The 57,671-nt window shown below is 61.0% G+C and carries 51 protein-coding genes (2 of these 51 running past the window's edge); 35 read left to right on the forward strand and 16 right to left on the reverse strand.

What is annotated here, in order from left to right; genetic code table 11:
• The 8 genes from BK660_RS18850 to ycaC form a co-directional block, all read left to right on the forward strand.
• On the forward strand, window positions 1-812 hold the 3' portion of the coding sequence (locus tag BK660_RS18850; RefSeq protein WP_123434516.1) for an MBL fold metallo-hydrolase. It extends 175 nt beyond the left edge of the window; 812 of the gene's 987 nt are visible here — the last part of the coding sequence; its start codon lies beyond the left edge, outside the window; the stop codon is at window positions 810-812.
• 47 nt (window positions 813-859) lie between these two features.
• Entirely contained in the window at window positions 860-1,780 is a 921-nt protein-coding gene (locus BK660_RS18855; RefSeq protein WP_123434517.1) for a LysR family transcriptional regulator, read from the forward strand.
• Between the two features lie 397 nt (window positions 1,781-2,177).
• On the forward strand, window positions 2,178-3,326 hold the full coding sequence (locus tag BK660_RS18860; protein WP_148057448.1) for a hypothetical protein: 1,149 nt from the start codon (window positions 2,178-2,180) through the stop codon (window positions 3,324-3,326).
• 391 nt (window positions 3,327-3,717) lie between these two features.
• Window positions 3,718-3,906, forward strand: a complete 189-nt coding sequence (locus tag BK660_RS32460; protein ID WP_148057449.1) for a hypothetical protein — start codon at window positions 3,718-3,720, stop codon at window positions 3,904-3,906.
• Between the two features lie 280 nt (window positions 3,907-4,186).
• On the forward strand, window positions 4,187-4,603 hold the full coding sequence (locus BK660_RS18870) for a DoxX family protein (RefSeq protein WP_123434520.1): 417 nt from the start codon (window positions 4,187-4,189) through the stop codon (window positions 4,601-4,603).
• A complete protein-coding gene (locus BK660_RS18875) occupies window positions 4,596-5,189 on the forward strand; it encodes an antibiotic biosynthesis monooxygenase (protein ID WP_123434521.1) in 594 nt (197 codons plus the stop codon). The genes BK660_RS18870 and BK660_RS18875 overlap by 8 nt, the downstream gene beginning before the upstream one ends.
• Window positions 5,186-7,024, forward strand: a complete 1,839-nt coding sequence (locus tag BK660_RS18880; protein WP_123434522.1) for an amidohydrolase — start codon at window positions 5,186-5,188, stop codon at window positions 7,022-7,024. The genes BK660_RS18875 and BK660_RS18880 overlap by 4 nt, the downstream gene beginning before the upstream one ends.
• Window positions 7,025-7,093: 69 nt before the next feature.
• The gene (gene ycaC / locus BK660_RS18885) at window positions 7,094-7,720 is read left to right on the forward strand and encodes an isochorismate family cysteine hydrolase YcaC (RefSeq protein ID WP_123434523.1); all 627 of its coding nucleotides are present in this window, start codon (window positions 7,094-7,096) and stop codon (window positions 7,718-7,720) included.
• 46 nt (window positions 7,721-7,766) lie between these two features.
• Here ycaC and BK660_RS18890 read toward each other — a convergent pair whose 3' ends face one another.
• Complete coding sequence (locus BK660_RS18890) at window positions 7,767-9,194, reverse strand: mechanosensitive ion channel family protein (RefSeq protein ID WP_123434524.1); 1,428 nt, start codon at window positions 9,192-9,194, stop codon at window positions 7,767-7,769.
• A 69-nt stretch (window positions 9,195-9,263) separates the two neighbouring features.
• Window positions 9,264-10,283: an alpha/beta hydrolase gene (locus tag BK660_RS18895; protein ID WP_123434525.1), complete on the reverse strand. Its 1,020-nt coding sequence runs from the start codon at window positions 10,281-10,283 to the stop codon at window positions 9,264-9,266.
• Between the two features lie 161 nt (window positions 10,284-10,444).
• Here BK660_RS18895 and BK660_RS18900 point away from each other — a divergent pair, with 161 nt between their 5' ends.
• Window positions 10,445-11,341, forward strand: coding sequence for a LysR family transcriptional regulator (locus tag BK660_RS18900; protein ID WP_123434526.1), 897 nt, complete (start codon window positions 10,445-10,447; stop codon window positions 11,339-11,341).
• 143 nt (window positions 11,342-11,484) lie between these two features.
• On the opposite strand, the gene BK660_RS33460 is transcribed toward BK660_RS18900, so the two are convergent.
• The 3 genes from BK660_RS33460 to gspG form a co-directional block, all read right to left on the reverse strand.
• Window positions 11,485-12,300: a hypothetical protein gene (locus BK660_RS33460; protein ID WP_185045111.1), complete on the reverse strand. Its 816-nt coding sequence runs from the start codon at window positions 12,298-12,300 to the stop codon at window positions 11,485-11,487.
• Window positions 12,301-12,447: 147 nt separating this feature from the next.
• Window positions 12,448-13,635 (reverse strand): type II secretion system F family protein, encoded by a 1,188-nt coding sequence (locus tag BK660_RS18910; protein WP_123434527.1) that lies wholly within the window; start codon window positions 13,633-13,635, stop codon window positions 12,448-12,450.
• A gap of 12 nt (window positions 13,636-13,647) precedes the next feature.
• Window positions 13,648-14,082: a type II secretion system major pseudopilin GspG gene (gene gspG, locus BK660_RS18915; protein WP_059181132.1), complete on the reverse strand. Its 435-nt coding sequence runs from the start codon at window positions 14,080-14,082 to the stop codon at window positions 13,648-13,650.
• A gap of 195 nt (window positions 14,083-14,277) precedes the next feature.
• On the opposite strand from gspG, the gene BK660_RS18920 reads away from it, so the two are divergent.
• The 20 genes from BK660_RS18920 (at window position 14,278) to BK660_RS19020 (ending at window position 36,710) form a co-directional block, all read left to right on the forward strand.
• Window positions 14,278-14,886 carry a lytic transglycosylase domain-containing protein gene (locus BK660_RS18920; protein ID WP_123434528.1) on the forward strand — a complete coding sequence of 203 codons (609 nt, stop codon included), beginning with the start codon at window positions 14,278-14,280 and terminating at the stop codon, window positions 14,884-14,886.
• 205 nt (window positions 14,887-15,091) lie between these two features.
• Window positions 15,092-20,908 carry a manganese-oxidizing multicopper oxidase MnxG gene (gene mnxG, locus BK660_RS18925; protein ID WP_123434529.1) on the forward strand — a complete coding sequence of 1,939 codons (5,817 nt, stop codon included), beginning with the start codon at window positions 15,092-15,094 and terminating at the stop codon, window positions 20,906-20,908.
• A 183-nt stretch (window positions 20,909-21,091) separates the two neighbouring features.
• A complete protein-coding gene (locus BK660_RS18935) occupies window positions 21,092-23,044 on the forward strand; it encodes a cytochrome D1 domain-containing protein (RefSeq protein ID WP_123434531.1) in 1,953 nt (650 codons plus the stop codon).
• A gap of 13 nt (window positions 23,045-23,057) precedes the next feature.
• Complete coding sequence (locus tag BK660_RS18940) at window positions 23,058-23,714, forward strand: SCO family protein (protein ID WP_123434532.1); 657 nt, start codon at window positions 23,058-23,060, stop codon at window positions 23,712-23,714.
• Window positions 23,711-24,331 carry an SCO family protein gene (locus BK660_RS18945; RefSeq protein ID WP_123434533.1) on the forward strand — a complete coding sequence of 207 codons (621 nt, stop codon included), beginning with the start codon at window positions 23,711-23,713 and terminating at the stop codon, window positions 24,329-24,331. Before BK660_RS18940 ends, BK660_RS18945 begins: the two co-directional genes overlap by 4 nt.
• Window positions 24,332-24,338: 7 nt before the next feature.
• Window positions 24,339-25,889 (forward strand): cytochrome c/ABC transporter substrate-binding protein, encoded by a 1,551-nt coding sequence (locus BK660_RS18950; protein ID WP_123434534.1) that lies wholly within the window; start codon window positions 24,339-24,341, stop codon window positions 25,887-25,889.
• 13 nt (window positions 25,890-25,902) lie between these two features.
• Window positions 25,903-26,859, forward strand: coding sequence for a peptidylprolyl isomerase (locus tag BK660_RS18955; protein ID WP_123434535.1), 957 nt, complete (start codon window positions 25,903-25,905; stop codon window positions 26,857-26,859).
• A 217-nt stretch (window positions 26,860-27,076) separates the two neighbouring features.
• Window positions 27,077-27,607 (forward strand): response regulator, encoded by a 531-nt coding sequence (locus BK660_RS18960; protein WP_123434536.1) that lies wholly within the window; start codon window positions 27,077-27,079, stop codon window positions 27,605-27,607.
• Between the two features lie 85 nt (window positions 27,608-27,692).
• A complete protein-coding gene (locus tag BK660_RS18965) occupies window positions 27,693-29,399 on the forward strand; it encodes a GspE/PulE family protein (protein ID WP_123434537.1) in 1,707 nt (568 codons plus the stop codon).
• Window positions 29,380-30,183, forward strand: coding sequence for a hypothetical protein (locus BK660_RS18970; RefSeq protein WP_123434538.1), 804 nt, complete (start codon window positions 29,380-29,382; stop codon window positions 30,181-30,183). Before BK660_RS18965 ends, BK660_RS18970 begins: the two co-directional genes overlap by 20 nt.
• Window position 30,184: 1 nt before the next feature.
• Entirely contained in the window at window positions 30,185-30,730 is a 546-nt protein-coding gene (locus BK660_RS18975; protein WP_123434539.1) for a PilN domain-containing protein, read from the forward strand.
• A complete protein-coding gene (locus BK660_RS18980; protein ID WP_123434540.1) occupies window positions 30,717-31,265 on the forward strand; it encodes a GspMb/PilO family protein in 549 nt (182 codons plus the stop codon). Before BK660_RS18975 ends, BK660_RS18980 begins: the two co-directional genes overlap by 14 nt.
• Window positions 31,265-31,780 (forward strand): hypothetical protein, encoded by a 516-nt coding sequence (locus BK660_RS18985; protein WP_123434541.1) that lies wholly within the window; start codon window positions 31,265-31,267, stop codon window positions 31,778-31,780. Before BK660_RS18980 ends, BK660_RS18985 begins: the two co-directional genes overlap by 1 nt.
• A complete protein-coding gene (locus BK660_RS18990; RefSeq protein ID WP_123434542.1) occupies window positions 31,777-33,648 on the forward strand; it encodes a secretin N-terminal domain-containing protein in 1,872 nt (623 codons plus the stop codon). The genes BK660_RS18985 and BK660_RS18990 overlap by 4 nt, the downstream gene beginning before the upstream one ends.
• A gap of 2 nt (window positions 33,649-33,650) precedes the next feature.
• Window positions 33,651-34,124: a type II secretion system protein gene (locus BK660_RS18995; protein WP_123434543.1), complete on the forward strand. Its 474-nt coding sequence runs from the start codon at window positions 33,651-33,653 to the stop codon at window positions 34,122-34,124.
• 4 nt (window positions 34,125-34,128) lie between these two features.
• Window positions 34,129-34,503, forward strand: a complete 375-nt coding sequence (locus BK660_RS19000; RefSeq protein WP_027921386.1) for a type II secretion system protein — start codon at window positions 34,129-34,131, stop codon at window positions 34,501-34,503.
• A complete protein-coding gene (locus tag BK660_RS19005) occupies window positions 34,478-35,017 on the forward strand; it encodes a type II secretion system protein (RefSeq protein WP_123434544.1) in 540 nt (179 codons plus the stop codon). Before BK660_RS19000 ends, BK660_RS19005 begins: the two co-directional genes overlap by 26 nt.
• A complete protein-coding gene (csgE, locus tag BK660_RS19010; protein WP_123434545.1) occupies window positions 35,014-35,406 on the forward strand; it encodes a curli production assembly/transport protein CsgE in 393 nt (130 codons plus the stop codon). Before BK660_RS19005 ends, csgE begins: the two co-directional genes overlap by 4 nt.
• Window positions 35,403-35,822, forward strand: coding sequence for a curli assembly protein CsgF (locus tag BK660_RS19015; protein ID WP_123434546.1), 420 nt, complete (start codon window positions 35,403-35,405; stop codon window positions 35,820-35,822). The genes csgE and BK660_RS19015 overlap by 4 nt, the downstream gene beginning before the upstream one ends.
• A gap of 30 nt (window positions 35,823-35,852) precedes the next feature.
• The gene (locus BK660_RS19020; RefSeq protein WP_027921382.1) at window positions 35,853-36,710 is read left to right on the forward strand and encodes a CsgG/HfaB family protein; all 858 of its coding nucleotides are present in this window, start codon (window positions 35,853-35,855) and stop codon (window positions 36,708-36,710) included.
• A 789-nt stretch (window positions 36,711-37,499) separates the two neighbouring features.
• On the opposite strand, the gene BK660_RS19030 is transcribed toward BK660_RS19020, so the two are convergent.
• The 4 genes from BK660_RS19030 to BK660_RS19045 are packed head-to-tail and all read right to left on the reverse strand — an operon-like array spanning window position 37,500 to window position 43,119.
• Window positions 37,500-38,948, reverse strand: a complete 1,449-nt coding sequence (locus BK660_RS19030; protein ID WP_123434548.1) for a curlin — start codon at window positions 38,946-38,948, stop codon at window positions 37,500-37,502.
• A 27-nt stretch (window positions 38,949-38,975) separates the two neighbouring features.
• Window positions 38,976-39,437: a curlin gene (locus tag BK660_RS19035; protein ID WP_123434549.1), complete on the reverse strand. Its 462-nt coding sequence runs from the start codon at window positions 39,435-39,437 to the stop codon at window positions 38,976-38,978.
• A gap of 59 nt (window positions 39,438-39,496) precedes the next feature.
• Window positions 39,497-41,737, reverse strand: a complete 2,241-nt coding sequence (locus BK660_RS19040; RefSeq protein WP_123434550.1) for an Ig-like domain-containing protein — start codon at window positions 41,735-41,737, stop codon at window positions 39,497-39,499.
• A gap of 35 nt (window positions 41,738-41,772) precedes the next feature.
• Entirely contained in the window at window positions 41,773-43,119 is a 1,347-nt protein-coding gene (locus BK660_RS19045) for a hypothetical protein (RefSeq protein WP_123434551.1), read from the reverse strand.
• A 288-nt stretch (window positions 43,120-43,407) separates the two neighbouring features.
• On the opposite strand from BK660_RS19045, the gene BK660_RS19050 reads away from it, so the two are divergent.
• The 5 genes from BK660_RS19050 (at window position 43,408) to BK660_RS19070 (ending at window position 51,875) form a co-directional block, all read left to right on the forward strand.
• On the forward strand, window positions 43,408-44,856 hold the full coding sequence (locus BK660_RS19050) for a sensor histidine kinase (RefSeq protein WP_123434552.1): 1,449 nt from the start codon (window positions 43,408-43,410) through the stop codon (window positions 44,854-44,856).
• 185 nt (window positions 44,857-45,041) lie between these two features.
• A complete protein-coding gene (locus BK660_RS19055) occupies window positions 45,042-47,849 on the forward strand; it encodes a multicopper oxidase domain-containing protein (RefSeq protein WP_123434553.1) in 2,808 nt (935 codons plus the stop codon).
• Window positions 47,850-47,869: 20 nt separating this feature from the next.
• Window positions 47,870-48,880, forward strand: coding sequence for an SCO family protein (locus BK660_RS19060; protein ID WP_123434554.1), 1,011 nt, complete (start codon window positions 47,870-47,872; stop codon window positions 48,878-48,880).
• A 102-nt stretch (window positions 48,881-48,982) separates the two neighbouring features.
• Complete coding sequence (locus tag BK660_RS19065; RefSeq protein ID WP_123434555.1) at window positions 48,983-50,476, forward strand: sensor histidine kinase; 1,494 nt, start codon at window positions 48,983-48,985, stop codon at window positions 50,474-50,476.
• Window positions 50,445-51,875, forward strand: a complete 1,431-nt coding sequence (locus BK660_RS19070; RefSeq protein WP_123434556.1) for a sigma-54-dependent transcriptional regulator — start codon at window positions 50,445-50,447, stop codon at window positions 51,873-51,875. Before BK660_RS19065 ends, BK660_RS19070 begins: the two co-directional genes overlap by 32 nt.
• Window positions 51,876-51,878: 3 nt before the next feature.
• Here BK660_RS19070 and BK660_RS19075 read toward each other — a convergent pair whose 3' ends face one another.
• Entirely contained in the window at window positions 51,879-52,265 is a 387-nt protein-coding gene (locus BK660_RS19075; protein WP_123434557.1) for a hypothetical protein, read from the reverse strand.
• 167 nt (window positions 52,266-52,432) lie between these two features.
• Between BK660_RS19075 and BK660_RS19080 the strand changes: the two genes are divergently transcribed.
• Complete coding sequence (locus BK660_RS19080; protein WP_123434558.1) at window positions 52,433-53,242, forward strand: class I SAM-dependent methyltransferase; 810 nt, start codon at window positions 52,433-52,435, stop codon at window positions 53,240-53,242.
• A 13-nt stretch (window positions 53,243-53,255) separates the two neighbouring features.
• Here BK660_RS19080 and BK660_RS19085 read toward each other — a convergent pair whose 3' ends face one another.
• The 6 genes from BK660_RS19085 to BK660_RS19110 form a co-directional block, all read right to left on the reverse strand.
• On the reverse strand, window positions 53,256-53,564 hold the full coding sequence (locus BK660_RS19085) for an addiction module antidote protein (RefSeq protein ID WP_123434559.1): 309 nt from the start codon (window positions 53,562-53,564) through the stop codon (window positions 53,256-53,258).
• A 2-nt stretch (window positions 53,565-53,566) separates the two neighbouring features.
• On the reverse strand, window positions 53,567-53,860 hold the full coding sequence (locus BK660_RS19090; RefSeq protein ID WP_123434560.1) for a type II toxin-antitoxin system RelE/ParE family toxin: 294 nt from the start codon (window positions 53,858-53,860) through the stop codon (window positions 53,567-53,569).
• Window positions 53,861-54,099: 239 nt separating this feature from the next.
• Entirely contained in the window at window positions 54,100-54,942 is an 843-nt protein-coding gene (gene yghU, locus BK660_RS19095) for a glutathione-dependent disulfide-bond oxidoreductase (protein WP_123434561.1), read from the reverse strand.
• Window positions 54,943-55,213: 271 nt separating this feature from the next.
• Entirely contained in the window at window positions 55,214-55,906 is a 693-nt protein-coding gene (locus BK660_RS19100) for a GNAT family N-acetyltransferase (protein WP_123434562.1), read from the reverse strand.
• A gap of 141 nt (window positions 55,907-56,047) precedes the next feature.
• Window positions 56,048-56,842: a ChbG/HpnK family deacetylase gene (locus BK660_RS19105; protein ID WP_123434563.1), complete on the reverse strand. Its 795-nt coding sequence runs from the start codon at window positions 56,840-56,842 to the stop codon at window positions 56,048-56,050.
• Window positions 56,814-57,671 carry the 3' portion of a GNAT family N-acetyltransferase gene (locus BK660_RS19110; RefSeq protein WP_123434564.1) on the reverse strand. It continues 357 nt past the right edge of the window, so only the last 858 of its 1,215 coding nucleotides appear in the window; its start codon lies off the right edge, out of view; it ends in the stop codon at window positions 56,814-56,816. Before BK660_RS19110 ends, BK660_RS19105 begins: the two co-directional genes overlap by 29 nt.

Consider the following 57,671-nt stretch of genomic DNA (forward strand, 5'->3'; position numbering starts at 1 on the left):
TGCTCCAGGGCCTGACGCAAAGTCAGATTCGCGCATTGCTGGCCCGTCGCTCGATTGAAACGCCGGGGGTGCAAACCGCGTTCAACGCGTTTTTGGTCAACACCGGCAAGCAGTTGATTCTGGTAGACACCGGCGCCGGCCAGTGCATCGGCGCAACGGCCGGCATGCTCTCGGACAACATGAAAGCCGCCGGGTACGAGCCTTCCCAGGTCGATAAGATTCTGTTGACCCACCTGCACCTGGACCACGTCTGCGGGCTGGTCGACGCAGAGCAAAAACCGGTATTCGCCAATGCCACGGTCTACGCGGCAAAAGCCGAGGCTGATTACTGGCTCGACCCTCAAGCCATCGCCAAGGCCCCCGAGGGTGCCAAGCCGTACTTCAAAATCGCCCAGGATTCCACCGCGCCTTACGTTGCGCAGGGTCGTTTCAAGACGTTCGAGGCCGGCCAATCGCCCGTGCCGGGTGTGGTCGATGCCACGCTGGAGACCGGGCACACCCCCGGCAGCACCACGTACCGCTTCACCTCTGAGGGCCAGAGCATCCTGTTCATGGGGGATCTGGTGCATAACCTGGCGGTGCAATTCGAGCACCCTGAAGTGTCGATTGCTTTTGACGTCAACAGCCAGCAAGCGATCAAGAGCCGGGCCAAGGTGTTCAGTGACGCGGCTGCCAGCAAGACCTGGGTGTCGGCGGCGCATTTGCCGTTTCCGGGCATCGGCCACATCGCGGCCCAGGGCAAGCACTTCCAATGGGTGCCGGTCGAATACGGGCCTTACAAACGTGCGGCCAAAGTGCCGCTGATCGAGTAAAGTCCCAGCGTTTCGTGCCTGGCTCAACACACAAGGGAACCGTGCTTATGAACCGTAACGATCTGCGCCGAGTCGACATGAACCTGTTGGTGATTTTCGAGGCGCTGATGTTCGAAAAGAACCTGACCCGCGTCGCGGAAAAACTGTTCATGGGCCAACCGGCGGTGAGCGCGGCGCTGGGGCGGTTGCGCGATTTGTTTGACGATCCGTTGTTGCTGCGCAACGGGCGCGGCATGGAGCCGACGGCACGCGCACTGGCGATTCTCAAAGAGTTGCAGCCGGCGATGGACACGATCTCAGGCGCGGTCAGCCGGGCCAAGGAGTTTGATCCGGCGACCAGTTGTGATGTGTTTCGCATCGGGCTGTCGGACGATGCCGAGTTTGGCTTGTTTCCGCCGTTGCTGCGGCAACTGCAAGAAGAGGCGCCGGGGATTGTGGTCGTGGTGCGTCGCGCCAATTACCTGCTGATGCCGGCGTTGCTGGCCTCCGGGGAAATCTCCGTGGGCGTCAGCTACACCACTGACCTGCCGGCAAACGCCAAACGCAAAAAACTGCGGGACATTCCCTGCAAAGTGCTGCGCGGGGACAAACGACCGGGCACGCTGACGCTGGATGAATACTGCGAACGGCCCCACGCCATGGTGTCGTTCTCCGGCGACCTGAGCGGCAACATCGACCTCGACCTGGCCAAGCTCGGGCGCAGCCGTCGCGTGGTGTTGGGTGTGCCGCAGTTCAGCGGTTTGCGCGCATTGCTCGCCGGCACCGAGATGATCGCCACCGTGCCGGACTATGCCGCGTGCGCGCTGGTGGAAGGCTGTGGATTACGCGCCGAAGACCCACCGTTTGCCATCGATGCGGCGCAGTTGTCGATGGCCTGGAGCGGGGTGCATGACAATGACCCGGCGGAGCGCTGGTTACGCTCGCGCATCAGCGAGTTCATGTCCGCGGCTTTACCAATTCCGGATTGAACGCGACGGCCTTCGGGTCGCTCACCGTCTGTCCGAAATGACCGTTGACCTGTTAGTTCTGACAGTAGCCGATGTTCTCGATCCAGTGTGTGATAGGTCAGCGCCCCAGGGGGCATGGTCAATCACACACAGGGAACGAATGATGAATGGGCCGTCTGCTGAACTGGTCACCGACGACTTGCCGTCCCCGTATATTCGGGAAAGCCGGACCTCCGGGACTTCCGGGCTCCTGAATCCATTGGCGCTCAGGAGCAGCTGCACGATCGGCATGCTTTATACGACTGATCCCGCAGACAGGGTTAGCGTGACGTGGGCAGGGACTGCGGGGGCCGGCTCCTATACCTCGCCTTTCTTCTCCGTCGGTACGTTGCGTCCCTTGGAGGTCGGGATAGGCGGTGTGCCGCTGACGATCTTCAACCTGGGGCATACGGTGACGGTGACCTACACCGTCATTCGAGGCAACGCGGAGCCTGTGACTTCGCAGCCGTTGATTTTTTACGTGCTGTCCGTCTCGCAAAGCGACTTGCCCAGGCCATTTATCACCCAGGCGTCGGACTCTGGTGAAGGCTTGGTCCTTGATGTCAACCGCCTGACCGAATTCACCCTGCGGATCAATGCATGGATCCTGCAGATGCGCGGCCAGTTCTTCTGGTTGCGACTGCTAGGGACCAACGCCGATGGAAGCCCTTTCAATGAGGTTTACTGGAGTGCGCCCAGTAACGTCGTCGGTCCGGAATTCAGCAAGGGTTTCCATGCGCAAAACTTCTCCGCCGACCCTCTGAAAGGGCTCGAGAATCACAGCATACTGACCCTGGTGTTAAAGGTGGGCCTGCAAGGGAGCCAGGATGAGACCCTCTCCCAGCCGTTTGCGCATCGAAGCTACATCGTCAGAACCGGCGCGCCGATAACGCCGGTGAGGCCTTTGATCCAGTCGGTGAAAGATCTCGATCAGGACATCATCGATGGCGGGAGTACCGCGCATGCCAGCGTGACGATAGAAGGGACCGCCATGGTGGGTGGCGAAGTGGAGATCTTTGACGGGCTCATTTCCAAAGGCACGGCCAGGGCTGATTCCGGTCGTTGGGAATTTTTGATGGTGGACCTGGGCATTGGGCGTCACGTGTTCAAAGCGGTGGCCTTGTATGGCAGCAATGAGGAGTCCAACACCTGGACAATCAACGTAGCGTTGCCATTACCGTTACCGCTGACCATCAAAGAGGCCCCCGATAACACCAACCTGGACCCGGCTGCGGCCAGGGAACGCCTGACTGCCGTTTTGAACTACGACATGGTATCCACAGACCTGGTCAGAGTGATGTGGGTAGGAACGCCGGGTGCCGGGACGCGAACCACCGCTCCAGTCCAGGCTGGCAACATAAGTCCCAGAGAAATACTGTTACCCACAACGCTTGTAACCGCCAACGTCGGTACAAGGGTTACGGTGACATTCAGCTATACCCGTGGGACATCGGCCCCTGTGGTATCAGAGCCTTTGAGTCTGAATGTGCTGGCCAATCCGGCAGGCGAGCAGGGCTGGGCGCAGTGATCTACGAAGCGTTGCCCGTTGCACAGAACGGCCTTTGAAGAGGCCGTTTTTTATGCCAGACAAAACTTGCACGCAACAAAAAAACTGTGGGAGCTGGCTTGCCTGTGAATACGCTTGAGGGTCCACTTGTTGTTTGTCGGTGAACTGGTTGCATTGAATCCACTGGCTCACATGAGGTGGCTCCACGAAAGTGAGTCTGCATGTCACCAGCCGCATTCAAATCTTTGGTTGATTGCAAAACGTTCTAAAAAACTGTCACTTGTAACAGTGTGATTGTCCGCGAAACTTTAAAACCATCCCCGATGACATGCTGGACTTCACCAGTACACAAGGAAAGGGGCGAGCGACATTTACCACGCCGCAAGGAAATGAATACGTCTCAAGAGCCGGAATGATCAACCTGCGTGCAAACAAAAAAGCCAAGACAATCTCGGGTCGGTTTTTGTTTGTCGCGAGTGGCCCGGGCTCTGCGGACGTAGCGTTTTTCGGAAAGCTAAAAGTTGCAAGTGATACACCTCAAGCTGTTATCCGCCCCAGAGTCACCGAGTATCAAACAGGTGGCGCATTGAGTTGGGATTGATGAAGCAAAAAGATCTGATTCATCACTCAATGTTAAGACCCGATTCCCTTGTGGGAGCGAGCCTGCTCGCGATGGCGTCATGACATTCAACATCGATGTCGCCTGACCCACCGCCATCGCGAGCAGGCTCACTCCTGCAAAGGGTCTGCATCGCTGTGCAGATCTGTGCTCATCGACAAAAAGAGCACACCCATCCAATTTTCCCCGCCCCCACACCGGCACTATCGAGAAATGTCCCGGCGCATCATTGCCGGTGGTTTTTCATTTGTGCAGGTAGCCCATGAACACATCGCAATGGGATGAACGGGTGCAGGACTGGGGCCTGCTGTTTCTGCGGGTCAGCGCCAGTCTGTTCCTGTTGTGGGTGCACGGCTTGCCGAAGCTGCTTGACTACAGCGCTCAACTGCAAGTCATCGAAGACCCTTTCCACCTCGGCGCCCACCTGACGCTGATGCTGGCGATTTTCGCCGAGGTGCTGTGCCCGTTGCTGATCATTGTCGGGCTGTTGGTGCGCCTGGCGTGCCTGCCGATTTTGTGCGTGTTGCTGGTGGCGATGGTGGTGGTGCATCCGCAATGGAGCATTGAAGAAGGGCAGTTCGGCTGGCTGTTGTTGATCCTGTTTACCAGCATTTTCATCGCCGGGCCCGGTCGGCTGGCGCTCAATGTCCGACTCGCCGGAGCGTCGCGTTATGCCTGAATCCAACCCTTTTGAAGAAGTCGTGACCCTGGTCATCAAGCACCGGGTGAAGGCCGGATTTGAAGCGCCTTACGAAGCCTGGCTGCGCAACATTGTCAGCATCGCCGGGCAGCAGGAAGGGCACCTGGGCGTTGACGTGATGCGCGGCAAAAATGCCGGACTCGACATGTACACCTGCGTGCTGCGCTTTTGCACCACCGATGCAATGCAGCAGTGGCTCGACTCGCCGCAACGCCTGGAACTGATCCGCGAAGCCACGCCGATGCTCGCCGACGGCGACCAGACCGAGGTCAACCCGGTCAATGAATTCTGGTTTGCGCCCCAGGCCGACGCTGCGTCACCACCACCGCCACGCTGGAAGCAAGCCGTGGTGACCTTGCTGGTGATCCTGCCGCACACCTTGCTGGTGCCGCTGATCTGGGGACCGCTGCTGCAACTCAACGCCATTCTGTCCAATTACGTCGTTGCGACGTTTCTGATCACGCTCACCATCGTGGTGTCGGTGGTGTACCTGTTCATGCCCATGGCGACCCGATTGTTCGCGCCCTGGTTATCTCCTTCCCCTCAGCCCAAGGAAACGCGATGAACGCCGATCTGATTTTATTCAATGGCCAATTTCATACCGTTGACCGTGAAAACCCGCTCGCCAGCGCCGTGGCGATCAGCGAAGGCCGCTTTGTCGCGGTCGGCACCGATGCCGAGGCCATGGCCCTGCGCGGTTCGGGCACGCAAGTCATCGACCTCAAGGGCCGCTGCGTCATCCCCGGCCTCAACGACTCGCACTTGCACCTGATCCGTGGCGGTCTGAACTACAACCTCGAACTGCGTTGGGAAGGGGTGCCGTCGCTGGCCGATGCCTTGCGCATGCTCAAGGATCAGGCCGACCGCACGCCAACGCCGCAATGGGTGCGCGTGGTCGGTGGCTGGAACGAATTCCAGTTCGCCGAAAAGCGCATGCCGACCCTCGAAGAACTCAACCAGGCGGCACCGGACACTCCGGTGTTCGTGCTGCATTTGTACGACCGCGCCTTGCTCAACCGTGCCGCGTTGCGCGTGGCCGGCTACACCCGCAATACGCCGAACCCGCCGGGTGGCGAGATTGTCCGTGATAGCAATGGCGAGCCGACCGGCATGCTGGTCGCGCGACCGAACGCGATGATTCTGTACTCGACGCTGGCCAAGGGGCCCAAGCTGCCGCTGGAGTATCAGGTCAACTCGACCCGCCAATTCATGCGCGAACTCAATCGACTGGGCCTCACCAGCGCGATCGATGCCGGCGGTGGTTTCCAGAATTATCCGGACGATTATCAAGTGATCGAGCAGTTGGCCAAGGACCAGCAACTGACCATCCGCATCGCCTACAACCTGTTCACCCAGAAGCCGAAAGAAGAACTGACCGACTTCAAGAACTGGACCAGCAGCGTGACCCTGCATCAGGGCGACGATTACCTGCGGCACAACGGCGCCGGGGAAATGCTGGTGTTCTCGGCGGCGGATTTCGAAGACTTCCTCGAACCGCGCCCGGACCTGCCGCAAACCATGGAAGACGAGTTGGAGCCGGTGGTGCGCCACCTCGTCGAGCAGCGCTGGCCGTTCCGTTTGCACGCCACCTATAACGAATCGATCAGCCGCATGCTCGACGTGTTCGAGAAGGTCAACCGCGACATTCCGTTCAACGGTTTGCCATGGTTTTTCGACCACGCTGAAACCATCACCCCGCAGAACATCGAGCGGGTGAGGGCGCTGGGCGGTGGTATCGCGATTCAGGACCGCATGGCATTCCAGGGCGAATATTTTGTCGAGCGTTACGGCGCCAAAGCCGCCGAAGCGACCCCGCCTATCAAGCGCATGCTGGCCGAAGGCGTGCCGGTCGGCGCCGGTACCGATGCCACGCGAGTGTCCAGCTACAATCCTTGGACCTCCCTGTACTGGATGGTCAGCGGCCGGACAGTGGGAGGGCTTGAGCTGCATGCCGAAGGCCTGTCGCGGCAGACCGCGCTGGAACTGTTCACCCATGGCAGCGCCTGGTTCTCTTCCGAACAGGGCAAGAAAGGCATGATCAAGGTCGGCCAATTGGCGGATGTGGCGGCGTTGAGCGCGGACTTTTTCAGCGTCGACGAAGAAGCGATCAAGTGGATCGAGTCGGTGTTGACCGTGGTCGGCGGCAAAGTGGTGTACGCCGCCGGTGACTTCGAAAAACTCGGACCGGCCAGCGTGCCGGTGCTGCCGGACTGGTCGCCGGTGGTCAAGGTCCCGGGCCACTGGCGGCCGACTTCGCCGATGCAGGCGCAAGTTCACCATTGCAGCGGGCCGTGCGGCGTGCATGCCCACAGCCATGAAAAGGCGCGCTTGTCGAATGCGCCGGTCAGCGATTTTGCGGGTTTCTGGGGCGCCTTTGGCTGCTCGTGCTTCGCGTTCTGACGATTACAACAAAGCGCCGATGCACTGCATCGGCGCCCGACGTAATACCCATCCACCGAGGAGTTTCACATGAGCAACGTTCCGTACAAACGCCTGAACAAGGATGATGCCGTTGTCTTGCTGGTCGACCACCAGACCGGTCTGATCTCGCTGGTTCAGGATTTCTCGCCCAACGAATTCAAGAACAACGTCCTGGCCCTCGCGGACCTGGCCAAGTTCTTCAAACTGCCGACCATCCTCACCACCAGTTTCGAAAACGGCCCGAACGGCCCGATGGTGCCGGAGCTCAAAGAGCTGTTCCCGGACGCGCCGTACATCCCGCGTCCAGGCCAGATCAACGCCTGGGACAACGAAGACTTCGTCAAGGCCGTCAAAGCCACCGGCCGCAAGCAGTTGATCATTGCCGGTGTGGTAACGGATGTTTGCGTGACCTTCCCGACGCTGTCGGCGCTGGCAGAAGGGTTTGAAGTGTTCGTCGTCACCGACGCCTCGGGGACCTTCAATGAAACCGTGCAACAAGCGGCATGGGCACGTATGGCGGCGGCGGGTGCGCAACTGGTGAACTGGTTCTCGGTGGCCTGCGAGCTGCAAGGTGACTGGCGCAACGACATGGAAGGCCTGGCGAATCTGCTGTCGCCGCGCATTCCGAACTATCGCAATTTGATGAACAGCTATTCGGTGCTGACGTCGAAGTAAGCCTCGCCGCACAAAAAATGCCCGCAATGAGCGGGCATTTTTTTGCCTATCGTGTTTGCAGCCAGCTCAGGAACCCCCCTTTCTTGATCGGCAGCGGTTTGGCCATCAACGCCAATCGGCTGTTCTGCTGCCTCACGGCTTGCAGTTTGTTCAGTGCCTGGCCGATTTCGCTGCGTTGTTCGATGCAGTGACGGGTCAGGGATTTGTCTATCCGGTAAATAATGCACGAGGTCAACGTGGTGAACGTGGCTTGGGATGGCGTATCGGAGAGGATGCTTTGCTCGCCCATGACTTCGCTCGGGCCCATGCGCCCGGCTTCGGTTTGGCCGGTGCCGTCGGGCACGGTGGCGCTGATCACGCCGGTGGCGATGACCATCAAGCTGTCCGGCACTTCTCCGACCTCCAGCACCACCTGGCCTGCCGCGTATTGTTGCGCGACCATCGATTGCGCCAGTTGATCGCGCTCCGCTTCGCTCAAGGAACGGAAGACTTTGACCTCATCCAACAATGCCCGTGCACGGCCGCTAGGCTCGATCACGCCGTCAAGCTGGCGTGATATACCCGCCGCTTCAAGGTGCCGATGCGCCAGGTCGAACAGTTGATTACGCACTTCGCTTTTCTTGCCCAATTCGGTGATGAAGCCGCTGGCCACGTACTCGGACATGGTTTCGCCGGCCTCCTTGAGCACCGCTTTCGGCGGGGGATTGAGCAGCAAACTGCTGCTGCCCTGAAGGGTTCGATCCAGCGCATCGAGCACACGACGTGGACGAATATGGTTGGGCACCTGAATGCTGATCGATACGCCGTGCATGTTGTTGGGTCGGCTCAGGTTGACGATTTTTGCCTTGGCCGCCACCGAGTTCGGCACCACGGCGGTGCTGCCGGCACTGGTGAGCAAATGCGTGGCGCGCCAGTCGATGTCCAGCACCTTGCCTTCCACACCGTCGATGACGATCCAGTCGTCGACCTGATAGGGCTTGGTGGTGTTGAGCACGATCCCGGAAAACACGTCGCTCAATGTGCTCTGCAACGCCAGGCCGACCACGATGGCCACGACCCCGGAAGTCGCCAGCAAACCTTTGACCGGCAGCTCCAGTACATAACCCGCAGCGGCCACGATGGCGATCAGAAACACCAGTGCCCCGATGACGTCCTGCAACAACCGGCCGCTGTGACCGATGCGCCGCATCAGCACCAGGCCGATGACTTCGGTGAGCACCCGTGCGGCGTACAACCACCAGAGAATCCCCAGCGCCGTACCACCCAATTGCGCCACGCGGTCGTCGGCAAACAACGGCGCCAGCAACGGGCTGACGCCGGCGTTGATGATCAGCGCGCTGAACATCAGGAACAGCGCCAGGCGCACGCCGACCCGCGTGACGCGATGCTTGAACGGCGCGAGGTGCCAGAGCAGCGCGTCGATCACCAACAACACCGCGCTCCACGACAGCAGATGACTCAGGACAAAGGACATGGGGAAACTCCGTTTTCAAAAGGGCAGACAGGAAAAAGCCTGCACGAGGGCAGGCTCCTTCAAGGGGGCTCAGTTCAGATGAGTCTTGAGTTCCAGTGCAGCCTGGCGAACCGCCGCTTTGACTTCCGGAATCTGGCTCAGCGGGTTGAGCAGGCCGAAGTCGTGAATCATGCCGTTGTACCGCACGGAGGTGACCGGTACGCCGGCGGCGTCGAGGTGACGGGCATAGGCTTCACCTTCGTCACGCAACACGTCGAACTCGGCGGTTTGCACCAGGGCGGCGGGCAAGCCTTTGAGCTGTTCGGCGCTGGCTTGCAACGGCGAGGCATGGATCTGCGCACGCTCGGCGCTGTCGGTGGTGTAGTTGTCCCAGAACCAATTCATCATCCCTTTGGTGAGGAAGTGGCCTTCGGCAAATTGCTGGTACGAACCGGTGTCGAACCGGGCGTTGGTCACTGGCCACATCAACAACTGGAAGCGCAGCGCCGGGGTTTTCTGTTCCTTGGCCATCAAGGCCACGACCGCCGCCATGTTGCCGCCGACGCTGTTGCCCGCTACAGCCAGACGCTTGCCATCGACGCCGATCTCCTTGCCATGCTCGGCCACCCAACGGGTAGCGGCGTAGGCCTGATTGATCGCAGTCGGGTAGTGCGCTTCCGGCGACGGTGTGTAGTCGACATACACCGCGACAGCGCCGGAGCCGACCACCAGGTCGTGGATCAAACGCTGGTGAGTCGGGTAATCGCCCAACACCCAACCGCCACCGTGGAAGAACATGAACACCGGCAATTGCCCTTTGACCTTGGCCGGACGCACGATTTTCAGGTTGATGGTCTGGCCATCGACGCTGATTGCGCGGTCACTGACTTCAACACCCGACAGATCAACCTTCACCGAACTCTGCGCACCCGCCAGCACCGCTCGGGCATCTTTTGGGCTCAGTTGCTCAAGCGGCTTGCCACCACCGGCGGCGAGAGCTTCGAGGAAGGCTTGGGTGTTGTGTTCGACGCCAGGGCTGCCGGCTGCAAATGCGTTGCCGACGCAGAGGGCGAGGAGGGAAACGGTCAGGGTTTTTTTGAGGATGTTCATGGGCAAATCCTTTTTAAGTTTTTAGACGTTGAGTACCTGAGTTTTCAGGTTGCTGATGGCTGTGGTTCAGGCCCTCAGCAACACCGTGGACACAGATTAATAGGATGCCTACAGGCGAAAAAGCGGCTATAAAGTGTTTAACTGTCAACCAAGGCGTGACAATGAACCCATTCGAAGACATGCGTATTTTTTGCCAGGTCATGGACTCGGGCAGCTTCACCGCGGCGGCTGATCAATTGGGGCTGTCCAAGCAGTTCGTCAGCCGGCGCTTGATGCAACTGGAAGAGCGCCTGGGCGTGCGCTTGCTCAATCGCTCGACCCGGCGGCTGGACGTCACGCCGCTGGGGCAGAGTTATTACGAGTCGGCCTTGCGCTTGCTTGGTGAAGTCGAGCAGGTGGAGCAGGGCATCGCCGGGCAGACCACCGAGCCACGGGGCACGATTCGCATCAGCGCACCTTTGTCGTTTGCGGTGGCGCATTTGGGCTGCCTGCTGCCGGTGTTCTTGCAGCGATATCGTGATGTCACCGTGGAAGTGGACCTGAGTGATCGCCCGGTGGACTTGCTCAGTGAGGGCTATGACCTGGCGTTGCGCATCGGCATTCTCGAAGACTCGACGTTGATCGCCCGACGCATCGCCTCGATCCAGCGTGTGTACTGCGCCAGCCCGACGTACCTGGCCGAACGTGGCACACCGCTCAAACCCGAAGACCTGCACGGCCATGACTGCCTGCCGTATGGTCACGGTCGTCAGGTGCAATGGCGTTTCGAAGGGCAGGGCAAACCGCTGACGGTCAATGTCACGGGCCGCATGCGGGTCAACAACGGGGAGTTACTCAAGGACGCGGCGATTGCCGGGATGGGGATTACCTACTTGCCGACATTTATCGTCGGTGCAGCCTTGAAGGACGGCAGGCTGGTGCCGGTGCTGGACGCGTTTCGGCCTGAGCCACTGAGGTTGTCGGCCGTTTATCCGCAGCACCGCCAGAGCTCGCGCCCGGTGCAGGCGTTGATCGAGTTTTTGCGCGAACGGCTGGATCAATCTGAAGGGGGCCTCTAAGCCTCACACACAGTTCCCCCTGTAGGAGCGAGCCTGCTCGCGATGGCGCAGTGTCAGACGACATCAATGTTGAATGACAAATGGCTATCGCGAGCAGGCTCGCTCCCACAGTTGTTGTGTGGATGACCTGGGCTTAGGAGTGATCAGGTCCTTTTGTCATCGCCGTTGACATGAACACCACGGTCATCGCCGACTTCGCCGTTGGCATGGACACCGCGGTCATCGCCGACTTCACCGTTGGCGTGTACGCCACGGTCGTCGCCGATTTCACCGGCGCGATGAACGCCATTTTGGTTGTGTGACACTTCGCCGGAGCGATGAGCGCCATTTTGGTTGTGGGAGACTTCGCCGGAGCGCTGAGCGCCATTTTGGTTGTGGGAGACTTCGCCGGAGCGATGAACGCCATTTTGGTTGTGGGAGACTTCACCGGAACGATGAACACCATGGTCATCGCCTACTTCACCGTTGGCATGAACGCCATGATCGTCGCCAGGTTCGGCGTGCGTGCCACTGCGCCCGGAGTTGGAGGAGGCTGTGTTGCCGGCATTGCCCGGACCATGGTCGCTGCCGCTGTGACTGCTGCCGCTATTACCGCCGCTGCCACTGTTGCCGCCACTGCCGCTTCCACCGTGACCGCCGCTGTTGCCGCCGCCACCGTTTCCACCGCCGCCACCGCCACCGCCACCGCCACCGCCACCGCCATTGCCGCCGCCACCGCCGCCATTACCACCGCCGCCGCCACCATTTCCTCCGCCACCCCCACCATTGCCACCGCCGCCATGACCTCCGCCACCGCCGCCACTACCGCCACCGCCGCCACCACCCCCTCCGCCGCCTCCGCCACCACCATCCTTGGCCTGAGCGGTCGACATACTGGACAGACTGTCCGGTATCAATACGGTGGACGCCGACAAGACCGCGCCAATAGCTACTGCCAGTAAAAGCTTGTTGATGTGCATGTCGTTCTCCGTCTTCTTCGGGTTGGAACGTTGATGAACAATGCAACGTGCTGCTCGATTCAGTAGATGAACACCACAGCGTTCAGATTTATTCAGTTGAAGCGTCAACAAAAAACGCAACGTGGCGCTCGCCCCCATTCCAGAGCCTTAGTGAATGCTGGAGGCGAGCTCGAAAATCGGCATGTACATCAGGATCACGATGACCCCGATCAACAACCCGATAAACGTCATGAGCAGTGGTTCGAACAACCTGACAAACCATTCGAGCCAGCGACTGATTTCTTCGTCGTAGAAGTCGGCGCTGCGCTCCATCATTTGCCCGAGGTTGCCGGACTGTTCGCCGGCGCGCAGCAAGCGCAGGGACACCGGTGTCACCAGGTGATTGAGCTCAAGTGCGGCCGACAGCGACTGGCCCTCGCGCACCCGTTCGCAGGCTTCGTCCAGGCGTGTGCGCGAGGCCACGGTGAGCAGGCCACGGACCATGCCCATGGCGGTGACGAGAGGAATGCCGCCCTGCAGCAGAATCCCCAGCGAGCGGTAGAAGCGCGCCAGTTCATACATGAAGATGCGTTTATGGATCGCCGGGAGTTTTTCGATCAGGCGGTCCACGCCACGACGAAAGGCCGGTTGGCGCTGGAGGAAGGCGAGGGCGACGATGATCGCCAGCAACCCGCCGAAGAATTCGCCCTGATGCGCGTGGAGGAACATGCCGCTGGTCATCAGCACTTGCGACAGCCACGGCAGGTTCGACCCCAGGCCTTCAAAAACCAGGCTGAAGCGCGGCACCACGTAGCCCATCAAAAACAACACCACGCCCCCGCCCACCACCAGCAACAGCATGGGGTAGATCGACGCGCTGACGATCTTTTGCCGAACCTCGTCCATGCGCTGGCGATAGCTGACATAGCGGCCCAGGGCCTCGCCCACGGCGCCGGTCTTCTCGCTGGACTGCACCAGTGCCACATACAACGGCGGGAAAACCGCCGACAACTGACCTAGGGCCTGGGAGAACGATTTGCCCTCGTACAGCAAGCGCACCAGCTCACTCAGGGTTTTGCGGGCCTGTGGCGCGCTCTCTTTTTCGGCCAGGCTTTCCAGCGCATCGATCAGCGGCAGGCCCGCATTGAGCAAGGTGGTCAGTTCCTGGCTGAACAACACCAGGTTAAAGGTCTCGCGCTGTTGCAGACGCAAGGCGCGCCAGTGCCGTTCAGCATGCAGGCTGACCACCCGCAACCCCTGGTCTTCGACAATGCGCCGGGCCTCGCTGTGGCCGGGGGCCTCGACCGTCATCGAGACCACACCGGCCTTGCCCACAGCTTTGAGATGAAAGCGCATGGTCTTCCCCCGTCATTGCCAACTGGTGACTTCGGCGTTTTCGCCTTCGCCACCGGGCTGGCCGTCCTTGCCCATGGACAGCAGATCGTACTCACCGTTTTCGCCGGGATAGCGGTAGGTGTAGTTACGGCCCCAAGGGTCCTGCGGCAATTTTTTCTGCAAGTAAGGGCCGGTCCAGTGGGTTTCATCGCTCGGCGCAGTGACCAGCGCCTGCAAGCCCTGTTCGGTCGAGGGATAGTGCCCGACCTCCAGGCGATACAAATCCAGCGCCTTGCCCAGGCCCTCGATTTGCGCCTTGGCGACTTTGACTTCGGAACGGCCCAGTTGGGCGAAATACTTCGGCGCGACGATGCCGGCCAACAGCCCCAGCACCACCAGCACCACCAACAGTTCGAGCAGGGTGAACCCGCGTTGCGTACGCGGAGCACAACACAGACGTTGATTCATGATGACCTCACACAGTCGGCAGAAGGGTCGCAATAAAGGCTTATGCAATTGCCATGCAAAGCCTTGGGCGACCTTCTGGACTCCCCGTGCTACGGGCCTTTGCGCTTACGGCACAGTGCTTGCGTATGGCTGATTAACGATCGGCCAGTGGGGCATTACCCCCAATTTTCGGGGCCGGCCAGGGGAGGTCGAACAATGAAAACACTCACCACTGGATTGCTCGGATGTCTGCTGTTGACCAGCGTCGCACAGGCCGATGTCTTCGTTTCCGTGGACGCCAAGGGCAGCTACGTTTTGTCCAACGTTCACCGTCCCGGCCGCACCTATGAACGGGTGATTCACGAGCCCACCGCCGCGGTCGTCAGCCTTGATCAGCAACCGCAGATGATCGCCGCACAACCCTATGCCGAACTGGTGTCGGCGGCCGCCAAGGCCAACGAAGTTCCGGAGGCGTTGTTGCACGCCGTCATCCGCGCCGAGTCCCGCTACAACGCCGACGCAACGTCCGCCAAAGGCGCTGGCGGGCTGATGCAATTGATGCCCGACACCGCGCGCGAAATGGGGGTCAAGGATGTCTACGATCCGAAGGCCAACATCCAGGGCGGCGCCAAATACCTCAAGCGCCTGCTGACCCTGTTCGACAACGACATTGCCCTCGCGGTGGCGGCCTACAACGCCGGGCCGCAAGCGGTGCTCAGCCGTGGCGGGGTGATCCCGCCGTTCGCCGAAACCCAGCGCTACGTGCCGGATGTCCTGCGCCAATACCGGCGTTTGCAGGGCCTGGCCGTGGACGCGCCGTTGTAGTCGAAACCCCGTGCCGGCTTGCCCCAACAGTGGGGAATGATGGCCCCGGCAGAAAAGTGGGGAATTAGTGGGGAATATCCCCCGGCTTATCAAGTCGTCATCTCAAGCAGCTGAAAAACATCACAATTATTTTTGGCATGAGGATTGCTCCAGCGCATTTGTCGAGAATTGTTCCCTGTGAGCACCCAATGCGAGGCCCGTGATTATGTCCGGCATACCCCACGCTCATCATCTGGTTAACCTGCTGTTGTTTTTAGCGCCGCTGTTTGGCATCGAGCTGGCCGATGCGGCCGCCCGTTGCGAACGCAATCTGGTGGCGAACGTCGTGGCGCTGGATCAGCCGCTGATGTTCAACCGCCTCGGCGCACAGAACGCCAACGGCATGATGTTCGCCCTGCGCCGCGACGTGGTCGACGATCACAACATGTCCCTCGCCCAAGGTGGCGCGGCAGTGCCGGGCAAAGTCTCGTTGCGGCCCGACAAGCGTCCGCGTCCCTTGGTGCTGCGGGTGGCCGCCGGTGATTGCCTGACGATCAACCTGCAAAACCTGCTGGCGTATCAGGCCAACCCCGGTAAGCACGAAGAGACCGACGTCGAGGGCGCAGAAGGGGGGGCAACTGGCAATGCCGACCAGTTCAAGGTCGATGAGCAAGTCACTGACCGCCATGTCGGCTTCCAGGTCAACGGCCTGCAAGCGGTCAACAGCATTGACGACATCGCGTCCTTCACCGGGCGCAATGCCAACACGCTGATTCCGCCCGGTGCCACGCGTTCCTACACCCTGTACGCCGAGCGGGAAGGCGCGTTTGCCGCCAGCAGCCGTGGCGCCACCTTCGGCGGTGAAGGCGATGCGGGCAACGTCGCCAACGGCCTGTTCGGTGAAGTGGTGGTGGTGCCCAAGGGCGGTCGTACCTATCGCAACACAGTCACCGAAGAAGAGATGCGCCTGGCCAGCAGCGGCCGCACCCCGGCCGGCCAGCCGATTGTCGATTACCAGGCGCGCTACCCGCAGCGCGAACCGTGGATCCGTGAAGGCAAGGCCGGCACGCCGATCATCGGCATGGTCGACGGCAGTGAAATCATCTCCAGCGAGAGCGATGCGATCGTGATGGGCAGCAACGCCGATGGCAGCTTCCCGCCCGCGACTTATCCGCTGGAAGCCATCGGCAAACGCAACCCGGCGCTGCCTAACCGGCTGGAACCGTTCCGCGATTTCGCCTCGCAGTTCCAGGACGAAGTGGCTGCGACCCAGGCATTCCCGGCGTACTGGGCGGACCCGGTGATGGCCCACGTGCTGGAGCCGACCCGCGACTCGTTCATGATCAACTACGGTTCTGGCGGCATGGGCGCCGAGGTGGTGGCCAACCGACTGGGCGTCGGGCCGATGCACGATTGCCTGTCCTGCGCCTATGAAGAATTCTTCCTCAGTTCCCACACCGTGGGGGACGTGGCGATGCTGGTGGACGTGCCGGCCAACGTCGGCCTGGAAAACATTCTTCCGGGTGAAACGCCACGCGCCGATCAGGTCGGGGTCAAGGCGACCATGGCGCTGTACCCGTCCGAGCCGGCCAACGTCAACCACAGCTACATCGGTGACTTCGTCAAATTCCGCAACACGCACAACGGTCACGAGCAGCACATCTTCCACTTGCACGGCCATCAATGGCTGTTCAACCCCAACGACGATAACTCCGATTATGTCGATGCCCAGGGCATCGGGCCGGGCGCCGGTTACACCTATGAAATCGCCAATGGCGGTTCGGGCAACCGCAACCGCGTGGCCGGCGATGCGATCTATCACTGCCACTTCTATCCGCACTTTGCCCAAGGCATGTGGAGCATGTGGCGGGTACACGATGTGTTCGAGGAAGGCACCAAACTCGAAGTGTCCCAACAGGGTAACGACGGCTATCACAGCGAACCTTACGCGTTGCGCAGCGGTAAACCGGCGGCGGGCGCACGGGCCTTGCCCGATGGCGAGATCATCGCCGGCACGCCAATTCCAGCGGTCGTGCCGCTGCCGGGCAAAGCCATGGCGCCAATGCCGGGCAAAGTCGCGGTCGTACCGAAGATCAGCGAAACCCTGGTGGCCAGTCAGGGCGATGACGAGGAGGGCGACGACGGCGAACATCACGGTGGTAGCGGTGGTGCTCAAGCCATCGGTTCCCTGGCCCTGGTGGACCGCAGTGAAGCCAACCGCAATGCCGACGGCAGCCTGAAAAACCCCGGCTACCCGTTCTGGATCGGTGGCATGGAAAGTTCGGTCGGCCAACGTCCGCCAACTCCGCCGCTGGACATGCTCGACGCCGCCAAGGCGCAATCGCTGAAAACCAGCGGCAATGCCTTGTGGGCCAACCTCGATCCGGCGCAGTCCGGTGGCTGGGACGGCGGTCTGGGGCGTCATTCACTGGACGGGTTCTCTTCGGGTGGGCAGGCACACACCGTCACCACGTCGCTGGATTTCTCCAAGGAAGTGACCCGCGCCAAACCGATTTACATGCCTGAAGAAGGCACTGAAGTGGAACAGGCGGCCATGGCGTTCCACGCCAAAAAAGAACATCCGAGCTTCGCCGTGCTGCCGGGCAATCAAGTGGTGGCGCGCAATTTCCGCACCAACGGTGCGTTGCCGATGGCGGGGGCGCCGTATTACGAACCGTGCATGGACGATCGGCAAAAACGCCTGACGGCCAGCGCCGGCACCGGCGAGTTCAACAGCGGCGAACGGGTCGACGGGTTGTCGTTTACCGGTTCCTCGACCTTCACCGCCGACCGTCCGCGCATCTACAAAGCAGCGAACATCCAGTTCGACGCGGTGTACAACAAGGTCGGCTACCACTTCCCGCAAGCGCGCATCCTGGCGCTGTGGGAAGACGCCTGGCCGGTGATCACCAAACAGCGTCCGCCAGAACCGCTGGTGATGCGCATGAATACCTTCGACTGCGTGCAGTACCAGCAAACCAACCTGGTGCCCGCCATCTACGAGATGGATGACTATCAGGTGCGTACGCCGACCGACGTGATCGGCCAGCACATCCACCTGCCGAAATGGGACCTGACCGCTGCTGACGGTTCGGCCAACGGCTGGAACTATGAAGACGGCGTGCTTTCCCCCGGCGCGGTGCAAGAACGCATCCACGCGATTCGCCTGTTCAACCAGTGCGAAGGCACCGACCCGCGTGACGGCACACCGACTTGCCCGGTAGCCAAGCAGCATCCGTTCTTTGGTCAATATGGCCGGGCTGACTGGGTGGGCGCGCGCACGGCGATGCAGCGCTGGTTCGTCGATCCGGTGGTCAACAGCAAAGGCGTCGACCGTGGCCTGGGGACCATTTTCACCCACGACCACCTGGGCCCATCGACGCACCAACAGATCGGGCTGTACGCCACCGTATTGGCAGAGCCGGCCGGTTCCACCTGGTTCCACGCCGAAACCGGCGAGCCGTTGTACAGCGGCGCGCGGCAGGACGGCGGGCCGACTTCGTGGCAAGCGGTGATTTCTACCGGTGACCTGGACGGCGACGGCAAGAACGACAGCTTCCGTGAGTTCTTCCTCGAATACAGCGACTTCCAGCACGCCTATGAAGCGGGTGTGTACGTGGGCGCCGGCCCGAATGGCGTGCCGAATGCGCAATCCTTCCCGGCCACTGCCGACAGCTTCCGCTACGCGATCAACCCACCGGTACGCAAGGAAGCCGCGACCCTGCTTGAGCAGGTGGTTGAAGCCCGCGGTGGGCTGTCGCCTGGCTGCCCGAGCCGGCCGTGCCCACAAGCCATCTCGGTGGATGACCCTGGCATGTTCGTGGTCAATTACCGCAACGAACCGCTGGCCCTGCGGGTGTACGACCCGAACAAGGTCGGCCCGGACGGCAAGCGCGGCATGCAGGCCGACGGCCTCGGCGGTGACCTTGCGTACGCCATGCAAAGCCGCACCGACCGGGCGATCCCGGCGATGAACCTGGCACCCAACCTGGTCACCGCCGCCACCGGCCCTACCGGCGGCACCACGCTGTTCCCGCCGCACATCAACAAGGGCGGCGCCGAACCGGGTGATCCGTTCACGCCGATGCTGCGCACCTACACCGGTGACAACGTGCGGCTGCGGGTGCATGCCGGCGGTCATGAAGAAGAGCACAACGTGACCCTGCACGGCGTGAAGTGGCTGCAAAGCGGTTCCGGTTTCGGCAACAGCTCCAACTCCGGCTGGCGCGCGTCGCAAATGATCGGAATCTCCGAGCAGATGGGCTTCATCGCGCCGGTCTCGATGTTGTCCAGTTCAGCGGCGACCACCGGGGATTACCTGTACTCGATGGACGCCTCCCTGGAAGGTTACTGGAGCGGAATCTGGGGTGTGATGCGCAACTACACCGCGCAACGCAACGACCTGTTCGCGCTGCCGAACAACCCGAAACCGGCGGGCATGCGCAACACCGTGGCCTTCGATGGCGCTTGCCCGCGGATTGGCGCCAACCCGAACGGCATCGGCACCCGGCCGACCGTGCAACGCAACTATGAAGTGGTCGCGGCACTGGCCAACGACATCCTCGGCAATCCGCTGAACCTGTCCATGGCAGACCCGGCGGGCATCGGCCAGCATGTCGGCGGGCCGTTGAATCCGGCGGGCGGTACGCTGGTGTACAACTCCCGTGCGGTGAGCATTCCACAGGTCACGGTAAACGACCCCGAGGACGGCACGACCTTCACCATCGGCGGGCAAAGCGGCCCGCTGCATGACCCGACCGCGATTCTGTACGTGCGCAAGTCCGACCTCGACCCGGTCACCGGCAAGCTGAAACCCGGTGTGCCTGTCGAACCGCTGGTGCTGCGCGCGGCGGCCGGTGATTGCATCAACATCACCCTGGAAAACCGTTTGCCGAGCGTGATGCCGGACTTGGTCCAGACCGCTTCGGTGATGGGCATGGTCAAGCGTGACCGCAACGGTGGCGAAGGCTCGACCACCTTCAGCAACAACCTGATGCGGCCGTCCAGCACGGTGGGTTTGCACGCCCAACTGCTGGCGTATGACATCACCAAATCCGACGGCACCAACGTCGGCACCAACCCGATCCAGACCGTACCGCCACGCGTTGGCAACAGCGGTGCGTACCCGACGCGTACCTATCAGTACTACGCCGGGCACCTGGAGCGTGAAGGCAAGCCGATTACGCAACTGGGCCGCAGTGTCGACAACATCAACGCCACGGCGGTGGAGTTCGGCGGGTTGAATTTCACTCCGGCCGACGTGATCAAGCAGCCACAAAAAGGCCTCGGTGGTGCGATGAGCATCCTGCCGATCGGCGCGACCTGGGTTGAGGACGCGCGCAAGGTCAACGCGACGGTCACTGCGCCTGGGCAAACCACCTACCGCGACTTTGCGATGGTCTGGCAGAAGGCACTCAACATGCGTTGGGCCAATGGCCGGCCGGTGGAAGGCATTGCCTCGGAAGCGGGTGTCCCGACCGATCCGCAGGACAACTCGAGCATGGCGATCAACTATAAAACCGAGCCGATGTGGTACCGCTTCGGCCTGCCGCCGGACGCGCCGTTCGGTCACGCCGATGGCAACGGTTACGGCGACGTGCCCAACGCGCACATGGCCTACAGCAACGCGCTGGTGGGGGGCGATCCGCAGACGCCGGTGCTGTATGCCAAACCGGGGCAACCGTTCCGTACCCACATCCTGATGCCCACCGGTGGCAGCCGTGGTTCGACGTTCCAGCTGGACGGACACGTCTGGTCGGTCAACCCGTTCCAGTCGGAGAAGAGCGACACCGGCGGCTACCCGATGGGTACGCCCGGCGTGGGTTCGGTGCGGTTTGGCTACAACCCGATGTCGATGTACATCGGCGCCCACGAAAGCATCCTGCCGGCGGCGCACTTCAGCTTCATGCACCCGAGCGCCGGGGGCAGCAATGCGATACCGGGCGACTACCTGTTCCGTGACTACGCCGGCTACGGCAATACCGCCGGGCTGTGGGGGTTGCTGCGGGTGACCAACGAACCTGAACCGGCACCGGCGCCGTAAGCCGAGGGGATGGGAGCGACACCGTCCCTTTGGGAGCAAGCCCTGTGGCGAGGGGGCTTGCCCCCGTTTGAGTGAGTAGCACTCACAGGATCTTGGTACCTCAGAGATTTTAGGGCTGCTTCGCAACCCAACGGGGGCAAGCCCCCTCGCCACAGGGAACAGAACTGAGAAGGGGAGAGAGGGATGAACAGGACCATCAGAATCGCCAGTGGTGCGCTGGTAATAGGCGTCGCGCTGGTCAGCCTGGGTGTTTGGCGCACCGCGCCGCCGAGCATGCTCAGCAAAGTCGCCCTGCCGGACACCTGGAGCGGCCAGAACCTCTCCCGTGACGGGGTCTCGGTGGCGCTTGAGGTCAAGCCGCTGGCCAAGGACGGTGTACTGCGCGAAGGCGAGTTTGCCGACGTGCAGTTCCGGGTCAAGGACAGCACTTCGGGCCAGCCGCTATCGGGCGTCAACCCCGGCGCCTGGCTCGACCCCGAAACCATTGCCGCCGACCAGGCCCAGGGCCGCGAGCAAAGCTGCAAATCCCGGGTCGGGGTGTTCCTCAAATCGAGCATCGGCGCGCGGCCGCTGCTGGACCTGAACAGCTACTTCCTGCTGGTGATGAACCGCGATGCCAGCGTTTCAGTGGTCGACCCGTCGGTGTCGGTGGGCGGCATCACCAGCACCATGGCGCGGATCGACCTCAAACAACCGCCGATGGACTGGATCACCCCGAAGGACAACAAACGAGTCTTCATCTCGATGCCGACCGCCGGGGAAGTGGCGGTGATCGACAGTGAGCAATTCAAATTGCTGGAGTCGGTGAGCGCCGGCAGCAACCCGGTGCGCGTGGCCCTGCAACCGGATGAACGTCTGTTGTGGGTAGGTAACAACGCGTCGACCGCCGACGAGTCCGGCGTCACGGTGATCGACACCCGTAGCCTCAAGACCCTCAAACACCTGGCCACCGGGGCCGGGCATCATGAAATCGCCTTCAGCAAGGACAGTCGCTTTGCCTTCGTCACCAACCGCGACGACGGCACCTTGAGCATCATCGACATCGCCAGCCTGACCGTCAGCAAACAACTCAAGACCGGCTCGCACCCGCTGTCGGTGGCGTACTCGCCGCTGTCCCAGGCAGTGTACGTCGCCGATGGCGAGGACGGCACCGTGACCGTGGTCGACAGCGCCAGCCTGGCGGTGCGCCGGGTGATCAAGGCGAAACAGGGCCTGGGGCCGATGGGCTTCAGCGCTGACGGTCGCTTCGGCATTGTGCTCAACACCCTGGAGAACCAGGCCTCGGTGATCGATGCCGCCACCGACTCGCTGATCCATGAACTGGACGTGTCGGCCGAACCGTATCAAGTGGTGTTCACCAAGGCCTATGCGTATGTCCGCGGATTGGCCTCGGCGAAAGTCACGATGATCAATCTGTCGTCGCTGGGCCAGGGTCGCACGCCGATCAGCCAGGGATTCGAAGCGGGACCGCAAGCACCACGGCTGGCGGGGGATCTGCCGCTGGCGTCGAGCCTGGCGGTGTCGCGGGACGACAACGCAGTGTTCGTGGTCAACCCGGTGGACAACACCACCTATTTCTATGCCGAAGGCATGAACGCGCCGATGTCCGGGTACCCCAATCGCGGGCAAGTGGCGCGGGCGGCGATGGTCATAGACCGCAGCTTGCGCGAGGTCGAACCGGGGCTGTACAGCGCGCGGATCAAGCTGCCGTCGGCGGGGCGTTTCGACGTGGCGTTCCTGCTCAATCAACCGAACATCATTCATTGCTTCACCGCGTTGGTTGAGCCTGACCCCTCAATCGCCCAACACCCCGGCGTGCCCAAAGTGGAGTTCATGCTCGACAAGTCCACGGCCGCCCTCGGCAGCCCCTACGTGGTGCGCTTTCGCATCGTCCAGGGCCAGCAGAAGACCCGGCGCAGCGGGGTCAAGGATGTTCAGGTGCGCTACTTCCGTGCGCCGACGTCACGGGCACAGGAAGTCGCGGCCCTCGACATGGGCAATGGCATCTATGAAGCCCCGGTGACCCTGGACCAGAACGGCGCGTGGTACTTGCACGTTCGTGCGGCGTCGCTGGGTGCGAATTTCGATGACAAGACCTTTGCCAGCGTCCGGGTTCTGCCCGGCACTGCGAACTGAAGAGGACACCGACATGAACCGTTTCGCACACCGTGGTTTGCTGACGTTCTGCCTGTTGGCGGCCGGTATCGGTCAGGCCCTGGCGCACTCGGCGGACGAACACGCCGGGCACGACATGCCCGCCAAGCCCGCCACTTCCGAAAGTGCCCAGGTCAAGTTCGCCGATGTGGCGCTGGTGGACCAGAACGGCAAATCGGTGCGCCTGGAAAAGGACCTGATCAGCAACAAAATCGTGGTCATGAGCTTCATCTACACCAGTTGCACCACGGTGTGCCCGGTGGTGTCCTCAATCATGGGCAAGGTGCAAAAACAACTGGGTGCGCGGGTCGGTGGGGAGGTGCAACTGGTGTCGATCAGCGTCGACCCGCAGCGCGACGACGCCAAACGCCTGAACGACTACGCCCGCAACTTCCAGAACGGTCCGGGCTGGAGCTGGCTGACCGGCAGTTCGCAGTCGATCAGTGAAACCCTCAAGGGCCTGGGCTCGTTCAGTGGCGACTTCAAGAACCATCAGCCATTGATTCTTGTCGGCGATGGCAACAGCCGTCACTGGACACGCTACTACGGCTTCACCGACCCAGCCGTGCTGACCCGTGAAGTCGAGAAGATCAGTGGCCAGCGCAATGCCCACGCCAAACACACCGCCATTGCCATGGAGCAACAGCCATGAGAGCGCTCGCCCTGATCCTCTTCACGATGTGCTTTTGCATTGTCAGCTTGATGGCGTTTGCCCACGAAGGGCACGTAGAGCCTGCGCCGGCGGTGGCCGGCGCACAACCGGCGACCGGCACGCACGATGCGAAAACCTGGTTCACCGACACGCCGCTGCAGGATCAGAACGGCGAAACCCTGCGCTTCTATAGCGATGCGCTGCAAAACCGCGTGGTGCTGCTGAACGTGATTTTCACCAGCTGCAACGATGCCTGTCCGCTGATCACCCGCAAGCTCAAGGAGGTGCGTGAGTTGCTGGGCGACAAGGCGGATGGCATCACTTTTATCTCCCTTACCAGTGATCCGCTGCGCGATACGCCGGCGGTACTCAAGGCTTACACCTTGAAACAGGGCGTCGATGGGCCCCACTGGTTTTTTCTTACCGGCGACAAGTCACAAATGGACCTTGTCCTGAGTCGTATCGGCCAGATCGTGCCGACCCCTGAACAGCATTCCACGCAGTTGATCGTCGGTGACGTGGCGAACAAGCGCTGGAGCAAAATCCGTCCCGATGCCCCGGCCGCCGCCATTGCTCAGCGCTTGCAGTTGCTGACCATGCCCGTGGCCGGTCGTTGAGCGCGCCATGAAAACGTCCCTGGTCCTCGGCCTGCTACTGCTGGGCGGCATTCATTGCACCGCCCATGCCTTAGCGCTCACCCCCAGCGAGAGTGCGGGCAAACGCCTGTACCGCGAGGGGCTGTCCGAGAGCGGTGAACCGGTCATGGCCCGGGTCGGCGCGGCCGACATGATCTTGCCGGCCAGCAGCTTGCCGTGCGCCAACTGCCATGGCGCCGACGGCCAGGGGCGGCCAGAAGGTGGGGTGCGCCCGCCGGACATCAGTTGGTCGCGACTCTCCAGCCGCTATGGCCAGGAGCAAGTCAACGGCCGCGACTATCCGGCCTACACCGAGGGCGCGTTGGCCCGCGCCATTGCCGAAGGTCGCGATTCGGCCAACAACCGGCTCGACCCGGCGATGCCGCGGTTCGTGCTGTCGATGAAAGATCAACGCAACCTCACGGCCTACCTCAAGCGTGTGGCCGATGACCGCGACCCCGGTTTGACCGCCGACAGTTTGCACCTGGGCACCCTGTTGCCCAGTCAGGGACCGCTGGCCGATGAAGGCGCCACGGTCGCGGCGGTGCTCAAGGGCAGCGTGGAACGAATTAATGTAGCGGGCGGCATTCATGGTCGGCAGGTGAGTTTGACCATCCTCGACCCTGGCCCGGACCGCGCCAGTGCAGAACTGGCGCTGGAACAGTTGATCGAACAAGAGCAAGTGTTCGCCCTGATCTCACCGCTGGCCCCGGCGCTGGATGTGGACCTCGCGGCGCGTCTGGAACAGGCGGGGATTCCGCTGATCGGGCCGCTGTCGTTACAAGGCATGGTGCAGGCCAGTCGGCAAATCTTTGAACCGTTGCCGGGGCTGCGCGAACAGCTGATCGCCCTGGCCGACTACGGCACCGCCAATTTGCGCGTGCTCAAGGGGCCGACGCTGATTACCTACCCGGACGAACCGAGCCAGCGGCAAGCGGCGCAGGACCTCGGCCAGTACTTGCAGGATCACGGCTGGCAAGAGGTGCGGTTGCAAGCCTACGACGAGGCACAAGACGAACTGCCGCTGGGTTCGCGCTCGGTGTTTTACCTGGGCAGTGGCCGAGGTTTCAGTCGTCTGGCCGAGCGTTTGCAAAAAGCGGGGCAGGTGCCTTACTTGTTCGCCGCCTCGAATCAGGTGGCCGGTGACGTGTTGCAAATGCCCAGCGGGTTTTCCCGGCGATTGTTTTTGGCCTACCCGTTCGTGCCCAGCGACTGGACGCTGGCCGGGCGTCTGGCGCTGACGCAATTGCGCGAAAACCAGGGGCTGGGCGGTCAGCACGCGGTGCTGCAAGTCGGCGCCTACAGCTCGATGCTGCTGCTCGGCGAAGGCATGAAGCAGGCCGGACGCGACGCCAGCCGCGAGAAGCTCATCAGTGCCCTGGAAGGCTTGCATGATTTCGAAACCGGGTTGACCCCGTTGATCAACTTCGGCCCGGGCCGTCGCCTGGGCTTGAGCGGTGCCCACGTCGTTACGGTGGACTTGCCCGACCAACGCTTCTTTGTGGTTGCACCCTACAAACCCATTGCTGCCATGCCCTGACCGGAGGCCGATCATGAAACTCAACATTGCGCTGATGCTGCTGACACTGTGGGTCCCGGTCGCGTGGTGCAACAACGGCCCGGCCGCCGCGCGGGTCAATGGCGAGGAGATTTCCGAGTTTCGCCTGGAGCGCTATTTCGCCGAATTCCTCGAGGATCAGGGCAGGGCGGTGGGCAACATTCGCAGCCCCAAGGCTTATAAGCAGTTGCGGCAGAAAGCGCTGGATGCCTTGATCGACAAGGAGCTGCTGTGGCAGGAAGCGCTCAAGCGCGGCGTGGTGATCAGCGATGCCGACGTGCAACGCCAGGTTGACCAGACCCGACAAGCCATCGGCGGCCCCGAGGTGTTTGCCCGCCGGCTCCAGGACGCCGGTTTCGATGAAGCCAGTTTCAGCGAATACACCCGCCGTGAGCTGGCGGCCCAGCAAGTCTTTGCCGAGCTGGTCCAGGCCGGGGGAACACCGGATGAAAAACAGGTCCGGGCGTTTTACGAAGAACATCGCGCCGACATGAGCCGGCCCGAAGAAATCCAGGCCCGGCACATCCTGGTCAAAGTGCCACAAGACGCCGATGCCGCCACAGTTGAAGCGGCGCGGCTACGCTTAGTAGAGATGCAAGCGAAAATCAGTAAGGGCGAGGACTTTGCCAGTGTCGCCAAGGCCGGCTCCGAAGATGCTTCGGCCAGTGAGGGTGGGGACCTGGGCTATTTTCCTCGCGGGCGCATGCTGCCCGAGTTCGAAGCGGCGGCCTTCGCCCTGGCGCCGGGGGCCGTCAGCGAACCGGTGCGTACGCCGTTGGGCTGGCATTTGATTTATCTACAGAACCACTTGGAGGCGGCCGATGTCTCAGAAATGCAGGGGCTTGAAATGGTCAGGGCTTACCTTGCCCGACAGCAACAGGCTCAAGCACGTCTGCAAGTTCTGGCGCAGCTTCGATCAAATAATCGAATCGAACGGATTGACGATGATTGATGCTTCACCCCCAAATGTGGGGAAAGCTTCAATGCAAATCCGGGCGCTTCCCCGTCTTTGGGGGACGGGGTTTGCGAGCGAAAAGGTTTTTTCATGAAAATCAAAGCGATGTGTCGATCAAAAAGCGGCACTCAGTCTGGCATGAAGTGTGCGTTAGCCTAATTAAGGCGCGTACTCCCAGGCACGGAATCGGACCTGCGGTTACAAGGAGTCCACCTTGTTGAACAAAATACTGGTTGTTGAAGACGAACAGCTGCTTGCACAAAACCTCCGGGATTATCTGGCGGCGCAAGGGCTGGATGTCCTGGTAGCGAACGACGGTGCAAAGGCCATCGGCGAAGCCGAAAAATTTGCACCCGATGTGATGGTGTTCGATTACCGCTTGCCCGATATGGAAGGCTTTCAGGTGCTCAACGCGGTCCGCCAGAACAGGAATTGTCATTTTGTGCTGATTACCGGGCACCCCACCGCTGAAGTCTGTGAGCGGGCCCGGCAACTGGGAGTCAGCCATATCCTGTTCAAACCGTTTCCATTGGCGGAACTGGCCCGAGCAGTCTGTGACCTTTTAGGGATGAAGCGCGAACCCAAAACGGGCGTGAGCACCTCCGAAGGATTCGTCGAACGACGCCAGAGCAGGATCGAGAGTTTCCCGCTGCAGTTGTACGACGGGAGTTGGGTGCTTGCAGATCGCCGACGAACATCGGCCTCCATGGCGCCAGACGACGAACAACTGCTCACCGGGGAGTAATTGGCGCGACAAGACGTTCCGGCACCCGCCGCGATGACTCGCCGCGCCGACAGGGCTCAAAGCCCCGGGCGTTGGAGAGCATGCCATGGACCGTCTATCCCTTGCCGTCGAACCGGCGTTGTTGGACTGTGTACCGTCTCGTTTTTCCAGTGAGCAACTGGCCCAGGCCCGGGCCCGAGCCACCAGTACCGGCGAACGGGTACTGGAAGCCCTCGGGGTGTTGTGCGAACTGGCTCCGATGCCCTTCATCCAGTGCCTCGGCACCACCCTGCATTATCCGGTGCTCGACACCGACAGCCTGTTCAAGGCCATCCCGGTATTCGACCGGGTCACCCTGGCCCAATGCCTCAAGCGCGAATTCATCCTGCTGCGTCACGAAGATGCGGTCATTGGCGTGTTTGCCGACCCCTTCGATACCTCACGCCTGGCCTGGATCGACGATTGCCTGCACGGTGCGCCGCTGTACCTGGTGCATGCCGACGACCTGAAGGCCTACCTGGCGCGTCACGAAGAAAGCTTTCACGCGGTGGAATCACTCAATGCGCAATCCGACACCGGCGTTGAAATCGACAACCTGCAAAGCCTGTCCCTGACCAGCATCAGCGAAGACGCCAGCGTCGTCGTCAAACTGGTCAACTCGACCCTCTACGACGCCTTGAAAATGCACGCCAGTGACATCCACCTGGGCACCACCGGCAGCGGCCTGGTGATCAAGTACCGGATCGATGGCGTGCTCAACAACATCAGCAAAATCCAGGGCAGCGAATTCGCCGAGCAGGTAATCTCCCGGGTCAAAGTCATGGCCGAACTGGACATCGGCGAAAAACGCGTGCCACAGGACGGTCGCTTCAAGATCGGCATCAGCGGCCGGCAGATCGACTTTCGGGTGTCGATCATGCCGAGCATTTTCGGCGAAGACGCGGTGCTGCGGGTCCTCGACAAACAGGACCTGGCCGATAAAGTCAGCGGCGTGCAATTGCAGGCCCTGGGCTTTGAAGAGGAAACCCTGCGCCAACTGCGGCGCCTGGCCGCCGAACCCTACGGCATGGTGCTGGTGACCGGCCCGACCGGTAGCGGCAAAACCACCACGCTGTACGCGATGATCACCGAGATCAACCATGGCGTGGACAAGATCATCACCATCGAAGACCCGGTGGAATATCAACTGCCGGGCGTGTTGCAAATCCCGGTCAATGAAAAGAAAGGCCTGACCTTCGCCCGAGGCTTGCGCTCGATCCTGCGCCATGACCCGGACAAGATCATGGTCGGTGAAATCCGCGACCCGGACACCGCGCAAATCGCCGTGCAATCGGCACTCACCGGTCACCTGGTGTTCACCACCATCCACGCCAACAACGTGTTCGACGTGATCGGCCGTTTCACCCAAATGGAAATCGACCCCTACAGCCTGGTGTCGGCGCTCAACGCGGTGCTGGCGCAGCGGCTGATCCGCCTGGTCTGCGCCAGTTGCAGCGCGCCGGTCACCCCCACCGACGACGAATTGCTCGCCTCGGGCCTCGACCCAAAAGACGTCGGTCACTACCAATTTGTGCATGGCAAGGGCTGCGGCCACTGCCGGGGCACCGGGTATCGCGGACGCAGCGCGATTGCCGAGCTGCTGCACCTGGACGACGAGCTGCGGCAAATGATTGTCGAGCGCCAACCCATTTCGAAGATCAAGGCCCACGCCTGCAAACGTGGCTTGCGCCTGCTGCGCGAGTCGGCCCTGGAACTGGTGCAACAGGGGCGTACCACGCTCGAGGAGATCAATCGTGTCACTTTTGTCTCGTGATCGGTATATCGCCGTGCTCGGCGCCAGCGGTGTCGGCCTCGGCCAGCGCAAAGGCTGCGACACCCTGTGGCTGGGCAGCGTCGGCTTCATCGACGAAGGCTTCCATGCCTGGGCCGTCGCCCTCGAAACCCTTGACCGTTTGCTCGGCGAACATGCGCAGGCCGGTGCGGAGTTGTGTGTGGTGATCTCCGGGCACTTCAGCCGTTTCTGCCTGGTGCCCTGGAGCGAAGAAATCAGCAGCCCCGACGAACTGCTCGGCTTCGCCCAACTGTGCTTCGAAGACCTTTATGGTGTTCCGACCCAGCCCTGGAACATGGTGCTGTCGGCCGAGCCGGCAGGTTACGACCGGATCGCCACCGCACTGCCGCAAGACTTGCTGACGCGCCTGCGCAGCCTGGTCAGCGGTCGTGGCATGCGCCTGCGTTCGGTGCAGCCGTACCTGATGGCCGCGTTCAACCACTTCGACAAGAGCTTTGAGGGCGGCGACTTTCTGTTTGTGGTCGCCGAGCCGGTGCGCAGCGTGTTGCTGCTGGCGCGGGAAGGGCGTTGGACGGCAGTGCGTTCGGTGGGTAGCAGTGACAGCGACGCGGCACTGACCGCGTTGATCGGCCGTGAAAGCCAATTGCAGGCCTCCACCAGCGAACGGCCGCTCAGCGTCTACCTGCACGCCCCGGCGCGCATCGACTCGCATCCCGACGTGCCAGGCGTGCACTTGCGCACCCTTGAAGAAGACCAGACAGCCGTACGTGACAGTTTGTACGTCATGTCTCGGGCGGTGGCCTGACATGCGCCCGCTGATGCTCGACTTCCAGCCGCGTCGCCGTTCCGGCCCATTGGGCTGGAGCTTGCTGGCCGGTGGCGTGACGCTGGCGCTGGTGTGTTTCTTCTTTCAGCAACACCTCGACGAGGAAGCCTCGCAACAGCAAGGCCACCTGCAACATGCCCAGCGTGCACTCACCGGCGACAACGGCAGCAAATCCACCCTGACCCCGGCCGAAACCCGTGAGCAGGCACAGAACCTGGCCGAAATGCGCAAAGTTTCCCAGCAGCTGCGCCGGCCTTGGGAACGCCTGTTTGCCATGCTCGAAGCCATGCCGCGCGATAACGTCGCGTTGCTGACCCTGACCCCGGATGCGCGCAAAGGCCAGGTGCGCATCAGCGCCGAGGCGCGGGATCTGGAAGCCATGCTCGAATTCCACCAGCGCCTGGAAGCCAGCGACGAGCTGTCCGACGTGTCGCTGCTCAGCCACGAAATCGTCGCCAACGTGCCGGAACACCCGGTGCAATTCAACCTGTCGGCCAGCTGGGAGATCGGCGATGCGAATCCCTAGATTGATCGTCCACGAATACCTGCAAGGCCTGGGCATTCCCGGCCTGGCTGGCATGGCGCTGCTGCTGGTCGCCCTGGTGTATGGCCTGGGCGGCTTGATGCCGGACTGGCAAGCGCTGCAACAGCTGAGCCAGCAGACCCGTGAAGCCGGCGAGTACCTGGCCAAGGTTGAGGACGGCAGCGTCGCCGCCCCGGTGGTGCCGCAGCGTCAACTCGACGATTTCCGCAGCAAACTGCCGTCGCAGCCGCAGGCCACCGTGGCCATTGACAAGATCTACGCGCTGGCCAGCCAGGAACACATCACCCTGTCGCGCGGTGAATATTCATTGGGCATCGACCCCAAGACGCACCTGGCCCGCTACCAGATTCTGCTGCCGGTGCGCGGCAGCTATCCGCAACTGCGGCGCTTCCTGCACGCCTTGCTTGGCCAGTTGCCGGCAGTGGTGGTAGAGGACGTGGAGTTCCAGCGCAAGAAGATCGCCGACACCGACCTGTCCGGGCGGATCCGCATGACCCTTTACCTGTCGAGGTCATGATGAATACCAAACGCGTACTGGGTTGGATGGCGTTCTTCGGCGTGGCCGCGGGATTGGCCTGGGGACCTCAATATTTGCAGAAAACCGATGAGGGCGATGAGTCCGTCGCCGCCTCGACCACCCCGGTCAAAAGCAAAACCGGCACGCTGCCGGCGGCAGCAGCCAATGGCAAACCGGCGGTGATCAAGGACCTCAGCCCGTCCGGTGATTTGTTCACCGCCCGCAGCTGGAAGGTCGCACCGACCCTGGCCAGCGTCACCGAACAACCTGTCAACCAGACCCCGGTGGTCCAAGCCCCCAGCGTACCGCCGATGCCTTTCCAGTTCATTGGCAAGCTGAATGACCGTTCCGACCTGCAAGTGTTTTTGCAGAACGGCGAAAAAATATACGTCGTACGCAAAGGGGATGTGATCGACGAAACCTGGCGGATCGAGCGGATTTCCGATGTGGAACTCAGTTTTGTCTATTTGCCTCTGCATTTGTCCCAGACCTTGTCTGTGGGGAGCGCGCAATGAACACATCCCGTTTGCTGTTGAGTGTCTGCATCGCTGCAGCGCTGGCCGCGTGCAGTTCGGCGCAGCTCGCGAATCAGGAGGCTTCCCAGCTGATCGAGTCGGGGCAATACGAAGCCGGCCTGGCCCGTATCGAGGAAGGGTTGCGTGAAGACCCTCGCGACACCGAACTGCACCTGGCCCTCAACAGCGGACGCGCGCTGGCGGTCACCAATTTGCTGAGCCAAGGCGACATGGCCCGCGCCCAACGTGATTTCCCCTCGGCGCGCATGGCGTACGGTCGAGTACTGAACATCGAGCCGCACAACCGTCGCGCCCAGGACGCGCTGAGCCAGCTCGACTACTTGCGCAGCATGGACGAAAAACTCGAATTGGCCCGTGGCGACCTGCGTCGCGGCGACATCTACGGCGCCGAACGCCAAGTCAAACAGATCCTCGAACTCGACCCCAAGAATGAAGGTGCCCTGGAACTGCAAGGCAACATTCGCCTGGTGCAGAGCCGCAACGTGGTGCCGTATCCACAGCTGCGTACTCGTCTGGATCGTCCGGTGACCCTGGAATTTCGCGACGCCAACCTGAAGACCATTTTCGAAGTGCTGTCCCAGGTGGCGGGTCTGAATTTCATCTTCGACAAGGACCTGCGCCCGGACATGAAAGCCACGATCTTCGTGCGTGACGTGCGCATCGAAGACGCCGTGGAACTGCTGCTGCAACAGAACCAGTTGCACCAGAAAGTGGTGAACGAAAACACCTTGCTGATCTATCCGGACTCGCCGCAGAAGCTCAAGGACTATCAAGAGCTGGTGATGCGCACCTTTTACCTGACCAGCATTGATTCCAACACCGCGCTGAACATGATCAAGACCATGCTCAAGACGCGTGACGTGTTCGTCGATGAGCGCCTCAACACCCTGACCATGCGCGACACCGAAGACGCCGTGCGCATGGCCGAAAAGCTCCTGCAATCGCAAGACCAGTCCAACCCCGAAGTGGTGCTGGAAGTGGAAGTGATGGAGGTCGCCCGTCAACGGATTCTCGACCTTGGCCTGCAATGGCCGAACACCTTCGGCGTGATCAACACCGACGGTTCGCCGGTGACGATCCTCGATCAACTCAAAGGCATCGACTCCAGCCGGATCTCCATCTCGCCGTCGCCGCAAGCCAAGATCAACGCGCAGGACAACGACATCAACACCCTGGCCAGCCCGGTGATTCGCGTCAGCAACCGTGAGCAGGCGCGCATCCACATCGGTCAGCGCGTGCCGATCATCAGTGCAACCTCGGTGCCATCGACCCAAGGGCCGGTGATCACTGAAAGCGTCACCTACCTCGACGTCGGTCTGAAGCTGGAAGTGCAGCCGATCGTGCATTTGAACAATGAAGTGGCGATAAAAATCGCCTTGGAAGTGAGTAACGCCACGCCGCTGGAACCGACCCGCCAGGGCACGATTCCGGTTCAGGTCGACACCCGCAACGCCCAGACCACCCTGCGCCTGCACGACGGCGAAACGCAGATCCTCGCCGGCCTGGTGCGTAACGACCATGGCGCCACGGGCAACAAGATCCCCGGTCTTGGCGACATTCCAGGCCTTGGCCGCTTGTTCGGCAGCAACAAGGACACCGTCGGCAAATCTGAACTGGTGCTGTCGATCACTCCACGGATCGTGCGCAACCTGCCGTACCAGAGCCCGTCGGACATGGAATTCCCCACCGGCACCGAAACCAGCATGCACATCCAGGCGCCGGATCGCCGCGAACCACAGATTCAGAACGAGCACATCGACCGGTCAGTGCCTGGCGTGACCACCGAAGTGACCGTCGGCCGGCCGGTGGCTTCCGCCACCCCTCAAGTCACTGTTGAGAAGCCTTGATCATGAACGCCTCGCAACGCGGTTTTACCTTGATCGAAGTCGTCGTGACGCTGGCCCTGATAGGCCTGCTGGCCGGTATGGCCGCGCCGCTGACCGAGACCGTGGTGCGCCGGGGCAAAGAGCAGGACCTGCGCACCGCGCTGTACCAGATTCGCGACGCCATCGACGCCTACAAGCGCGCCTTTGACGCCGGTTATATCGAGAAGTCGCTGAACAGCAGCGGCTATCCACCCAATCTTCAAGTGCTGGTGGAAGGCGTGCGCGATGTGCGCAGCGCCAAGGGCGCCAAGTTCTACTTTTTGCGTCGCGTGCCCCATGACCCGCTGACGGCAGTCAAGCGTGACGACGAAGGTGGCTGGGGCTTGCGTTCTTATGACAGCTCGGCTCAAAACCCGCGGGAGGGCGAAGACGTCTTTGACGTTTACTCCAAGGCCCGGGGCAAGGGGCTCAACGGCATCGCCTACCGGGAGTGGTGAGCATATGCGTCGGCAAAAGGGCTTTACCCTGTTGGAACTGATGGTGGTCATGGCAATCATCGCGACGCTGATGACCATCGCCTTGCCACGCTATTTCAACAGCCTCGAAACGTCGAAGGAAACCACGCTGCGCCAGAGCCTGTCGGCCATGCGCGAAGCACTGGATCACTACTACGGCGACACCGGGCGTTACCCCGACTCCCTCGATCAACTGATCGAACAGCGTTACCTGCGCAACGCGCCAATGGACCCGATTGCCGAGCGTAAAGACACCTGGGTGCTGGTCGCGCCGCCGGATGGCGTGGCGGGCGGGGTGGCCGATATCAAAAGTGGAGCCACAGGGAGGGCGCGTGATGGCAGCCTTTATTCCGAGTGGTAAACCGGCCGACGAGGCGGGGTTCACCTACCTGGGCGTGCTGTTCCTGATCATGGTGATGGGCATGGGCCTGGCCAGCGCCGGCGAGTTGTGGGCAACCGCCTCGCGCCGCGATCGCGAGCGTCAGTTGCTGTGGGTCGGCACCCAATACGCCCAGGCCCTGCGCAGCTACTACCGCAGTTCGCCAGGCCTGGCGCAGTACCCGAAAGAACTGGCGGACCTGCTGCAGGACGAGCGTTTTCCATCGCCCAAACATCATCTGCGCCAGCTGTACCCGGACCCGATTGGCGGGGGCGAGTGGACGCTGATGCGCGGTTTCGACGGGCGCATCACCGGCCTCAACAGCCCTTCGACGGACACGCCGCTCAAGCAGACAGACTTTCCCAGCCAGTGGTCGGATTTCGCCGGCATGGCCAGCTACAAAGACTGGCAGTTCGTGGCCGAGAAGGCCTTCCTCGACGGCACCTCTGGCCCGCCGAAAGCCCAGTCCGCACGGCCTGAGGCGCTATCGCCATGAACAGACACTGGCTCGCGGCCCTGATCCTCTCGTGCGTGGCGTCCTTCGCCAGCGCCGGCGAAGAGGAGGAAATGCTCGGCTTCATTGTCGATGACACGATCTCGCACATCGGCCACGACTTTTACTACTCGTTCAGTGAACGTCTGCGCGCCACCAGCCCGATGGATTTCAATCTGGTGGTGCGTGAACGACCTTCGGCGCGCTGGGGCAGCCTGGTGACCGTGGAATATCGGCAGCGACTGGTTTATCGGCGTTTCTTGCCGCCGAACACCGTGGACCTCCAGGACGACGCCTATCAGGCCGCCGACGTGGTTCGCGCACAGATAGCCCAGCAGAAGCTGGAGGCCTTGTTGCAAGACACTACGGACCTGGAGAGGGACGAATTATGAAAACGAAAACGTTCTTGCAGTGCACCGGCATTTTACTGGTCGGGCTTGGCAGCGCCAGCCTGGCCCAGGCCACGGAACTGGTGTACACGCCCGTCAACCCTTCGTTCGGCGGCAACCCGTTAAACGGCACCTGGCTGCTCAACAACGCCCAGGCGCAGAACGACTACGACGATCCGGACTTGAAAAACCGCACCGCCATCGCCGGTACCTCGGCACTGGAGCGATTCACCAGTCAGCTGCAATCGCGGTTGCTGGGGCAAGTGCTGGACAACATTTCCTCCGGTAACTCGGGGAGCCTTTCTACCGACGCTTTTATTGTCAACGTTGTCGACGATTCCGGTGCACTGACCATTGAAGTGACGGACCGATCGACCGGTGAAGTGTCGGAAATCCAGGTGAATGGCCTGGCCCCTTAACGGGCTTTGGGTCGATGGGGAGTTAGGGACATGAAAAAAATAATTGCGCTAGGGCTGATGTTGGCAACCTTACAAGGGTGTGGTTTGCGCGAGCCGATGTCGGCCGAGCAGGACACCAAGACCCCGACCCTGACACCACGGGCGTCGACCTATTACGACTTGCTGGCCATGCCTCGACCCAAGGGCCGGTTGATGGCGGTGGTGTACGGTTTCCGTGACCAGACCGGGCAATACAAACCGACCCCGGCCAGTTCGTTTTCAACCAGCGTGACCCAGGGCGCGGCGAGTATGTTGATGGATGCGTTGCAGGCCAGCGGCTGGTTTGTGGTGCTGGAGCGCGAAGGGCTGCAGAACCTGCTGACCGAGCGCAAGATCATTCGTGCTTCGCAGAAGAAGCCCAATACGCCGGTGAATATCCAGGGTGAACTGCCTCCGTTGCAAGCGGCGAACATGATGCTTGAGGGCGGGATCATTGCTTATGACACTAACGTGCGCAGCGGTGGGGAAGGGGCGCGTTATCTGGGGATCGATATTTCCCGGGAGTACCGGGTGGATCAGGTCACGGTGAATTTGCGGGCGGTGGATGTGCGCAGTGGGCAGGTGTTGGCGAACGTGATGACCAGCAAGACGATTTACTCGGTGAGCCGTAGTGCCGGGGTGTTCAAGTTTATCGAGTTCAAGAAGTTGCTCGAGGCTGAAGTTGGTTACACCACGAACGAGCCGGCGCAGTTGTGTGTGTTGTCGGCGATCGAGGCGGCCGTTGGGCATTTGCTGGCGCAGGGGATTGAGCGGCATTTGTGGCAGGTCGCCGGGGATAACACGCCGGATGCCGATGCGACGCTTGACCGGTACCTGACCCAGTCCAAGGTTGATCCGGAGAGTGAGTAAACCGAGGCGGCCTTCGGGCCGACCTGGTTTTCCCCCGAGGTGTACATATCCATTCCTGCGGTAACGGCCACTGGCGGTTTCGCCCTTACGGCGAGGCACTTTTTTCAAACGCCAAAAAAGTACCCAAAAAGGCTCGCCCCGAGCGTCCGGCCCCTCGCTAAGGCTCGGCGTTCCTTCGTTCCGGTATCCATCCGGGGACACTGCCCTCCGGTCTGCTTCGCTACGACCTACATGCAGCGTGTTCGACTGCGTCGAACGGCGCTACGCGCCACTCCCCGGATGCACACCTCCACTCAGCCTCCCGAGGGGGCGGGTGAATCAAAAGCCAGATCAAAAGCTTTCAGGCGAGCTAACGCTCGGCCTGTTGAGTGGTGAGTGGCAACGGCTGTACGCCGATTCAATGTGGGAGCGGGCTTGCTCGCGAAGACGGCCTGACAGCCGACCAATCTCCATCAGATGTACCAAATCAAACTGTGGGAGCTGGCTCGCGATAGCGATCTGACATTCACATTGATGTTGAATGTAAATCCGTCATCGCGAGCAAGCTCGCTCCCACAGGGGATTCGGGGTTTCTTTGATCACGGTGTCGCTGAATTTGCAGCGACGGGCAAAGCCTATCTTCCAGCCTTCCGACACAACAACCGACACCAAGCTTTCAGGCCAGCCCCAATCGAAATGTGGGAGCGAGCCTGCTCGCGAAGGCGACCTCACTACCACCCCATCCCCACCAGGCACACACAAAAAAAACCGCGACCCTCCACCAAGGGCCGCGGTTTTTACGCCTTGCGATTATTGCTGCAACACGGTTGCCGAGTTGGCACTGCCAAACTGCTGCACGGTGGCGGTCTGGCTGACGCCGCTTTGATCAACACTGGCAATGTTGCCGGTGCCACCCTGGGTCACATAGGCCACGTTCATGGTGTCCGCCTGTTTGACGGTGATCATGTTGTCGCTGCCATACAGCTGTGTGGTGTAGGCCTGGTTGCCGCTGCCGGACTGGTCGAACTCGGTGCTGTTGCCAGTACCGTTGCTGCTGCCCTGGGCCAGGTTGGTGGTGCCGCGCTGGTCGGCGATGAGGATGTTGTCGCTGCCGTTCTGGTCGAAATACAGCTCGTTGTAGGAATCAGCCTGGCTGACCTTGGTGGAGTTGCCGGTGCCGGACTGGTTGGTAGTCATGATGTGGCCGGCGCCGTTCTGGGTGAAGTTGGCGACGTTGTTGGTGCCCACCTGATTGACGGTCGCACGCTGGTTGCTGCCAAACTGACCACCCGATTGCGGACCTTTCCAGTTGCTGGCGTAGACCTTGTTGCCGGTACCCACCGAGTTGGCGTTGAGCACATGGCTGTCGCCGCTTTGATAGGTGAAATGTACGTTGCCGGTCCCCGCTTGATACAGCGCGACAGTCGAACCGAGCGATTCGAACTGGTCGGCATAGATCGCGTTGAGGTCGCCGACTTGCAGCACCGTCGCTACGTTGTTTTGGCCGAAGCTCTGGTCGACCACGGTTTCGTTGGTCTGCCCCATCTGATTGATGGTGGTCTGGCTGGCAGTCTGGCTGTCTTGCCAGACTTCGCTGCCGTTGCCATCACCGAGCTGGTTGATGCTGATGGTGCCGCCCAGGCCGTTGCGTTGATCGCCGTAGGCATAGTTATCATTGCCCGACTGGTTGATGTTGATCTGGCCACCCACGTGGAACACCTGTTCGGCGGTGCCGTAGTTGGTGTTGCCGAGCTGGATGATGGACGCGGTGTTTTCCACGCCCAACTGCATCTGTTCGATGTTGGCCTCGTTGTTGTCGCCTTGCTGGAAGGTAGTGCCGGTGGAGCCGTCCTGACTGTCCTGATAGATCAGCGAGAAGTTGCCGTTGCCCAGTTGTTGTTGCAGCGCCTGGCTGGCACCGACGCCAATCGACTGGCTGGCATGGCTGGTGTTGAACGTGCCGACCTGCTGCTGGGTGATGGTGCTGCCGCTGTCATACAGCTGCTCACCGTAGCCGGCGTTGTAGTCACCGACCTGGGTCTGCTCGATAGTGCCGGTGGCGTTGTCCTGCAACGTCGCCGCATCGTTGCCCGATCCAGCCTGTTGCTGGGTGGAGGTGCTGAAACTGGCCGTGGTCTGTTTCACGTTGGCGATGTTGGCATCGCCGTTCTGGTTCTGGATGGACGTGCTGTCGTCGGCCATCGCCTGGGCACTGACGATGACCAGTATGGCGGCGGTGAGGGGCATTAATTTGAACATGATGGAACCTCCAAGTGGTGCAGTGCTTTAGCGATATTGTTTGACGGAGACGCTCATACCGTTACCGGACTGGGTCACGGCGCTGGAGAGCCCCGTGCCGGCCTGGACGATGCTGGCGTCGTTGTTATTGCCGTTCTGGGAAATCTGCGCACGGTTGTGGCTGCCGGTTTGGGTGATCGAGGCATCGTTGCCGGAGCCTTGCTGGTTGATCATTGCCATCAGGTCGTTGCCTTGTTGCAGGATGTAAGCCTCCTGATTGCTGCCCGACTGGACGATATTGCCGAGCAACGACTGGCCGTTCTGTTGCACCAGCGCAATGTTGGCCTGGCCGTTCTGGTCGATCAGCGCGTGCTGGCCAACCGGTGGGGGTAACTCGCCCAGGTCGCCACCGGGACCGAGGTCGTCGTTGTCCATCAAGTCATCGGCGCGCACGCCCGCGCTGCTGCAAAGCAGAAGCAGGCAGAGCAGGGCGGCGGTCGACGTTTTCATGACTGAGTCCTTGGTTGAGGGCTTGCCCCACCGGCCATTGCGGACGGTGGGGCGAGCGATTACTGCACGGTGACGGAGACGTTGCGCACCGAGCCCGGGGTTGATCGGATGGTGGCCGTCGGGTTCAGCGATGGGGCGACCGTGGTGTTGGTGACCGTCAGGGTCCAGCGTCCGGTAATCGCCACGGTGGCGGTGCCCAGGGTGACCAGCCCGGCCGGGGTGGTGACCTGGACGGTGACCGTGTTGCCGAGGATCACCGACGAGGTACCGGTGAAGTTCCACGTGAAGCGGTTACCGGCACGGGCGGTGACCGTGGCAGCCGTGACGTTGAAGGCCTCCAGAACCAGCGGTGGCGACACCTGCACGGTGACCGTGGCCGGTGCCGACAGGGCGCCGAAGCTGTCCCGGGCGATGTAGGTGAAGGTCGTGGTGAAAGGCAGCACCACAGCAGCCGGAGGCGTGTAGGTGATCGCCGTGCCGTTGATGGCGACACTGCCGCGACCTGCTGCCGGTTGGGTGAGGCTGGCGACGGCCAGCGGCAAGTTGCCTTCAGGGTCGGTGTCGTTGGCCAACACGTTGATCGTGACCGGCGCAGCCTGGGTCGAGACGCTGTCGTTGACAGCCACCGGAGACTGGTTAGGCGCCACGCTGACGGTCACGGTCACCGGATCGGTCGAGGCCAGGCCTTTGGCGTCTTGAACCTTGTAGGTGAAGGTCGTGGTCAACGGAGCATTGACGACGGCGGGCGGGGTATAGACCACGTTGTTGACGGCCAATGCCACGGTGCCCTGGCCAGCGGCCGGTTGTGTCAGTGCCGTGACGCTCAGTGGTGTATTGCCGTCCGGGTCGCTGTCATTGGCCAGCAGGTTGAGGGTGACCGGCACGCCAAAGGTGGTGCTGCCGACATCGGCAACGCCGATCGGCGCCTTGTTCTGGCCAGTGTCCGGTGCGGTACCGACCACAACAACCGGCTCGGTGTCACTGCCGCCCGCCGCCGACTTGATCGTCACGGTGGCCGGTGGCTGCAGCAGATCCGGAACGGTCAGGCGTTGCAGCGTGCCGTTCTTCGACAGCCGTCCATAACCCTGGGCGACCATGTCCGGTATGCCCACTTCGTCGCTGGAGGTGGCTTCGATCAGCAGGCTGTGATTGCTCCAGCTGTAGCGAGCGGTCTGGATTTTCACCACGTCGGTGAGTTTGCTCGACACGGCGGTCGGACGGGTCGAACCGGTCGGGTTGGTGGCGGTGATCACCACGACAGGCGGCACGGCGCCATTGGCCAGGAGGTGCTGGCCGAAGAACAGGCCGTTGTTATCGCCGACCATGGTGGTCTGGCAAGGCGAAACAGGCGGGCCAGGGACCAGGGCGATGCTTTCGCGGAAGCACAGTGTCGAACCGTTGTTGGCTTTGCCAAAGACTTCGACGCGGGTGCTGTTGCCCCCCGTTCCGCCAGTGCGTCGGTAAGTGGCGCGGCTAATGTCCACCGATGTTTGCGCACGGCTGTCGAGCACTTTGCCGGACAGGGTAAAGAGGCTGGTCTCGATGGTCCCGGCCGGCCCCTGGATGCGCACGAAGTTGGTGTTGTTGGGGCTACCGGTCACGGCTTCGGTGAGGTTCGGATCGCCGACGAAGGTTTCGACGGCGCCGGTTTCCGGGTTCACTTCCGTGTATGGGCCGTTGACGCTGCGCAGGAATGGCCCGATATCACCGTTGACCGCGCCGCTGAAGACCCCTGGCGCACCGACGCCGACGTCTCGGGTGATGTTGATCGCACGACGGCCGGGGGTGGTGACGTTGACCGTTTCCACGCCGTAAGGGTGGGTGATGGTGTAGGTGCCGGCGACGGGAATGTTGATCCGCATACGGATCCGCGCAAAGCTGATCTGATCACCGTCGAGCGGGTTGCCGCCGGCGAATGCAGCCTCGATCCCGGCGACGTAGGCGTCCATTCCGTAACCGGCTGCGTTGTTGGGGATGGTGGTCTCGGCGAGGAACCAGAACGATTCGTCTGGCCAGTTATCCGGAAACACCATCGGCTGGCTGTCGTCGAAAATGCCCGGTGCCGGCAGCAGGGTGCACATGTAGGCCGGTGGTACGGATGCGCCTACCCGCGAACTGACGGCTTTGGACTGGCACAGCTCCATCGACAGCAGATTGTTGTCCTGGTACCAGATCGGGAATTTCCCGGAGGCAAAGGTATAGGGGCCGGGGTCGACGGCAGCGAGTTGCGCGAAAGCACTGCCGGACAGCGATAGAGTCAGTCCCAGGGCGTTGAGCGCCAGGCGTGGCCAATTGTTCATGATGCCTCCTGATGAGGATCTGGGCATGTGAGCGTTCATTGCACGATGACCACTTCTTCGGTGTCGCTGCCGCCATTGGATGACGTCACCCGAACCTGGGCTGGCGGAATCGGCGAGATGCCGGTGGCCAGGCTTTTCACGGCGCCATCGCCGCTGAGCGCACCGATGGCGACCCCGCTACCCGAGGTGGCGGTGAGCACCGGTGGCGAAGTTTCATCACTGGTCGAGGCGACGATGGTGATCTGGCCGTTGCTCAGGCTGTACTCGGCACGGGAAATCACCACCAGGTCACTCAGGGGCATGGGCAGGATCGTCGGCGTGCTGCTGGCGATGGCCAGGTGGTTGTCGGCGGTCACTTGCAGGGTGTTCGGCAACGATGGATTGGTCGACGACTGCGCGTACCAGTGGCCGGTACTGTCGGATTCGGTGAAGTTCAACACCGGGTTATTACTGTCCAGGGTCACAGTCGCCGGTGCGGGCGGCGCCATGACGAAGACGTCTTGCTGAGCCACCGGTGCACTCTCCCCGGCATGCCGTGAGTAGGTGCTGCGCTGGGCAATGACCGGGGTTGGCCGGACCACTGTCGACAGCTTGCCGGAGACGGCAAAGAGGTTGGTACGCAAGTCCAGGCCATTGGGGCCTTCGATACGCACGTAGTTGGTGTTGAACGGACTGCCGGTGACGGCTTCCGTGAGGTTCGGGTCGCCGACGAATTGTTCGGCGGCACCGGTAACCGGGTTGGTCTCGGTGTAGGGGCCGTTGACGCTGCGCAGGAACGGACCGACATCGCCCTTGAGCGCGCCGTCATAAGTTTTCGCTGCGCCGATGCCGATGTCCCGGGTCATGTTGATCGCCCGCCGCCCGGGGGTATCGACGGTGAACACATCGACGCCATAGGGGTGGGTTATGACATAGGTCCCGGCCGTGGGCACGTCGATGCGGATGCGGATGCGTGCGAAGCTGATCTGGTCACCTTCGACGGGGTCGCCGCCGCTGAAGGCTGCTTCAACGGCAGAGACATAGGTCAGGTCGATTCCCCGGGCGGCATCGACAATGGTGGTTTCGCCGGTGGCCCAGAACGCTTCGTCGGGAAAGTTGGTCGGGAAGACCATCGGTTGGGTGTCGTCGAAAACACCTGGAGTGGGGATCAACGAGCACATGTAAGTCGGGGCGCCCGGCGCACTGGCAACCCTGGAGCTGACGGCCTTGGACAGGCACAGATCAAGGGTGCGGCCGTGCGTATCTTGATACCAGGCGGCGAAATTGCCGTTGGCGGGCAGGTAAGGTCCGGTGTCGACGGCAAACAGCGCCGCCTGCGCAGCGCCTTGGGCCAGAGCGGACACGATCAGGGCGATCGTGGTTTTGGACAGTAAAGGGTGCATGAGTATTCCCTCTATCAGAGGACCTGCCCGTGGGGGTGGGTCAGTTGAGAGGGCTTCGGCAACTTCCATACCAATCTTTGAAAACGGTCACGACAAGCCCGCAGTGACGGCCTGTGGCACTGCTGCGGAAAAATTGTGCCGGGCGTTGAAGCGGGCGACTGTCCCCAGTTTTGGGGGGCGATCGGGGCAGTGGGGCAAGCGGGGAAAGTGGGGGGGACAAAACCCGAAGCCGGGCAAACATCGGGCAGTGGGCTATAACCCTATAGGGAGCACCCGGGAACCCTATCCATGACTATTCAAGCCACAGCCCTGATCAAAGAAGAGGGCGACATTCGCCTGAGTTCGCGCAAACAGCCGTTCAATCTGCTGCGCTGGTTTTCGCTGATCAGCATGGCGGTGATCGGCACGGTGGCCGTGGCGCTGGGCGCTGTGTCCACGCGTTTTGTGATCACCGAGAGCGTGCAGCGCGATGCGTTGCTGACGTCGCAATTCATTGAAGCGATTGCCTCGGCCGAGGTGCGCCATGTGTCCATTCCCCACGTGCGGACCATGGGCGAGTTGCTCGATCCGCGCAAAGACAAGGATTTCCCCGATGTCGACCCGCAGGCCCGTGCCAGTGCACGGGGTGAATTCCTCGACCACATCCAGCATTTGCCCGATGTGATCCTGGCCAACATCTACGCCCCGGACCGCATGGTGATCTGGTCCACCAACCCGGAGTTGATGGGCACCACGATCCATGCCGACGAGGACCTCGATCAGGCGTTCGGCTCTAAAACGCCGGTGTCTGCCAGCTATCACAACGTCGACAAGGCGCGCATGGAGCAGAAGTTCGTCACGCAGCCGGACTACATCTTCATCGAGAATTACATCCCGCTGTTCGATGCCGACCGTGACACCGTCACTGCGATGGTCGAGATCTACAAGGAGCCCAAGGACCTGATCGAGCGCATGGAACGCGGCCTGGCCCTGATCTGGCTGGCCACGGCCCTGGGGGGCGGGCTGATTTATCTGGGCTTGTACTGGATCGTGCGGCGGGCAGCGATTCTGTTGGCCACGCAACAAAAACAACTGATCACCAACGAGACCTTTGTCGCCCTCGGGGAGATGTCTTCGGCGGTTGCCCATAGTTTGCGCAATCCGTTGGCGACCATTCGCTCCAGTGCCGAGCTGGCCCTTGAGTTCGACAGTGGCCCGGCGCGCAAGAACATCAATGACATCATCGGTCAGGTGGACCGCATGTCGAAATGGGTCCGGGAACTGCTGCAATCTTTGCGACCGCTCAACGACGAAGCGGAACCGGTGAACCTGGTTGCCTGCTTGCATGACAGTCTGTTGGCTTTCGAACTTCAGATCGCCAAGGCTAACGTGCATGTGGTGTTCGAGCCAAAGGTGACACCGATGGTGTTGAGCCAGCAGGTGCAGCTGACGCAGATCCTCAACAGCTTGCTGGCCAATGCGATGGAAGCCATGGACAAGGGCGGCACGCTGACCATCATGCTCGAACCGACGGACTCCAAAGGTATTGTTGTGAGCGTCAGCGACACCGGCAAAGGCATGAACGAGGAGCAGCGCAGCATGGCGTTCCGGCCGTTTTTTACCACCAAGCAAGGTGGCCTGGGCGTTGGCCTGGTGCTGGTGAAGCGCATAATGGACCGTTTCGGTGGCGCGGTGACCCTGGACAGCCGTGAAGGCGAGGGCACGACGGTCCGTTTGTCGTTTAAACGGATTCCCTGAAACTGGGTATGAACTTTCCCCGTTAGCGGGTGTCAAGCCCCAGTCGTTTTTTGGGGTGTGGCACATTGATGTCGATAAGCCATTGTTTTTGCGGGTATTAATACTTTCGTATAAATCAGTTACAAATATGGCGAGCTCCTTGCAAAACCCCCATCACCCCCTTCATGACTTCGAGGCGGCTGGTGATGGACATAAAAGCGCGTTATCCCTTCAAGTGGCTTGGCCTGTTGACGCCTCTGGGCGTCCTTCTGACGATGACGCTGGGCACAGCGAATCTGCGTGCCAGCCCGATTGATGACGAGCGACAGCCAGAACCGTCCGATCCCTCGGCCTACTACGACGAACCGGCTGACGAAGCCACGGCGTTGAACGCCATTTTGACCATGCCGGAGGCCAACCAGGATTCCTTCGATTTGCCCGATGGCGTCAAAGGAACCCGCCTGACCACGCGGCAGGAAAATGCCCTGCCGCCGGCGGTGCAGACCAGTTTCAACTACCCCACCAATGGCAAGCCGAGCCCGTTGTTCGGCGCCCAGCCATTCACTCAGCAACTGGTGCTGTTCGAAGAGTTCGGTCCGGAAAAACTCGACCCCACCACACCGGCAGCACCGTTGGGTTTCCCGCCGGCAGCGGTCGGCCCGTTGCCACAACAAGACCCGACCAATGCTGCCCGCAGTGCACCACCGAGCGCGGCACTCGATGCCTTCATGCGTCAACCGGGGCTGACACCGTTCCCCAGCCAGTACTCCAACGTGGTCGACCGCAACCCGTGGCAGGCGCAGATCGAGGTGTTCCTCAACCGCCATATCGGCTCGTCGGCTGAAGGTCGTCCGCCAGGAAAGGGCTGGTCGCATCAGCGCTGGAACGAGTTCTACCCGCAAATGGCCTACAAAACCGTGCAAACCGGGGCGAGGCTCAACAGCGGTTGGCGTGACAGCCTGCAGATGCACCACTACGCCGTGGGCGAATTCGGCCCCGGTGGCCTGTACCACAACGTCGCCGGTGTAGCGGCGACCGATGGCACCTCCAAGGGCGTCGATCCGCGTTTCCACCCGAACATGCCGGTGCAGAACCACAACTCGGTCTGGACCTTCGACGGCACCCTGCCGCCTAAATTGCTCATGGTGCGTTATGGCCAACCGGTGCTGATGCGTCACTACAACGGCTTGCCGATCGACCCCGCTGCCAACATGGGCTTTGGCTTGCACACCATCAGTACCCACGAACACAACGGTCACGCCCCGGCCGAAAGCGATGGCTATGCCAACGCGTTTTTCTTCCCCGGCCAGTATTACGACTATCGCTGGCCGATCCAGCTGGCCGGTTACGACACGATCAACACCGACGCGCATGATCCCCGTGCGGCATTCCCTTGCTCGCCGGGCGAAACCCTGTGGACCAATGACGTCAGCCCCAGCCGCAAGACCTGCGAGAACGGCACGATCAAGATTCGTGGCGACTGGCGCGAAACCATGAGCACCCACTGGTTCCACGACCACATGCTCGATTTCACCGCGCAAAACGTCTACAAGGGCAACGCGGCGATGATGAACTACTACAGCGCCCTGGACCGTGGCAACGAATCGGTGAACGACGGCGTCAACCTGCGCTTCCCAAGCGGTAGCGCCTTGCCGTGGGGTAACCGCGACTACGACGTCAACCTGGTGTTCGCCGACAAGGCCTGGGATCAGAACGGTCAGCTGTGGTTCAACCCCTTCAACACCGACGGCTTCCTCGGTGACCAGGTGCTGGTCAACTGGCAGTGGAAACCGACCCTGGATGTGCGTGCCCGCAGCTATCGGTTCCGCATGCTCAACGGCTCGGTGTCGCGTTACTACAAACTGGCGCTGGTGCGGGAAATCAAGGGCACCAGTGGCGAGTTCCAGGGGCCTAAAGGGTCCGGCGTGTCCTATGCCCGCGTGCCGTTCCACATGATTGCCAACGACGGCAACATCATGGAACACAGCGTGCCGTTCGACGGCTCGATGGACCTCGACGCCGACGGTGATAAACAGAATCACAACGCAATTCTCCCAACGCAAGGCATTGCCGAGCGCTTCGACATCATCGTCAACTTCGCGAAAAACGGCATCAAGCCGGGGGACAAGATTTTCTTCGTCAACCTGCTGGTCCACGACGATGGCAAAGGCCCGAAAGAGCCTGTCGCCCTGGCCGACGTGCTCTCCGAAAACTACAAAGCGGTGATCAAGCAGACCAGCAAAGGGCCGATGTGGGACAAGGGCGACCCGGCGGTGGGCAAGGTGTTGCAACTCAACGTCAAGGCCTACACCGGTCAGGACCTGGCCATGGACCCTGCAGCGTACGAACCGGCCAAACCGGGCAAAGCTGAAGGCCTGGTGATGATCCCGCTGAAGATCCATCGCGACAATGCTGCCGACAAGGCACTGCTGGCCCAGGCTCGTCACCGCACCTTCACCTTCGGCCGTTCCGACGGCACCGATGAAGCACCGTGGACGGTCAAGACCGATGGCGGCTTCGGCTTCCACATGGACCCACGTCGTTTGAATACGTCGACCCACTTGGCCAACGGCCCGACCGATGCCGGTGCCGCGGGTTTCGGCACCCTGGAGGTCTGGAACATCAAGGCCGGTGGCACAGGCTGGAGTCACCCGGTGCATGTGCATTTCGAGGAGGGGATCATCCTCAGTCGCGGCGGCAAGGCGCCACCGGAATGGGAAAAATGGGCACGTAAGGACGTGTACCGCATCGGCTCGGAAAAAGATGGTCTGGACAACGTCGAGATGGCAATCAACTTCCGCGAGTTTGCCGGGACCTACATGGAGCACTGTCACAACACCCAGCACGAAGACAACTCGATGCTGCTGCGTTGGGACATTGAGAAACCCGGGCAATTCCAGTTGATGCCAACACCGCTGCCAAGCTGGGATGGTGTGCGCTACGTCAACTCTGCCGCGCTGCCAACCTTCCGCACTGGCGACGGCTTCGGCCCTAAAGTGGTGGTCAAACCATGAAACGCCGCGAGGGAGCCGACATGAACGTGCACACGCCGCGCTCCCGCGCCCTGGGCATGCACCTGATTCTGGTACTGGTCACCTGTCTGCTGGCCAGTCAGGTACTGCTGGCCCATGAGGGTGTGTTGTCGCCGACGGAATCGGCTACACCCTGGGGCGGCGACTATTTCCCCAACACCCTGCTGACCGACCAGGACGGTCAGCAGGTGCATTTTTTCGATGACCTGATCAAGGACAAGGTGGTGGTGATCAACTTCATCTTCACCTCGTGCAGCGACTCCTGCCCACTGGAAACCGCGCGCCTGCGCCAGGTGCAAAAGCTGCTCGGCGACCGGGTCGGCCAGGACATCTTTTTCTACTCCATCAGCATCGATCCCTTGAGCGACACACCTGAAGTGCTCAAGGCCTATGCGCAACGGTTCAAGGTCGGGCCGGGCTGGAAATTCCTCACCGGGGAGTTTGCCGACGTCACTGAGCTGCGAAAAAAACTCGGGCTGTTTATCGAGGGCGTCGACAACGGACGCAGCAAGGACCACAACCTGAGCCTGATTGTCGGCAACCAGGGCACCGGTCGCTGGATGAAAGCTTCACCGTTCGAAAACCCATGGATCCTGGCCGATCAATTGGCCAACACCTTGCAGAACTGGAAAAAAGAAAGCGTCGCAGAAAGCTATGCCAACGCCCCGGAGATTCGCCCACCGAGCAACGGCGAAGAATTGTTTCGCACCCGCTGCGCGTCCTGTCACAGCCTGGGCCCGATGGACGGGCAGGGCCTGGGCATGCGCAGCATCGGCCCGGACCTGATCGGCGTGACCCGCCAACGCGACCCGGCCTGGCTCAACCGCTGGATTCGCGAACCGGACAGCATGCTCAAGGAGAAAGATCCGATTGCCGTGGAGCTGTTTGAACGCTTCGACAAAATCCCGATGCCCAACCTGCGCCTGGATGAGAAATCCGCGCAATCGATTGTGGATTTTTTGCAGGAAGAAACCGAGCGCCAGCAGCCTTTGCAAGCGGCGCAGGCGCAATAGAGGCGAAATACTATCATTGGGTCATCCAGGCACGTTCAATGCCGCCTACACTGATCCGTGACACGGCTGAACAGGCTTGATACGCGTATTCAGGACACCCTTATGCCGACAGTAGAACAACAAAAAATACCTGCGCCGGCCACACCGGCAGCAGAGGGCCAGAACCGGTTGGGACAGTTCAATCTGCTGCGCTGGTTTTCGCTGGGCAGCTTTCTGATCATTGCCGCCGTGGCGTCGGGTTTGGGTTATGTGTCCACGCGTTTTGTCGTCGATGAGAGCATCGAACGCGACTCCATGCTGACCGCGCAATTCATCCAGGCCATCGGTGATGCAGAAATTCGCCACGCAGGCATCACCCTGACAAGAACCATGGGCGAAATGCTCGATCCGCGCGATGACAACGCCTATTCCGACGTCGATCCAGGCGCCCGTGCCGCGGCCCGCATAGAATTTCTGGATCATGTCGAACACTTGCCCGACACACTGCTGGCGGTGGTGTACGCCCTGGATCGCACGGTGGTCTGGTCGACTAATCCACAAATGATCGGTATGCGCGTCGAAGGCGATGAAGAACTGGACGAGTCCTTTGAAATGAAGGAAACCGTCTCTACCAGCTATCACCAGATCGATGAGGAACGTCCCGAACAGATGCTGTTGCGCGAGCCCAAGTATCTGTTCGTCGAGAACTACATCCCGATGTTCAATGCCGACAAAAGCAAAGTGATCGCCATGGTCGAGATCTACAAGGAACCGGTGGACCTGGTGGAACGCATCCAGCGTGGTTTCAAGGCAATCTGGATGGCGACAGTGCTTGGCGGCCTGGTCATTTACCTCGGGTTGTTCTGGATTGTGCGCCGGGCGGCGATGTTGCTGCAGAGCCAGCAACAGCAACTGATTACCAATGAGACTTTTGTTGCGCTGGGGGAAATGTCATCGGCGGTGGCGCACAGTTTGCGCAACCCGCTGGCGAACATTCGCTCCAGCGCCGAACTGGCCCAGGAAATCGCCAGCCAGAGTGCGCAGAAGAACATCGGCGACATCATCAACCAGGTTGATCGCATGTCGCGCTGGGTTCGGGAGTTGCTGGTGTCGTTGCGGCCCATGAATGACGACTACGAAACGGTCGACCTGGTGCTGGCCATCGATGACACCTTGAGTGCGTTCGATGCGCTGATCAAACGTTCGAACGTGCAGGTGCATTTCAAGCCTCAAACCTGCCCACCGGTCGTCAGCCAACAGGTGCTGCTCACGCAAATACTCAATAGCCTGTTTGCCAACGCCCTCGAAGCCATGCCCAAGGGCGGCCATTTGACCGTCGACATCGAGCAGCCACAGCCCGGCCATGTGCGCATGACCCTCAGTGACACCGGCAAAGGTATGACCAAGCAGCAGCAACAGATGGTCTTCAAGCCGTTTTTCACCACCAAACAAGGCGGGTTGGGCGTAGGCCTGGCCCTGGTCAAACGAATAATGGAGCGTTTCGAAGGCTCGGTCGAGCTGACCAGCCAGGAGCAGGAAGGAACCCGCGTCTGTCTCAATTTTAAAGTGGCAACGGGAGGGGAATATGGAGCACAGCATATTGCTGGTCGAGGATGACGAAATCCTCGCCGAGAATATTCAGACCTACCTGGAGCGCAAAGACTTCGAGGTGACGGTCTGCCACTCTGCTGAAGATGCACTGGAGCAATTGAGTACATTCGCCCCGGACGTGGTGTTGACCGACAATTCGTTGCCGGGCATGAGTGGTCACGACCTGATCCAGAAGCTGCGCATCAGCGCGCCGGATCTGAAAGTGATCATGATGACCGGCTACGGTAATGTCGAAGATGCCGTGGTGGCGATGAAAGAGGGCGCTTTTCACTACGTCACCAAACCGGTGGCCCTGCCCGAGCTCAAGCTGCTGCTCGACAAGGCGCTGGCCACGGATCGCATGGAGCGCACGTTGTCGTTCTATCAGGAACGTGAGGCGCAGAAGTCCGGCGTGCAGGCACTGATCGGCGAGTCGGCGCCGATGAACTACCTGAAGAGCACCATCGCCCAATTGCTCGATGCCGAACGTCGCATGGCCAATGCCGACCTGCCGCCGGTGCTGGTAGAAGGCGAGACCGGCACCGGTAAAGAACTGGTGGCGCGGGCACTGCACTTCGACGGCCCGCGCAGCAAAGGCCCATTCATTGAATTCAACTGCGCATCGATCCCGTCCAACCTCGTGGAGTCCGAACTGTTCGGCCACGAGAAGGGCGCCTTTACCGACGCCAAGGACCGCCGGACCGGCCTGGTGGAAGCGGCCGATGGCGGCACGCTGTTTCTCGATGAAGTCGGTGAAATGGACCTGTTGCTGCAAGCCAAACTGCTCAAGCTGCTGGAAGACCGGACCATTCGCCGGGTCGGTGCGGTGAAGGAGCGCAAGGTCGATCTGCGGGTAATCAGCGCCACCAACTGCAACCTCGAACAAATGGTCCAGCAGGGCAAGTTCCGCCGTGACCTGTTCTTCCGTCTGCGGATCATTTCCATCAAGGTGCCGCGCCTGTATTCCCGTGGCGAAGACATCCTGCTGCTGGCCCGGCATTTCCTGGCGATCCACGGCAAACGCTATGGCAAGCCGAACCTGCATTTCAGCGATCAGGCTGAAGAACTGCTGCTCAGCTACAGCTGGCCGGGCAACGTGCGCGAGCTGCGCAACATGCTCGAGCAAACCGTGCTGCTGGCCCAGAGCGATACCATCGCCGCGCACCAGTTGAACGTCTGCCTGAGCCTGGTGGACGACCCGCCGATGTATCAGCATGAGCCGCAACACCATGAACCGCGTCCGGTCTACAGCGGCACCGAGTCGATGAACCTGCCGGAAGTCGAACGCGACATGGTGCGCAAGATGCTCGACAAGACCGACTGGAACGTCACCAAGTCCGCCCGGCTGTTGGGCCTGAGCCGCGACATGTTGCGTTACCGGATCGAAAAACTCGGCCTGGCACGTCCGGATAAACGCCAGTGGTGAACCTTATTCCAACCTTGGGCCCTGTTGACTGAGGCATTCGAGTGTGCAACTCGGGTTCAGGACTTCCTCGTTCATGTACACGTTGAGGTCGGCATCGTACGTGCGAATGAACACCTGAACTCGGGCACTGGCGATTGTCGGCAAGAGTGAATCGTGGAACACGTGCTGGCTTGAACTCGGTATGAACTCCCCTGGCGAGGTCGAGGTATATGAACCTGGCGGTATCAGGATCGCGGAGGGTGGAGCGGGGTGGGCGAAGGGCTGGTCGGCCCCGTAATAGTTGAAGTCACTGCTGTATTCGGTGGTCAGCGGCAGGGACTCGCCTGCGTGGCCGGCGCTTGCAACAACCAGACAGACAGTGAATAGCAGCATCAGATCGGTTTTTTTCATGGCAACACCTGTGCATTCGGTTTTCGCGCAATTCCCCAAGGTCATTAACTATAGCTGCCGTACGGGGACGCGTTCGCCATGCCCGGTTTACAAGATTCCAACAGGTTTTTTCAGCGCGCCGATCTAGACTTGGGCCGGTCAATCAAGACCCGAATCTGGAGCGTGCAATGGAACTGCCGACACAAGAACAAGCCATCGCCAGCAACCGCGAGGCGTGGAACGACTCTGCCCGACACCACAAAGACACCCGTGAATGGCACGAGATGGTGAGTGCCGTGGGCCAGAGGGATTTCTCCTGCCTGGATGCGACACTGACCGGCGTGCTGGAGCAGGTGGGCGTCGATGGCAGGGACGTGGTGCAACTGGGCTGCAACAACGGCCGTGAAAGTCTCTCGCTGTATGCGCTGGGTGCCCGTAGCGTGGTGGGGGTCGATCAGTCGGCAGCGTTTCTCGATCAGGCGCGGGAGTTGGCGTCGCGCTCACCCCATCAGCCCGAATTTATCGAAGCCGATATCCATCATTTACCGACCTCGTTGCATCAGCGTTTCGACGTGGCCCTGATCACCATCGGCGTCTTGAACTGGATGCCGGACATCGGCGAGTTCATGCGGCATGTCGCGCAAACCCTCAAGCCGGGCGGGGCGCTGGTGGTGTACGAAACCCATCCGTTCCTGGAGATGTTCGACCCTGAATCGGCTGATCCGTATCGCCCGGACAGTTCGTATTTTCGCCGCGAACCGTTTGTGCAGAATCAGCCGATTGTTTATGAAGGCAAGGTCGAACAGCAGGCCGCAGCGTCCTACTGGTTCGTTCACACCCTGGGGGACATCTTCAACGGCGCCCTCGATGCAGGGTTGCAGATAACCCACTTCAAGGAATACCCGCATTCAAATCGGGAGGAGCTGTATGACCGGTATGAGCGGCAGGTGGCGCAGTTGCCGATGTGTTTTTCGTTGGTGGTGAAACAAGCACTTTAGCCAGAAGCGGCTCTCATTGAGCCGAGTGATTTACCGAATGACCCGGCTGCGCGCAGAGATCAATTCCAAGGGCATGAATTACTTTCAGGACCGTATCAAAACGAGGTTTCGCACCCGGAGAGAAGGCCTTGTACAGGCTTTCGCGCCCCATACCTGAGTCCTTGGCTATTTGTGTCATTCCACGTGCTTTTACCACATAGCCGATAGCACGAAGAAACTCCTCGTTGTCGCCGTCGGCAAGTACTTGGGAAAGGTACTCACTGATAGCTTCATCGCTGTCCAGCAACGTCGCCATATCGAAAGTAGTCAAAGTCTGGCTCATTTTTAAACCTCCTTCGCCAATTTTTTCGCCCGCCGGATGTCAGCGGATTGCGAGGATTTATCACCTCCAGCCAACAACACAATGACGACGTTATTTCGCATAGTGAAGTAGACCCGATAGCCGGCACCAACGTCCACGCGCATTTCGGAAACCCCATCACCCACGGATTTGATATCGCCCAAATTGCCTACAGACGCACGATCAATGCGACGAGCGATAGCTAATTTTGCCCGCAGATCGCGAATTGAGGCATGCCATGCCAGGAAGATCATAGTTTGTTGAATAAGATAATTCATTGTTCAAATGTATCCATATGGATACAAAAGAACAGTCAGGCAGTTCTTTGCCTACAAGTGTTTTTTCCGAGAGGTATGTAGGCAACATGACTCCAATTGCGAGCAAGCTTGCTCCCACATTGTTGATCTTCATGAAACACAGGTTTTGTGTCCGGCGTAGATCTCTGTGGGAGCTAGCCTGCTCGCGATGGCCGCGCCACGGTTTATCTGTCAGCCATCAAAACTGAGAGCGCGGTTTTTCAGCGGTTCAAATCACCAGCCTCATGCCGTTCGGGCACCTGGCTCTCCTCGTCGCCCCACGTCCGGTTGACGCGTTGCCCACGCAGGACCGCAGGGCGCTTGGCGATTTCCTCCGCCCAGCGTTGCACGTGGGTGTATTCGTGTGCAGACAGAAATTCGGCAGCCGAGTACACCTTGTCCCGCACCAATTGGCCGTACCAGGGCCAGACCGCAATATCGGCGATGGTGTAGTGATCGCCCGCCAGGTAGGGGCTTTCGGCCAGGCGGCGATCGAGGACATCCAGCTGACGCTTGGTCTCCATCGTGAAGCGGTTGATCGGGTACTCGAGCTTCTCCGGCGCATAGGCATAGAAATGCCCGAAACCGCCGCCCAGGTAGGGTGCCGCGCCCATTTGCCAGAACAGCCAGTTCAAGGTTTCGGTGCGTCCTGCCACATCGGTGGGCAGGAACGCGCCAAATTTTTCCGCCAGATACAGCAGGATCGATCCGGACTCGAAAACGCGGATCGGCGGCTTCGCGCTGTGGTCCAGCAATGCCGGGATCTTCGAGTTCGGGTTGATCTCGACAAAGCCGCTGGAGAACTGGTCACCGTCGTTGATGCGGATCAGCCAGGCGTCGTATTCCGCGCCGGTATGCCCCAGCGCCAACAGCTCCTCCAGCAGGATGGTCACCTTCACGCCATTGGGTGTGGCCAGGGAGTAAAGCTGCAACGGATGTTTGCCGACCGGTAATGTCTTGTCATGGGTCGGTCCGGCGGTTGGCCGGTTGATGCTGGCGAACTCGCCGCCAGACGGGGCGTTGTTTTTCCAGACCTTGGGCGGAATGTAGGACGCTTTGCTCATGAGACGGACCCCCATCATTGGCTTGCATGGACAATGCTGTGAACCATGGCAGAAGGTCGTACATATGTCACTGATGTCTGGCCTGGAGGTTCCCCTGTGGGAGTAATCTTTCAGTTACTTCGATGCTGAATGTGCCACCGTCTTCGCGAGCAAGCCCGCTCCCACATTAGTTCTTCAATGAACACATGACTTGTGTTCGACGATGTTCAAATGTGGGAGCGGGCTTGCTCGCGAAAGCGGTGTCACTGACACCGCAATGCTCAAGCGAACATCAAGCCTGCGCCGCACTCGTCACCACTGGCCGCCCCGGTTTGCGCAACGGGTCCAGGCGCGAGCCGGTATAGGTCGATTGGCGGAAGAAACGCCAGCGGCCGAACAGGCCATAGACGTGAGTCACGCGCCCCTGTTCTTGATACCCCATGCGAATGTGCAGTTTCAGGGCCGGGATGTTGTGGGTTTCGCAGACGTCCACCACCTTGTCGCAGCCTTGTGCCTGCATCGCTTCCCACAGGGCGACCTGGACATCCACCGACAGGCTGGTGCCAAAGTAGGCACGGGTCATTTCGCCACCGAATTCAAAGAACTCACCGGGTTTGACCGGGAACCAGCAGCCGTAATAGTGACGGTCGTGATAGTCGCGGGTACTGCCCCAGATGAACGCACAGGCATGGCCTTCGTCGTCCAGATACATGTGCCCGGTGTGACCTTCGGCAGCGAGTTCGGCCATGGTGCCGACGCGGTCACCAAAATGCTTGGCAAATGCCGTGGCGTTTTCCGGGGTGATGATCACCTTGCGCAAGCCCGAGTAGGGACGCAGTTTGTGCGGCGGTACCGGACTGACCAGGTCGCGTTCCATCCACAACAGTTCCCAATGGAAAAACACGTAGCGCTTCCACAGCGTATTGAACGTGCGGCTCAGACCTTTTTGTTTGATGCGTTCGCGAAGCTTTTCGAGTGCGTTCATGAAGCCCTCCTTGACGAAGGAATGGTCTTGCGTGGATGAAAGTAGTGTGGGCATAGCGCAGAGTCGCCATTTCCAACTTTTTGTTTCAGTGTGAGTAACAGTTCAGACACAATTTCAGGCGTCAAAAACCCGTATGGTTTTTCATTCCAGCACCGCTTCCGCGCGCTCGCTGAACGACTTGCCCACCACGGTGTAGGCGACTCGCTCCACCCCCGGTAAACGCTGTTCAAGCAGGGCGCTCAACGACTCGCCCTGATCCAGATAAGCATCGCCAAAATCGGCACCGAGCTGATTGGGGTGCGCGACAATCTCCAGCAACCCATCCAGCGGTGGCGCGGCATTGCGCAGATCAACCGGGGTGCACACATAGTCAGCGGTGGCACCGGCCAGATTGCTTAAACGCCGATTGAGCAGCTCCTTGAATACGCGCTTGGGCAGGCTCAGGTTTTGCCCCAGGTTGCGCGCCAGCCGTACCGGCACCCCTTGGCGGGCGGCGAAGCGGGCGACGATTTCACCAATGGGCCAGATGTTATGTACGTGCTGATGGGAGTCCAGATGGCTGGGGCGTACGCCGTTATCCAGGCAGCGCTGCCATTGCGCTTCGAGTTCTTCGAGCACCGCCGCACGATCCCGGCGACTGAGCCAGAGACGGTGGCGGGGCAGGTTGAGGTCGAACACGCCGGCGCTGTCGCAGAACGTCCTGCGATCCAGAATCGACTGGCTCAGGGGCCGACCGTAGGTGAGGTTGAAGTGCAGCCCGATCCGCCCTTCGAGCATCGGGTGCCGTGCCATGACACACGCCGCTTCGAAGGCCGGCATGTTGGCCATGGCCGTGGCGGAACTGATGACCCCGGCCTGAAAGGCCCCGAGGATCACCGCGTTTTCGCAGGCACTGAGGCCGAAATCGTCAGCGTTGACTATGACTTGGCGAGGCATGTTCGCTCTCCATGATGGTTTTTGCCGGCTCGACGGCTTTGGCGACTGGCGCGGCAACCGGAGCGGGTTTTACCGCTGCTGCCGCACGCCGGGCTTTCCACTGTTGCCACAAAGGCTTGAGCCGCTGCCAGAAGCGCAATGCCAGGCCCAATGCCAGACCGCTGGGGCGCCAGGAATAGAAACTCCAGCGCCAGTGTTCAAGCTGTCCGGTCATGCGTTCGTGCAGTTGATGGCTGGAGTTTTCCAGGCTGACCCGCGAGGCATCGATCCAGCGCCAGTTCTCGTCCAGCCCCCAGCGAATCCATTCTTCAAGCAGCACCCGGCCACTGCCCAGATCGGCGTATTGCGGCAGGAACGCGAGGTTGTAATCGTACAGCCGACCCTGCTCCAGCAACCCGAGACGGTAGCTGATGCAACGGCCGTCCAGTTCCAGCACCACCACCCGCACCAACCCTTGTTCGGCGAGGGCGGTGAAGGCGCGGTCCATCCATTGCCGATGACGCTCGTCAGAGAAAATCCCGACGCCTTCGTCACCTTTCCAGCTCACCGCTTCGACTTCGCTGATGGCCTGCAGCAACGGACCCATGGTCGAGGCATCCGGGGTGATCCGTCGAACCTGGGCGCCACACGCGGCGATGCGTTTACGCGCACGCCGCAGTTTGTAGCGTGGGTCGCCGGACACTTCCTGACGGTCGGCCTCGCTGATCAGGTGTACCGGCACCCGGCAGCTGAGTCGACGCTCACCGGTCGAACTGTGGGCCATCCATTGCGTCAGCGCACTTTCTTCGTCGATCGGTTCCGACAGCTCATTGAGTTGCAGCAAGGCATG

The organism is Pseudomonas brassicacearum (assembly GCF_003732265.1).
GTDB classification, from domain to species: domain Bacteria; phylum Pseudomonadota; class Gammaproteobacteria; order Pseudomonadales; family Pseudomonadaceae; genus Aquipseudomonas; species Aquipseudomonas brassicacearum_D.

Bases quoted from the DNA above. Each gene is read 5' to 3' on its own strand.
- BK660_RS18855 (WP_123434517.1), top strand. From the start codon at position 860: ATGAACCGTAACGATCTGCGCCGAGTCGACATGAACCTGTTGGTGATT.
- BK660_RS32460 (WP_148057449.1), top strand. From the start codon at position 3,718: ATGATCAACCTGCGTGCAAACAAAAAAGCCAAGACAATCTCGGGTCGG.
- BK660_RS18870 (WP_123434520.1), top strand. From the start codon at position 4,187: ATGAACACATCGCAATGGGATGAACGGGTGCAGGACTGGGGCCTGCTG.
- BK660_RS18875 (WP_123434521.1), top strand. From the start codon at position 4,596: ATGCCTGAATCCAACCCTTTTGAAGAAGTCGTGACCCTGGTCATCAAG.
- BK660_RS18880 (WP_123434522.1), top strand. From the start codon at position 5,186: ATGAACGCCGATCTGATTTTATTCAATGGCCAATTTCATACCGTTGAC.
- ycaC (WP_123434523.1), top strand. From the start codon at position 7,094: ATGAGCAACGTTCCGTACAAACGCCTGAACAAGGATGATGCCGTTGTC.
- BK660_RS18890 (WP_123434524.1), bottom strand. From the start codon at position 9,194: ATGTCCTTTGTCCTGAGTCATCTGCTGTCGTGGAGCGCGGTGTTGTTG.
- BK660_RS18895 (WP_123434525.1), bottom strand. From the start codon at position 10,283: ATGAACATCCTCAAAAAAACCCTGACCGTTTCCCTCCTCGCCCTCTGC.
- BK660_RS18900 (WP_123434526.1), top strand. From the start codon at position 10,445: ATGAACCCATTCGAAGACATGCGTATTTTTTGCCAGGTCATGGACTCG.
- BK660_RS33460 (WP_185045111.1), bottom strand. From the start codon at position 12,300: ATGCACATCAACAAGCTTTTACTGGCAGTAGCTATTGGCGCGGTCTTG.
- BK660_RS18910 (WP_123434527.1), bottom strand. From the start codon at position 13,635: ATGCGCTTTCATCTCAAAGCTGTGGGCAAGGCCGGTGTGGTCTCGATG.
- gspG (WP_059181132.1), bottom strand. From the start codon at position 14,082: ATGAATCAACGTCTGTGTTGTGCTCCGCGTACGCAACGCGGGTTCACC.
- BK660_RS18920 (WP_123434528.1), top strand. From the start codon at position 14,278: ATGAAAACACTCACCACTGGATTGCTCGGATGTCTGCTGTTGACCAGC.
- mnxG (WP_123434529.1), top strand. From the start codon at position 15,092: ATGTCCGGCATACCCCACGCTCATCATCTGGTTAACCTGCTGTTGTTT.
- BK660_RS18935 (WP_123434531.1), top strand. From the start codon at position 21,092: ATGAACAGGACCATCAGAATCGCCAGTGGTGCGCTGGTAATAGGCGTC.
- BK660_RS18940 (WP_123434532.1), top strand. From the start codon at position 23,058: ATGAACCGTTTCGCACACCGTGGTTTGCTGACGTTCTGCCTGTTGGCG.
- BK660_RS18945 (WP_123434533.1), top strand. From the start codon at position 23,711: ATGAGAGCGCTCGCCCTGATCCTCTTCACGATGTGCTTTTGCATTGTC.
- BK660_RS18950 (WP_123434534.1), top strand. From the start codon at position 24,339: ATGAAAACGTCCCTGGTCCTCGGCCTGCTACTGCTGGGCGGCATTCAT.
- BK660_RS18955 (WP_123434535.1), top strand. From the start codon at position 25,903: ATGAAACTCAACATTGCGCTGATGCTGCTGACACTGTGGGTCCCGGTC.
- BK660_RS18965 (WP_123434537.1), top strand. From the start codon at position 27,693: ATGGACCGTCTATCCCTTGCCGTCGAACCGGCGTTGTTGGACTGTGTA.
- BK660_RS18975 (WP_123434539.1), top strand. From the start codon at position 30,185: ATGCGCCCGCTGATGCTCGACTTCCAGCCGCGTCGCCGTTCCGGCCCA.
- BK660_RS18980 (WP_123434540.1), top strand. From the start codon at position 30,717: ATGCGAATCCCTAGATTGATCGTCCACGAATACCTGCAAGGCCTGGGC.
- BK660_RS18985 (WP_123434541.1), top strand. From the start codon at position 31,265: ATGAATACCAAACGCGTACTGGGTTGGATGGCGTTCTTCGGCGTGGCC.
- BK660_RS18990 (WP_123434542.1), top strand. From the start codon at position 31,777: ATGAACACATCCCGTTTGCTGTTGAGTGTCTGCATCGCTGCAGCGCTG.
- BK660_RS18995 (WP_123434543.1), top strand. From the start codon at position 33,651: ATGAACGCCTCGCAACGCGGTTTTACCTTGATCGAAGTCGTCGTGACG.
- BK660_RS19000 (WP_027921386.1), top strand. From the start codon at position 34,129: ATGCGTCGGCAAAAGGGCTTTACCCTGTTGGAACTGATGGTGGTCATG.
- BK660_RS19005 (WP_123434544.1), top strand. From the start codon at position 34,478: ATGGCAGCCTTTATTCCGAGTGGTAAACCGGCCGACGAGGCGGGGTTC.
- csgE (WP_123434545.1), top strand. From the start codon at position 35,014: ATGAACAGACACTGGCTCGCGGCCCTGATCCTCTCGTGCGTGGCGTCC.
- BK660_RS19015 (WP_123434546.1), top strand. From the start codon at position 35,403: ATGAAAACGAAAACGTTCTTGCAGTGCACCGGCATTTTACTGGTCGGG.
- BK660_RS19020 (WP_027921382.1), top strand. From the start codon at position 35,853: ATGAAAAAAATAATTGCGCTAGGGCTGATGTTGGCAACCTTACAAGGG.
- BK660_RS19030 (WP_123434548.1), bottom strand. From the start codon at position 38,948: ATGTTCAAATTAATGCCCCTCACCGCCGCCATACTGGTCATCGTCAGT.
- BK660_RS19035 (WP_123434549.1), bottom strand. From the start codon at position 39,437: ATGAAAACGTCGACCGCCGCCCTGCTCTGCCTGCTTCTGCTTTGCAGC.
- BK660_RS19040 (WP_123434550.1), bottom strand. From the start codon at position 41,737: ATGAACAATTGGCCACGCCTGGCGCTCAACGCCCTGGGACTGACTCTA.
- BK660_RS19045 (WP_123434551.1), bottom strand. From the start codon at position 43,119: ATGCACCCTTTACTGTCCAAAACCACGATCGCCCTGATCGTGTCCGCT.
- BK660_RS19050 (WP_123434552.1), top strand. From the start codon at position 43,408: ATGACTATTCAAGCCACAGCCCTGATCAAAGAAGAGGGCGACATTCGC.
- BK660_RS19055 (WP_123434553.1), top strand. From the start codon at position 45,042: ATGGACATAAAAGCGCGTTATCCCTTCAAGTGGCTTGGCCTGTTGACG.
- BK660_RS19060 (WP_123434554.1), top strand. From the start codon at position 47,870: ATGAACGTGCACACGCCGCGCTCCCGCGCCCTGGGCATGCACCTGATT.
- BK660_RS19065 (WP_123434555.1), top strand. From the start codon at position 48,983: ATGCCGACAGTAGAACAACAAAAAATACCTGCGCCGGCCACACCGGCA.
- BK660_RS19070 (WP_123434556.1), top strand. From the start codon at position 50,445: ATGGAGCACAGCATATTGCTGGTCGAGGATGACGAAATCCTCGCCGAG.
- BK660_RS19075 (WP_123434557.1), bottom strand. From the start codon at position 52,265: ATGAAAAAAACCGATCTGATGCTGCTATTCACTGTCTGTCTGGTTGTT.
- BK660_RS19080 (WP_123434558.1), top strand. From the start codon at position 52,433: ATGGAACTGCCGACACAAGAACAAGCCATCGCCAGCAACCGCGAGGCG.
- BK660_RS19085 (WP_123434559.1), bottom strand. From the start codon at position 53,564: ATGAGCCAGACTTTGACTACTTTCGATATGGCGACGTTGCTGGACAGC.
- BK660_RS19090 (WP_123434560.1), bottom strand. From the start codon at position 53,860: ATGAATTATCTTATTCAACAAACTATGATCTTCCTGGCATGGCATGCC.
- yghU (WP_123434561.1), bottom strand. From the start codon at position 54,942: ATGAGCAAAGCGTCCTACATTCCGCCCAAGGTCTGGAAAAACAACGCC.
- BK660_RS19100 (WP_123434562.1), bottom strand. From the start codon at position 55,906: ATGAACGCACTCGAAAAGCTTCGCGAACGCATCAAACAAAAAGGTCTG.
- BK660_RS19105 (WP_123434563.1), bottom strand. From the start codon at position 56,842: ATGCCTCGCCAAGTCATAGTCAACGCTGACGATTTCGGCCTCAGTGCC.